Source organism: Streptomyces albireticuli, from assembly GCF_002192455.1.
Lineage (GTDB): Bacteria > Actinomycetota > Actinomycetes > Streptomycetales > Streptomycetaceae > Streptomyces > Streptomyces albireticuli_B.
This window is the reverse complement of the sequence record NZ_CP021744.1, coordinates 6,529,108-6,586,778: the sequence shown is the minus strand read 5'-3', so window position 1 is coordinate 6,586,778 and position 57,671 is coordinate 6,529,108. Positions and strand designations below refer to the sequence as shown.

Below are 57,671 nucleotides of genomic sequence, written 5' to 3'. Positions count from 1 at the left end.
GTCCTGTCGCTCATGCGTCCCTCGTGCGTCCCCGGGCCGGTCACGGCCGGCGGCGGTCGGGTCCGGCCGGATCCGGCCGGCCGGTGGTCAGATGTCGAGATCCTTGACCTTGTCGGTCCACTTCTCCTCGAAGTGCAGGCCCCTGCGGTACGTCGCGTCGGCGACGCCCTTGGCCCACTGGGTGTAGCGGTGGCCGAGGATCATGTCGCGGGGCAGGAAGCGGTTGTCCCGGTGGTACGCGGAGCGGTTCAGGCGGACGTCCGCCAGGCCGTTCCAGTCGGTGCCACCGCGCGTGACGGTGATCGGGAGCCGGCAGGCGAGCCGGATGCCGGCGGCGGTGTGGCCGCCGTGGTTGGCGTCCTCCGCGACGGCGATGTCGGGGAGGTTGAACCCCTGGGGCGGGAACCGCATGACGGGCGCGTAGTTCTGGGCCTTCTTCACCGCGTTGTAGCGCATGCGCTGGGCGATGACGTTGTACATCAGCACCCGGTTCGCCGCTATCCCGAAGTCCTCGGGGCGGAATCCGGTGCGGAAGCCCGTATAGCAGAACAGGTCGGTGAACTCCATGGTCCACGGCTGATCGAGTTTCCGGCCGTGCGGCACGGTGAAGATGGCGAGATCCACCGGAAGGTCCGGGGCGTCGGCCGCCCAGTGGGCTATTTCCTGGATGACCCGGGTGGGGCTGCTGCCCGCCTCCAGAGCCAGTTCCAGGAAGCGGTCCCATTCGGCCGGAATACCACTGCGGCCGGGGAGTTCGACGCCGATCCGGTCATGCAGATGGGCGCATAATTCCTCCGGTACGGGCCGGACGCGCCGGTATTCGGAGAGCGGCAGCAGGAACTCGCGGCGTTCCCAGTTGCTGCCGTCGAAATGCAGGCAGCGTTCGTACCGCCGCTCGACCGCGGCGCGCAGCCGGCCGAGCCCGCGGGCCAGGCCGACGACCCCCTCGGGGTCCCGGCCGGCGCCGGCGGCCGGGTCGCCGGGCGCGCCGTCCGGCAGCCGGGCGGCGTACTCCCGGGACTTGCGCACCAGGAACAGGGCGAGCGCGGGGAAGGAGAGGAAGGACTGGTTCAGCTCCTGGAGGACGAAGCCGGCCTCCTGCCAGCACCACAGCACGGTCATCAGCACGAGGGAGGTGTCTGGCCAGTCCTCGACCGGCACCTTCCGGCACTCGGCGACCAGGGCGACGACGCCGCGGTTGTCGACGGGCGTCTCGTCGGCCAGGAACCTGACCCGCTCGATGGAGGAGACCCGCCGTTCGAAGGTGGCGAGCAGCTCGTCCCGCTCCTGGGCGGCCAGCGCCGCCCAGGCCAGCGCCGCGGTCCGCGGCAGGTGGCCCAGGGCGGGCGGCGGGCCGAGCCACAGCCCGGGGCCCTCGGGCCGGGGCGCGGCGGCGGTCCTGACGTCGACGCCGCGCGCGCGGCCCGCCTCACGGGCGGCCGTGACGTCGGCGACGGCGAGGAGCGGGGCCCGCAGCCGGACGGCGGCGGTCAGGGCTCCGGTGTCCGCGCTCTCCCCGTCCGTGACGACCACGGTGCCGGGGGCGAGCCCGAGCACCCCCGCGGCGCGCGGCAGGGCGGCCGCGGTGTCACCGGCCAGGAGGCCGAGCCGCTCCGTCATCCGGAGCAGGGCGCGGTCCACCCGGTCGTCGCGCCGGAGCGCCAGGCAGAAGACGTACCACCAGACCAGCGAGGCCCGCGCGTAGGGGACCTTGAAGTGGTACCAGAGCCGCTGGAAGCGGGAGAACTCCCCGGGCGGAATGCCGTACCGGCCCGGATCGAAGGGGCGCGGGCCGCCGGAGGTGTCCGCGGTCAGCGCGTCGAGGACGGCGGGGCCGGCCTTGCCCGCCGCGACCATGCCCGCCACCACGACGAGATCTCCGTCGTCGGTCAGCATTTCGAGTCTGCGGAAGAGATCTCTCTCCACCCCGGCTATCTCGGTCTCGGCTGCGCCTAGGAAATCTGAGGGGGATCGCGGCGAGATCGACAGTGCCATGGCGCCTCCAGAGCATGACTCAATGGAGCGGCGAGCTTCATGGGTGGGAATTCCATCGTTGAATGAATCGCTGAATGACAGGTCATGAATGACCAAGGGCGTCGGCACAGGACGGCCCACGCCAAGGGTCAGAGCATTCGTTGTAGTTGTCAATGGGCGTAGTCCGGCCCCTGGCCGATTGACCGTCAAGGGGCCGTCAGGAACAGGCCGGGCCCCGTCACCCGGACGCCCGGGGGCCGGCTCCCCTCCACCGTGCGCACGAGCCGCTACTCTTCGTCACCTGGACAGCTGGAGGAAGAGGGTTGGCCGATATGGCAGATGCGACGCTCCTCGTTCTGGGCAACGCCGGGATGCCGGCCTGGGGCCGGGACCAGATCCGGCGGCTGAGCACACAGGCGCGGCGGCGGGGGGTGCGCGTGCTGGGCGCCGACACCCCCGAGGCGCTGCGCGCGGCACCCGCGGAGGAACTGGCGCTCGTCGACGACGTGGTGGCGCTGGACGTGCACGACGCCGAGGCCTGCCGGGCCTGGGCCGCCGCCACCCGGCCGCCGGTCGACGCGGTGCTCACCGTACGGGAGCTGTCGGTGCTCCCGACGGCGGTGGTGGCCCGGGAGCTGGGGCTGGCGGGCAACGACCCGGAGGCGGTCCTGCGCGTGCGCCGCAAGGACCTGTGCCGCCGGCGGCTGCGCGAGGCAGGTTTCCCGCAGCCGGAGTCCGCGGTGTGCCGGAGCGCGGAGGAGGCCGAGCGCTTCCTGCGCGAGACCGGTCCCGGCCCCTGGATCGTCAAGCCCCGGGACGGCCTCGCCAGCATCGGCGTGACCCGGATCGAGCGCCCCCGCGAACTGGACGCGGCGCTGCGGAAGCTGGCCGAACCCGCTCCGGCGATGAGCCCGCTGGAGCCGCCCTCCTCGTGCTTCCTGGTCGAGACCTTCGTGGAGGGCGACGAGTACTCGGCGGAGGGGATCGTGCTGGGCGGGGTGCCGCAGGTCCTCGCCCTGACCCGTAAGCGCGTCACCGACGGGTTCATCTCCACCAGCCAGCAGGTGCCGTCCGGACTGGACAAGACGACGGCCGACGAGGCCCGGGACACGGTGGAGCGGGCGCTGACCGCGATCGGCGTCACGCACGGCATCTTCCACATCGAGCTCTGGGTGACCGCCTCCGGGGTCGTCCTCGGCGAGTTCCACTGCCGGGGCGCCGGTGACTACATCCACGCCCTCGTCGAGCACACCCGGCCGGGTCTGGAGCTCTACGGCACCCTCGTCGACGACCTCCTCGGCCGCACCCCGCGGCCGGTGCCCGCGCCCTCGGGCGCCGCGCGCGTCGAGTTCCTCTTCGCGCCCGCCGGGCGGCTGCGCGCCGTGCGCGGCTGGGAGGAGCTGACCCGCCATCCGGCCGTCATCGCCGCCCACCTCCATGTGGCGCCGGGCGACGTGATCGGCGAGGTGAAGGACTCCTTCAACCGCTCGGCCGTCTTCGTCGCGGGCAGCGAATCCCCCGACGACATCGACGACATCACCGCCGGGCTCGCCGCCGGGGTGACGTTCGAGACCGGGTGACACGACGGGGCGGCGGCCCCGGCCGGGGCCGCCGCCCCCGATGGGTGAACCGGGCGCGCGGGGGCCGTGGTCCGCTGCCAGGATCCGGAATATGCGCCTCATACGTCGTCCTTGCCGTGGGTCCCGTGCGCCCCGTCCGCGCGGCCGCCGGCGCCGGCACCTCGCCCGGCTGCTTCCCCTGCTCCTCGTCCTCACCGGCGGCGCCTGTACCCACTGGGTCCCGCGGGACTCCGAGGACGGGCGGGCCCTCGCCGGCATGGGCCCCGCGCTCCAGCAGCGGACGGCCGCCGCGAAGAAGTGGGGCCTGGAGCGGCCGCCGCTCATGGCCCCGCCGCCGCCCAAGGAGAAGCTGCGGCCGGAGACCCCGGAGTGGGCCGACCGAGGGCCGGACCTGATACCCGTCTTCGCGCGCGTACCCACCACGGACAAGGTCGTCTTCCTGACCGTGGACGACGGGGCCGCGAAGGACCACAGCTTCCTGGACATGGTGCGGGAGCTGAAGGTGCCGCTCAGCGCCTTCCTCACGGACGAGTCCGCGGCGAGCGACTACGGCTACTTCCGCGATCTGCACGCGCTGGGCGTCCCGGTGCAGAACCACACCCTCACCCACCCGCAGATGACCACGCTGACGGCCGACGAGCAGTACGACGAGATATGCGGCCAGCAGGACGTCCTCGAAGAGGAGATCGGCGTCCGCCCCTGGCTCTTCCGGCCGCCCTTCGGCGACTACGACGAGGACACCCTGCTCGTCGCCGAGGAGTGCGGCGCCCGCGCCGCGCCGCTGTGGACCGAGGAGGCCTTCCCGGACCGGATGGAGTACCGGGACGCCGAGGCGAAGTTCCAGCCCGGCGACATCATCCTCAGCCACTTCAACGGCCCCCACACCTGGGGGGCGCCCATCACGGACATGCTGCGCCTGGTGCTGCGCGAGGTCACGGAGCAGGGCTTCGCCCTGGCCCGGCTGGAGGACTACATCTGACCGCGTCCGTCGGACGACCACGTCAGGCGTCGCCGTACGCCTCGCCGCCGAGCGTGAGGGCGGCCGTACCGGCGGTGGTGTCCGCGAGCCAGGCCCGGAAGCCCTCGACGTCCGCCTCCGGCAGGCCGATCTCGATGCGCACCTCCGCCCCGTAGGCCACCTCGCGCACGGCCCGCCCGGTCGCCCGCAGGTCGTTCTCCAGCTTGCCGGCGCGCTGGTGGTCGACGGTAACCGTGGCCAGCCGGAACCGCTGCCGGGTGACCGTGCCGAGCACGTCGAGCGCCTCGCCGACGGCCCCTCCGTACGCCCGGATGAGGCCGCCCGCGCCGAGCTTGACCCCGCCGAAGTAGCGGGTCACGACGGCGACGACGTACCGGACCTCGCGGCGCAGCAGCATCTGGAGCATGGGCACGCCGGCGGTGCCGCCGGGCTCGCCGTCGTCGCTCGCCTTCTGTACGGAGCCGTCGGCGCCGAGGACGTAGGCGAAGCAGTGGTGGCGGGCGGTGGGGTGCTCCTTCCGGACCCGGGCGATGAAGGCCTGGGCCTCCTCCTCGGTCGCGGCGGGGGCGAGGGCGCAGAGGAAGCGCGATTTGTTGATCTCGATCTCGTGCACGCCTTCGCGTGTGACCGTGCGGTACTGCTCCTGCATCCGCCCAGCGTAGTTCGCGTGCGGCGGGGGCTCTCCGCCGCCCGCCCCTCTCCCGTTCCCGGGGGCCCGCCCCCGGGCCGCCGGGCGGGCCGGTTCCTCCTAGCATCAGGCCATGATCACGACTCGATTCGCCCGGCCCGAGGACGCCGCCGAGATCGTCCGGCTGCGCCGCCTGATGTTCGCCGCCATGAGCGGCGCGGACTCCCCCGGCGACTGGGAGGACGCGGCGCGGGAGACCGCCCGCCGGCAGTTGTCGGAGGCGGTGCCCCGGCTGGGGGCGTTCGTCGTCGACGGGGACGCGGCCGGGCCGGCCCACCTCGCGGCGTGCGCCGTGGGGTGCGTCGAGGAGCGGCTGCCCGCGCCCGGGCACCCGGCCGGCCTGTTCGGATTCGTCTTCACCGTGTGCACCGACCCCCGCTACCGGGGCCGCGGCATGGCGCGGGCGACGACGGAGGCGCTGCTCGACTGGTTCGCCGCGCGGGGCGTGACCCGCGTGGACCTGCACGCGACCGAGGACGCCGAGCCCCTCTACCGCGGCCTCGGGTTCGCCGAGCACTCCCTCGCCCTGTCCCTCGACGTCTCCCGCCGGGCGGCGCTCAGCCCCGGGAGCCTCCCCGGCCAGGCTCCCGGCCCGGATCCCCGCCAGGACGGGGCCTGGCCCGTACGTGCATCCGCTCGCCCTGGCGGCCCAGCAGACTGAGGATCTCCACGGGCTCCCCGCCCGCGCTGCCGAACCAGTGCGGCAGCCGGGTGTCGAACTCGGCGGCCTCGCCCGGCCCCAGGGTCACGTCGTGGTCGCCGAGCACCAGACGCAGCCGGCCGGAGAGGACGTACAGCCACTCGTAGCCCTCGTGGACCCGCGGGTCCGGCCGGCACCGGTCCCCCGGGATGACGATCTTGAGGGCCTGGAGCGGGCCGGGCCGGCTGCTCAGCGGCACCACGGTCGTGCCGTTCACCTCCCGGGGCGTGAGGCGGACCCGCGGATCACCGGACTCCGGCGCACCCACCAGCTCGTCGAGCGGCACCTGGTGCGCCCGGGCGAGGGGCAGCAGGAGTTCGAGGCTCGGCCTGCGCTGCCCGGACTCCAGGCGGGACAGGGTGCTCTTGGAGATGCCGGTGGTCTCGGCCAGCGCGGCCAGGGTGACGCCCCGCCGGGTACGGAGGCGGCGGAGCCGGGGGCCGACCTCGGACAGGGTCTCGGCGATCTCGGGTGGGTGTGCCATGCGCCCAGTTCACCGCGCCGTCCCGGAAACGGCAACAAACGTTGCCGGTCCCGCACCGACGGGCGCAGGCTGCGGCCCATGACCACACACCACACCACGCACCAGGCCGGGCACCCCACCGCGCACCACGCGGGACCCGGCCCGGGACACCACTGCGGACACCGCACCGAGGACCTCGACTGGGCGGCCATCGGCGATCAGCTGGAGCGCTCGGCGCGGGTACGGACCCCCTTCCTGGAAGGGGCGGCCGACTGGCTGGCCGCCACCGCGGACGGCGAGGTCCGGCGCGTCCTCGACGTCGGCAGCGGGCCGGGCGTCGCCTCCCTCGTCCTCGCCCGCCGGTTCCCGCGGGCCGGCGTCGTCGCCGTCGACGCGGCGCCGGGGCTGCTCGCCCGGGCCGCCGGACTGGCCGCCGGCGAGGGCCTGGCCGGCCGGGTGACCACCCACCGCGCCGACCTGCCGGACGGGCTGGAGCCGCTCGGCGCGGCGGACCTGATCTGGGCCGGCCAGGTCGTCCACCACCTCGGCGACCAGACGGCCGCCCTGGCCGCGATCGGCCGCTCGCTGCGCCCCGGCGGGCTGCTGGCCGTCGTCGAGGGCGGCCTCGGCCCGCGCTTCCTGCCCCGGGACATCGGCATGGGCCGGCCGGGGCTCCAGGCCCGGCTGGAGGCGGGCATGGAGAACGTGTTCGCCGCGATGCGCGCCGGGCTGCCGGGCTCCGTCGCGGTGACGGAGGACTGGCCGGCCCTCTTCACCGCGGCCGGCCTCACCCCGGCCGGCAGCCGTACGTTCCTGGTGGACGCGCCCGCGCCGCTCGACGACCTCGGCCGCGGGTACGCGTACGACCGGCTGAACCGCGCGCGGGAGGGTCTCGCCGACGTGCTGCCGGCGGACGACCTGGAAGTCCTGGACCGGCTGCTGGACGAGGAGTCGGAGGCGGGTGTGCGGAAGCGCGCGGACGTGTTCTGCCTGGAGGCGCTGACGGTGCATGTGGGGCGGCGGGTCTGAGCGTCCGTAAGACGGGCGGGCGCGGCGGCGGGGGCCGTGGCCCTCGACGAGCTGGGCCCGAGGGCCGGTCCCGTCCGGGGAACCCCGCGGGGCGGCCCAGCGGTGGCCGGGAGCAGAGAGACGCGGGCCGTCTCAGTCCCCCGGCTCCGCCGGCAGGTCGACCACCGACAGCAGTTCCTCGTGCGTCACCCCGCCGGGAACCGGCAGCGGGGCCGGCGTCCGCAGTGGTGGCACCCAGCCGCCCTCCGCGTCCCAGCGGCGGACGATCTTCGCCGGGGCGCCCGCGACCACCGCGTGGTCGGGGACCTCGCCGCGGACGACCGACCCGGCCGCGACCACGACGTTCCGGCCGAGCCGGGCGCCCGGCAGGATCACCGCGCCGGTGCCCAGCCAGCTCCCGGAGCCGATGGTGACGGGCGCGCTGCGCGGCCACTGCCGGCCTATCGGCTGGTCGGGGTCGTCGTAGGAGTGGTTGTCGCTGGTGACGTAGACGTAGGGGCCGCAGAAGACGTCGTCGCCGAAGGTGACCGGCGCGGAGGTGACCACGTGGCTGCCCCGGCCGAGGACCACGCCGTTGCCGAGCCGCAGCACGGGGTCCGGGCCGAGGTCGAGGCCCGGCATCATGCCGGCGGTCAGGGTGACCTGTTCGCCGATGATGCAGTGGTCGCCCAGTTCGATCCACCGCTCGCCGAAGACCGTGCCCAGCGGGAAGGCGAGCCGGGTGCCGGTGCCGATCCTGCGGAAGCGGTACGGGCCGGGGCGGTCCGCGGTCACCGCGCCCGCCTGCTGGACCCACCGCCAGCCCCGGTGCACGGCCCGCGAGGCGGCGCGACGCCCCCAGGCCGCGAGGGCGGCGGAGGCGTCGCGGGGGAACGTGTTCTGGTCCTTGGGCACCCGCTCACGGTACTCAGCGGGTGCCCCGGCGGCCGGGGCGGGCGCTGTGATCTTCGCCCCACCCCGGCCGGCCGGTACGCGCTCAGTCGCGCAGCGCCCGGCCGGTCTCCTCCTCCAGCAGCGCGGCGTAGTCCCGGACCCAGCCCTCGACGGTGGCGTGGTCCCACAGGTCGGCCGCGTACTCCACGTAACCGGTGTACATGTCCCCGGCGGGGACGAGCCCGAGGCTGAGTTCCGTGCGGCTGGCGGCGGGGGCGAGGTCCTCCACGGACGCGGTCAGTCCCGGCAGCTCGATCTCCGCCTCCAGGGAGTTCTGGTAGGCGAAGCCGAGCGGCAGCGGGGCGGGCATCTCGACGCCCAGGCGTTCACGCAGGGCCGGAGCCAGGTCCCGGGGCGGCACCACGTGCTCGACCGCCCGGACGGACGCGCGGGCCACCTGGTCGACGAGGTCGCCGAAGGACGCGGCCTCGGCGGCGCGGACGCGCAGCACGAACGCCGCGGTCGTGCAGGACACCAGCTGCTCGAACTCCCGCCGGTCCCGGCCCGCGTAGGGCACGCTGAGCACGGCCTCGGGCTGCCCGGCCTTCCGGGAGAACAGCAGGCCGAGGGCGGCCGCGGTAACGGCGTACGGGGTCGTGCCGCGCCGCCTGGCGAGTGCCTCCACGGCTTCCCGCACCCTGGCCGGGACGGTGAACATGACGGCTCCGCCGTGCCCGCTGAGGGTGTCCGGGCGCGGCCGGTCCAGCGGCAGCGTGTGCCGGAAGACGGCGCCGTCCAGCTCCCGCGTCCAGTGCTCCAGCCTGGCCTCGGCGGACGTCGCGGGCGTGTGCTCCCGCTGCCACCGGGCGAAGGCGGAGGGCTGCGGCGGCGTCGGGAGGCCGTCGGGCGTGCCGGTGACGGCGGCCCGGTAGAGGGCGGCGATCTCCTTCAGCAGCAGGCTGACGGCCCATCCGTCGCACATGGAGTGGTGCAGCACGACCAGCAGCGCCCAGTCGGCGTCCCCGGTCCGCAGCAGGCGCAGGACCGGTGCGGTGGTGCCCCCCTCCAGGTCGAAGGGGGTGTTGGCGAGCTCGGTGGCGATGCGTACGGCCTCGTCGCCGCGCGCCTCCTCGACCGGGAGGTCCACCGGGCGGGCCGGGAGCACCTCCTGGTACCACTCGCCGTCCTCCTGGACGTAGCGGGTGCGCAGGGACTCGTGCCGTTCGACGAGCCGGGTGAGGGCGGTCCGCAGCGCGGCGGCGTCCAGCGTCCCGGACAGGGTGATCCGCAGGGCCACGTTGAACACCTGGGGCAGCGCGTGGGCGCGGTGCGCGGCGACGAAGCGGATCTGCTGGGAGGTGGCCGGTGCCCGGCCCTCCACGGCGTCGCCGCCCTCCGCACCGCCCGCCGCGCCGTCCGCTTCGGCGGTCAGCCGGTCCGTCATGGCCCGCAGGGTGGGCTCCTGGTAGAAGGCCACCATCGGATAGTCGGTGCCGAAGGCGTCCCGCACCCGGTTGATCAGCCGGATCGCGGTGATGGAGTGCCCGCCGAGGTCGAAGAACGACGCGTCGGGGTCGAGGGCCTCGGGGTCGGTGCCGAACTGATCGGCCCAGAGCTCGCGCAGCCGCCGTCCGATGCCCGGTGCGGCGGGCGGTGCGGCGGGCGGTGCGGCGGGAACGGCCTCGGCGGCCGCCCGGACGGTGGCCTCCTTGCCGGCGGTCGTCGCCTTGGTGACGAGCCGCGCCTGCGGCAGGGCGGCGCGGTCCAGCTTGCCGTTGCCGGTCAGGGGCAGGCCGGGGAGCACCGACCAGGCGCGCGGTACGAGGTATTCCGGCAGCCGGGTGGCCAGTTCGTCGGCCATGAGGTCGGCGAAGGCCTGCCGGTCGGCGGCGGTCTCCCCCACCGGGTCCGCCGGTACGGCGAAGGCGGCGAGGAAGGCCTCACCCCGGCCGTCGCGGCGGGCCAGGACGACCGCCTCGCGGACGCCGTCGAGGGCGTTGAGCGCGCGGGAGACCTCCTCGGGCTCGACCCGGAAGCCCCGGATCTTCACCTGGTCGTCGGTCCGGCCGTGGAAGCGCAGGCCGCCGTCCGGCGCCCAGCGCACCAGGTCGCCCGTGCGGTAGAGCCGGTCGTCCGGGCCGCCCTCGGGGTCCGGGAGGAAGCTCTCCGCGGTCTCGGCGGGCCTGCCGAGGTAGCCGCGGGCCACGCCGGGGCCGCCGACGTACAGCTCGCCCACGGTCGCGACGGGGACCGGTGCGCCGGAGGCGTCCAGCACCCGCAGCCGGACGTTGTCGACGGGCCGGCCGATGCCGATCTCCTCGTCGTCGGGGCCGGGGAGGACGGTTTCGACGGTGCACAGCACGGTGACCTCGGTGGGCCCGTACACGTTGACCGTCTCGTACGGCGCCTCGGGCCGGGGCCGGGTGCGCAGGACGTCACCGCCCGTCAGGAGGTGGCGCAGCGGCGGCTGGACGCCGGCCGGGAGCTCCAGCACGGCCTCGCCGAGCGCGGTCGGCAGGATGGAGAGGGTGACACCCTGTGCCGCGTACCAGCGGGCCAGGGCGAGCGGGTCCTTGCGTACGGACTCGTCGGCGACGGTGACGGAGGCGCCCGCGGTCAGGGCGGGCCAGACCTCCAGGACGGCGGCGTCGAAGCTCTGCCCGCACACGACCGCGAACCGGTCGTCCGGGGTGGTGCCGAACCGCCGGTGGTGCCAGTGGCAGAGGTCCACGACGGCGCTGTGGGGGACGGCGACGCCCTTGGGGCGGCCGGTGCTGCCGGAGGTGTGGACGACGTAGGCGAGGGACCCGGCGCCGGTGCCGGCCGGGGTGCCGGCGGAGCCCGCCGGGGTGTCGTCGGGAGTGTCCTCGGGGGTCACCACGGCCAGCCCGTCGGGCAGGTCGAGCTCCGCCGCCGCGGCCCGGGTGCTGATCAGGGTCCGGGCGCCGCACTCGGCGAGGACGGCCTCGGCGCGCGGGCGGCCGAGCGCCGGGTCCAGCGGGACGTAGGCGCGGCCGGACTTCAGGACGGCGAGCATGGCCACGACGAGGTCGGCCGAGCGCGGCAGCCACAGGGCGACGGTCCCGTCGGTGCCGGGGGCGCCGGACCGTTCCCGGATCACGGCGGCGAGCCGTTCGGCCCGTTCCTCCAGCTCGCGGTAGGTCAGCACGGTGGCGCCGGAGACCACGGCGGTGCGGTCCGGGGCGGCCGCCGCCTGCCGGGCGACGAGTTCGTGGAGGGTGGTGCCGGCCGGGTCCGCGGCCGGCGGGCGGACGGGGCCGCGCTGCCAGGCGGCGGGCACGGGGTCGCCGTCGGCCACCGGTGCGGCGAGCCGGGACAGCGGGGTCGTGGGGGCGTCGGCGGCGGCCTCCAGGATGTCCCGGAAGGTCGCGAAGAAGCGGTCGACGGTCTCCGGGTCGAACAGGTCGGTGTTGTACTCCAGGTGGCAGCGGATGCCCTGGGGCTGGTCGGTGAAGTAGACGGTGAGGTCCGTGAGGGCCTTGTCGGGTCCCGCGTCCAGCGGGGTGGCCGTGACGCCCGGCAGCTCGAAGCGGAACGGTTCGTCGCGCTGGAACTCGGCGAGGGTCTGGAAGACCGGGGTGCGGTCGGTCACCCGGCGCGGGGCGAGGGCGCGCACCACCGTCTCGAAGGGCACGGCGGCGTGGTCGTAGGCGTCCAGGGCGACGGTCCGCACGCGCTCCAGGAGGGTGCCGAACGCCGGGTCGCCGGAGAGGTCGAGGCGCAGGGCGAGGGTGTTGACGAAGAAGCCGAGCACGTCCTCGGCCCGCTCCGGCCGGTTCGACATCGGGGTGCCGATGACGAGGTCCTCCTGCCCGGTGACCCGGTGCAGCATGGCCGCGTAGCCGGTGAGCAGGGTCATGAACAGGGTGGCGCGGTGGCCCCGGGCCAGGTCGCGCAGGCGCGCGGACAGTCCGGGGTCGAGGGTGCGGAAGACGGCCCGTCCGTGGGAGGTCATCGCCGCGGGGCGCGGGCGGTCGGTGGGCAGCTCCAGGTCGGGCAGCCCGCCGCCGAGCGCGTCGAGCCAGTACGCGAGGTCGGGGCCGTGGCCGTCCCCGGCCGCCGCGTCCGCCGTGGCCTGGCCGTGCTGCTCACGGGCGTAGTCAGCGTAGGTCCAGGCCGGGGCGGGCAGGGCGGCGGGGGTGCCGTCCCGCCCGGCGCGGTAGAGGTCCGACAGGTCGCGGGCCAGGACCGTGGCCGAGGCCGCGTCGACGACGATGTGGTGCAGGGACAGGACCAGGACGTGCCGGTCCTCGCCCTCGCGCACCAGGCGGGTGACGAACAGCGGCCCCTCGGCGAGGTCGAAGAGGCGGGCGCTCTCGGCGTCCAGGACGGTTCGCAGGGCCTCGCCGGAGTCCGTGCCGTCGACGACCTCGAAGTCCGGTTCGCCCGGCGGCAGGACGAGCTGCCGGGGCTCGCCGCCGGTCTCCCGGAAGACGGTCCGCAGCCCCTCGTGCCGGGCGACGAGGCCGCGCAGGGCCGCGCGCAGGGCGGGCACGTCGAGCGGGCCGTCGAGGCGGACGGCCTTGGTCTCGTTGTAGGCGGTGCGGCCCGGGAGCATCCGCTCCAGGAACCAGATGCGCTCCTGGCCCGGGGAGAGCGGGGCGTCCTTCGCGGCCGGGGGCCGCTCCTCCTGGTGACGGCGGCGCAGCGCGTCGGCGTGCACGAGGCCGCTGCGCAGCGCGTCGGGGGTCACGCCGAAGTCGACGAGCGACACGATCTCGTCGGCGCCGGCCTCGGTGACGGCGTCGACGACGGCCGAGACGCTGTCCACCGAGCCGATGAGGGCGCGCTGGTCGCAGTAGCGGTCGTAGGCGCGGCGGAAGAGGGTGTCGAGGTCGTCCTCGCTGAGGGCGGCCAGGTCGACGTTGTGGCCGAGGCTGTTGGCGACGCCGCCGAAGAGGGACAGGGACGCCCGCATGTAGCGGGACAGCGGTTCGTAGGCCTCGGCGCGCGCGGTGTCGTGGTCGGCGGCGAGGTAGGTGTGCAGCAGGACGGCGACCCGGCCGGCGGCGGGGTCGAGGCCGTGGGCGGCGCGGGTGCGGCGGTAGAGCGCGACGTTGTCGCGGAGCTGTTCGACGCTCTGCGTCATCAGGTTGGTGACGATGCCGAGGCCGTGCCGGGCCGCGAGCTCGTACGACGCGGGGTTGCCGACGACCGCCGTGTACATCGGCGGGGTGTCCTGCACGGGCCGGGGGAACAGCTTGACGCCCGCCTCGCCGTCGCCGGTGGTACGGGTGAGGGCCTCGCCGTGCCAGAGCCGGCGGACGTCCTCCAGCTGCTCGTACATCAGCTCCCGGTGGCGCCCGAAGCGCTCGGGGAAGAAGACGAAGTCGTGCGCGTGCCAGCCGCTGGCCACGCCGATCCCGATGCGCCCGCCGGAGAGGTTGTCGACCATCGACCACTCCTCCGCGACGCGGACGGGGTCGTGGAGCGGCAGGACGACGGAGCCGGCGTTGAGCCGGATCCGCTCGGTCTCGCGGGACAGCGCGGCGGCGAGCACGGCGGGGTTGGGGAACAGCCCGCCGAAGGAGTGGAAGTGCCGCTCGGGCATCCACAGCGCGTGGAACCCGTGCCGGTCGGCGAAGCGGGCGGTCTCCATCAGGAGTTCGTACTTGCCCTGGCGGGGGGCGTCGTCGTCCTGGGGGTAGTCGCCGAAGAAGTAGATGCTGAAGTCGGTGACGCGACGGGCGGCCCGCGCCACCGGGGGGCCGGCGGGGGCCGGGACCACGGGCCGGGCGGCGGCCGCGTTGAGGGCCATGGAGGGGACGACGGCACTCACCGCAGGCGCGGCACTCACCGCAGGCGCGGCACTCACCGCAGGCGCGGCACTCACCGCAGGCGCGGCACTCACCGCAGGCGCGGCACTCACCGCAGGCGCGGCACTCACCGCAGGCGCGGCACTCACCGCAGGCGCGGCACTCACCGCAGGCGCGGCACTCACCGCAGGCGCGGCACTCACCGCAGGCGCGGCACTCACCGCAGGCGCGGCACTCACCGCAGGCGCGGCACTCACCGCAGGCGCGGCACTCACCGCAGGCGCGGCACTCACCGCAGGCGCGGCACTCACCGCAGGCGCGGCACTCACCGCAGGCGCGGCACTCACCGCAGGCGCGGCACTCACCGCAGGCGCGAGCGCCGCGGCTCGTGCCTGCGGGGCCGGCCCGGCCTCCGGGAGCGGTGCCGGGGACGGCCTCGGGGGGATCGCCGGGCCGCCCGGGAAGAAGCCCGCGCCGCGCAGCTCGCGCAGGGAGTCCTTGACCGCGTCCGCGATGAACTCGATGTCGCCGTCGGAGTGCGCGGTCGAGAGGAAGAAGTTGCGCCACTCCCAGACGTGCACGCCGCGCAGCATCAGGTGGTGGTAGAGCAGCTCCATGTCCGCGCGGTGGTCGAAGCGGAACTGCGAGCCGAAGTGGCTCATCCGCAGCGGGTACTCCTCGGCCTCGAAGAAGGCGTTGAGCGTGGCGGCCAGTTCGTCCGTACGGGCGTTGAGGCGCCGCTGGAGCGTGGGGCTGTGCTCCTTGAGGTGGGTCAGCACGGCCCGCGCCGCGACCATCGACACCGGGTGCTGGATGTACGTGCCGCCGAAGAAGGTCGTGTCGGCGGGCGGGTAGCTGTCGTCGCCGTACGACCAGTAGCCGCCGTCGACGCCGTCCATGATGTCCGCCCGGCCCGCGATGGCGCCGATCGGGAAGCCGCCGCCCAGCAGCTTGCCGTAGGTGGCGAGGTCGGGCGTCACGCCGTACAGCTCCTGGGCGCCGCGCGCGGCCGGCCGGAAGCCCGTCAGCATCTCGTCGAACATCAGGACGATGCCGTGGCGCCGTGTCAGCTCCCGCAGCGCGCGGACGAACGCGACCGGCTGGAGGGACGGGTGCCGGCTCTGCACGGGCTCGACGACGACCACGGCGATCTCACCGGCGAGCCGCTCGATCGTGTCCAGCGAGTCCTGGCTGCCGTAGTCGAGGACCAGCAGGTCGGCGACGGCGCTGTGCGGGATGCCGCTGGATACGGGCACGGTGGGCCGGCCCGCCCCGGCGCCCGACGCGCGCCCGAGGACGGTGTCGGCGTGGCCGTGGTACGCGCCGTTGAAGATGACCATCTTGTCGCGGCCGGTGGCGGCGCGGGCCAGCCGGATCGCGCCGGAGTTCGCCTCGGTGCCCGAGTTGGCGAAGGCCACCCGCTCCATGCCGGTCAGCCCGGCGAGCAGCTCGGCGGACTCGCCCGTCTCGATCGTGCGGGGGCCGAGCTGGACGCCGCGCGACAGGTGCTCGCGGACCGCCTCGCTCACGAAGGCCGGCTCGTGGCCGAAGAGGAGCACGCCGAAGCCCATGGTGATGTCGACGTACGCGTTGCCGTCGACGTCCTCCAGGCGCGAGCCGCCCGCCCGGCGGCCCGCGATGGGGTACAGCATCTCCTTGGTCCCGCTGCGGAAGCCCACGACGGCCCGGCTGTCGGCGAGCACCCGGCGGTAGCGCTGGGCGATGCTCTTGGACGTCGGGGACTTGGCCGTGTAGCGGCGGACGAGGTCGTCGAGGTGGTCCTGCTGGGACCTCGGCGAGGCGCCGCGGACCATGCCGGAGGAGCGCGCGACGCTCACCCGGGGGCCGTGCGAGCGCTGCGGCTGCGCCTCCTGGGAGGCGGCGGCTCCGGCACCGTCCGTGCTCTCCGGGGCCGCGGGGGCCGCCGGGTTCGCAGAGGTCTCCGGGGCGTCGGTGACCTCCGGCGTGCCCAGCTGGCGCGCGATGCGCCGCGAGAGCTCGGCCATGGCGGCCAAGTCCTGGTCGAGGGCCGCGGAGGCGGCGCTGAGCCCGGTCACCGGGCGGCCTTGCCGTTGCCGTTGCCGACGCCGTTGAGGCCGCCGCCGTGCCCGTTGACACCGTTGAGGCCGCTGAGCCCGGACGTCGCGGCCGCCGTCTGGAGGGCGAGCAGCTGCGACAGCTGGGACATCATCTGAAGCTGTATCTGCGATATCTGGTGCAGCTTGTGCGCGAGGTCCTCCAGCTCGCCCCGCGTGGCGTACTCGGGCACGGCGGCAGCCGCAGCGGCCGGGGCCGGCTCGGGCGCGGCGACGGGCTCCGGCGTCGGCACCGGCGGCTGCCGCAGGACCGGCCGGTCCACGGCCGGCGGTTCCGGAGCGGCGGGCTCCAGGGCCACCGGCGCCGGTGCCTCCGTCACGGCCGGCGCACCCTCCGGAGCCGCCGTCCGGCCGGCGATGAGCTCCGCGAGCTGCCGCGGCGTACCCGTCTCCTCGAACAGCTCCCGCATCGTCACCTTGACCCGGTGCTCCTGCTCCAGCTCCCGGAGCACGCTGATCATCTGGAGCGAGTCCGCGCCGAGGTCGAAGAAGGAGGTACCGCCGTGGATCGCGGCCGGGTCGTGGCCGAGATGCCGGGCGGTCGACTCGATGATGCTGCGGAGAACCCGTTCGACCGCTGCCTCGTGCTGTACCACTGTGGCTCCATCTGTCTCTGGTGTTCCGGTACGCGGGGCCGTCGGCTCCGGCCCCGTCCAGTAGTGCTGGTGCTGGAATCGATAGCCGGGCAGCGGGATCCTCCGGCCCCCGCTGCCCGCGACGAGCGGGCGCCAGTCGAGGTCCGCGCCCGCGCAGTGCAGCTCCGCGGCCGCCGACCACAGCGCCTCCGCCCCGGCGCCGCGGCGCAGCGTGGGCAGGGCCCGTACGCCGGGCAGGGCCCGCCGGGCCAGGCCGCTGAGCGTGGTGTGCGGCCCCGCCTCGACGACGGCGGCGAGGTCCCGCTCGCCGAGGGCGCGCAGCGCCAGGTCGAAGCGCACCGGCTCGCGCGTCTGGCGTACGCAGTAGTCGGCGTCCGGGGTCCAGCCGGGGGCGTGGACGTGCCCGTCGAGGCCGCTGACGAAGGGGACCGTCACGGGCCGGAAGGTCACACCGGCGAGCACCGCCCGGAAGGGCGCGAGGGCGGGGTCCGTCGTCGCGGTGTGGAAGGCGCGGTCCACCGGCAGCCGTTCGCCCCGGATCCCTCGCGCGTCGAGCAGGGCGAGGAGCTGCTCCACGGCGGTGGTGGGCCCGGCGAGCACCTGGCCGCGCTCGCCGTTGGTGACGGCGTGCTCCAGGCCGGGCACCTCGGCGGCCAGCCCGGCCGCCGCGGCGCGGTCGAGGGGCACGGCGACCATCCCGCCCGGTGCGCAGAGGCGCCGCATCAGCCGGCCGCGCTCCGCGGTGAGGCGGAGGCCGTCCTTCATCGAGAGGGCGCCCGCCGCGTGCAGGGCGGCGTACTCGCCGACGCTGTGGCCGGTGACGGCGTCCGGGGCGAGGCCGGCGGCGCGCCACAGCCGGACCGTCGCGGCCTGGAGCGCGAACAGCGCGGGCTGCGCGGTGTCGGTGGGCCACACCCCGTCCCCGGGCGGGGTGCCGGTGCCGAGCAGCCCTTCGAGGAGCGAGGTGCCGTAGAGGTCGCCGTGGAGGCGCTCGCAGGTGTCGAGGACCTCGCGCACGGCGGGGAACCGCTCGTACAGCGCCGTCGCCATGCCGGGGTACGGGCTGGCCTGCCCGGTGAACATCAGGCCGACGCGGGCGGCGCCCTCGCGGGGTGCCGTGCCGGTGGCGGCCGGGGCGGTGGCCGGGTCGGTGAGCCAGGCGTCGAGGGCGTCGGCGAGCGCGGCGGTGGTGGTGCCCCGGACGGCGATCCGGTGCCGGCCGTGGACGCGGCCGAGCGCGGTGGTGGTGACGAGGTCGGCGAGGTCGGTGCCGGGGTTCCGCCGCACGTGGTCGCGCAGGGCGCGGGCGCCGTCCGCGAGGGCCCGCTCGTCGCTGCCGGAGAGGAGCGCCACGCCGGGCGGCCGGGCGCGGCCGGTCCGGGGCGCGGGTTCCGGCGCCTGTTCGAGGACGAGGTGGACGTTGGTGCCGCCGACGCCGAGGGAGGTGAGGCCGGCCCGGCGCGGGGTGTCGCCCCGCGGCCAGGGGGTGGCGGCGCGGGGGATGTGGAAGGGGCTCCCGGCCAGGTCCAGCAGGGGGTTGGGGGTGCTGAAGTTCGCCATCGGCGGGATGACGCCGTGCTGGAGGACCAGCAGCGTCTTGACGAGGCCGGCCAGTCCGGAGGCGACGTCGAGGTGGCCGATGTTGGCCTTGGTGGAGCCGAGCGCGCAGTAGCCGGTCCGCGCGGTGTCCTCGCGGAACGCGGCGGTGGCGGCGTCGAATTCGATGGGGTCGCCCTTGAGGGTGCCGGTCCCGTGGGTCTCCAGATAGCCGATGGTGTCCGCGCCGACGCCGGCCCGGTCCAGGGCCCGGCGGATCGCGGCCCGCTGGCCCTCGGCGCTGGGCGCCGCGTACGCCTTCTTGCCCGCGCCGTCGTTGGTGACGCCCCAGCCGCGGATCACGCCGTGGACGGTGTCGCCGTCGGCGACCGCCCGCTCCAGGCGCTTCAGGACGACGGCCACGACGCCGGTGCCGCCGACGGTGCCGTCCGCGGCCGCGTCGAAGGCCCGCAGCCGGCCGCTCCTGGAGAGGATGGAGCCCTTGACGTAGCGGTAGCCGAGCACCTGCGGCACGTGGACGGCGGTGGCGCCGGCGAGGGCGACGTCGCAGTCGCCGAGGAGCAGCGCCTGGGCGGCCTGCTGCACGGCGACCAGCGAACCGGAGCAGCCGGTCTGGACGCTGACGGAGGGGCCGGTGAGGCCCAGGCGGTAGGAGACGCGGGTGGCGGTGAAGTCGGTGTAGTTGCCGACCATGATCTGCATCCGGGAGAGCCAGTCGTCCTCGGTGGCGCCGGTGAGGACGTTGTTGAGCAGGTAGTTCTCCATGGAGTACAGGTGGTAGCCGGTGGTCGCGTAGACACCGATGCGGGTGCCGTCGCGCTCTCCGGGGTAGCCGGCGTTCTCCAGCGCGTGCTGGGCGCACTCCAGGAACATCCGGTGCTGCGGGTCGGTAAGCCGGGCCTCGCGGGCGCTCATGCCGAAGTGCGGGGCGTCGAAGCCGGAGACGTCGTCCAGGATCCCGGCGGCGCCGACGAAGTCGGGGGCGCGGTATTTCTCCGCGGGGATGCCCGCGGCGGCCAGCTCCTCCTCGGTGAAGCGGGTGACGCAGTCGGTGCCGTCGCGGATGACGCGCCAGAACGCCTCGGGGGTGTCGGATCCGCCGGGGAGGCGGAAGGCCATGCCGATGACGGCCATGGCCGGGTCGCCGGCCCGGGGAGTGGTCGTGCTCATGCGCTGTGTCCTTCCGCGGTGGGCAGGTCCCGGCCGGCCGCCGCCTCCCGTGCGCCGCCGCCTTCCTTCTCGCGCCGCGCGAGGGCGGGCCCGCGCCGGAACAGCACGGCGAGGAGGACGAGGCACAGGGCGATGGCGCAGCCGTGGAAGACGGATACCACCGGCAGGGGGGCGAAGTGGTCGAGGAGGGCGGCGCTGACGATCATGCCGAGGCCGAAGCCGGTGTTCTCGGCGGAGGCGGAGAGTCCGAACAGCCGGCCGCGCTGCGCGTCGGGGGCGGCCTGGAGCCGGGTCACGTACACGATCTCGGTGAAGCCGTCGGCCGCCCCGGCGACCAGCGCGGCGGCGATGGCGGGCACGGTGGGCAGCCCGCAGAAGACGAGGATGAAGCCCGCCGACATCACACAGGAGCCGACGGCGAAGGCGCGCTCCCCCGGTGAGCGGCGGCCCTTGGTCAGGAAGCGACCGCACAGCTGCTGGGCGACGATGTTGCCGAGCGCCCAGGTGGCCCAGAACTGGCTGACGAACGTGGCGGGGTGGCCGGGGTTCAGGCTGTCCGAGTAGATGGGCAGGGCGACGTTGTGGGACGAGGAACCCAGTCCGTCGACGGCCCGGACGGCGATCATCACCGCCAGCAGCGGTGCCGTCCGCAGCAGGAAGCGGACGCCCCACTCCGCGGCGGCCGGGTCCGGCTTTCCCGGAGCGTCCGGCTCCGCCGCGGCGCGGGTGCGGATCGGCAGCAGGAAGAGGACCGTCGCGGAGACGACGAAGGTGGCGGCGTCGAGCGCGAAGGCGTAGTGGTAGCCGAGCCCGGCGACCACCACACCGGAGGACGCGAATCCGGCGATCATGGCGAGCGAACGGCCGGTGACCAGCAGGCCGTTCGCCCGGGTGCGCAGGCCGGGGCCGACGATCTCCGGGACGCTGCTGCGGAGCGCCACCTGGGACAGGGTCGAGCAGGCGCCCGTCACCACGGCCAGCGCGAAGAGCAGCGGGACCCGCCCGGCGTCGGGGGACAGCAGCAGGAGCACCAGCGCGGTGGCCTGGGTGAGGTCGGCGCCGACCATCAGGCGCTTGCGGTCGTGGCGGGAGACCAGGCGCCCGGCCACGAAGCCCGCCAGCACGTTCGTCACCAGGCGTACGGCCATGAAGAGGCCGGCGACGAGCGCGCTGCCCGACACGTGGTAGACGAAGACGTTCAGCGCCACCATGTTCAGATAGCTGCCGTATGCCGAGATCCCGTTCCCGATCACGAGCAGCCGGAAGTGCCCCACGCGCGTCCCCCTCCAGTCGGCCTCCGATGGGCGCCGCGGTCGGCGGAGGCCGCGTCCACAGTCGCCCGGTTCGAAGCGTGTCTGGAGCCACGCGAGTTGGGGACTTGACATCCTCCCTTCGGCCTATCTCACGGGAGTTGGCATGCGAGAAGTGGGCGGCGCCACTTTTTGCTTGCTTTTCACCGGTCTCGTGATTAGATCGTTGTGTGTCACAAGGGGATTGCGCTGTGCACACGGCCGGGCCGGGCCACAAGCCGGGCGGGCCGCCCGGCACGGCGCGCCGGCTCCACCGCCATACCCATGGAGAGAGATGATGCCCGGCCACACCGCGCAGAGCGGGCCGCCCAGCCTGTCACCCCGCGAGCGCGAGGTGCTGGCGCACATCGGCGCCGGTCTGACCTACCACCAGATCGCGAGGCGGCTCGGCATCAGCGTGCACACCGTGGGCACGTACACCCGCCGCATCCGCGCCAAGCGCTCCGCGCCGACCCTCGCCGACCTGGTCCGGCTGAGCATCACCCAGGCGAACGGCTGAGCCGGGAGTCCCCTCCCCCGCGTACGGAAAAGGCCCCCGGGTCTCCCACGTGGGAGACCCGGGGGCCCGCTCGGCGGACGGCCGTGCCCCGCCTCACTCGGCGGCGGCGACCGCCTCGGTCCCGGCCGGGCTCGGGGCGACCGCGGCCTCGGCCTCGGCGGCCCGGGCGGCCTTCTTGGCCTTGATCCGCATGACGACGAACGAGCCGAGGCCGAACAGCACGGCGGCGACCAGGCCGAGCCAGGAGAACTTCTTCAGCCACTCCTCGGCGACCTTGCCGACGCTGTAGATCACCGCGACGGTGCCGCCGGCCCAGACGATGCCGCCGAGGACGTTGGCGATGAGGAACTTCCAGTACGGCATCTTCAGCACACCGGCCAGCGGGCCGGCGAAGATCCGCAGCAGGGCGATGAAGCGGCCGACGAAGACCGCCCACATGCCCCACTTCTGGAAGGAGCGCTCGGCGGTGGCGACGTGGTGCGGGCCGAAGTGCTTGGGGAACTTCCGGCCGAGCCACTCCAGCAGCGGCTTGCCGCCCTTGCGGCCGATCAGATAGCCGATCGAGTCACCGATGATCGCGCCGGCGATGGCGCAGCCGCCGAGCACGTAGGGGTTGATGTGGTCCTGCGTGGCGGCCAGCAGCGTGGCGCTGACGAGGACGATCTCACCGGGGAGCGGGATGCCCAGGCTCTCCAGCCCGATGACCCCGCCCACCAGGAGGTAGACGGCGACCGCCGGTACTGTCTCTAGCCATTCCTGGATGTGCAACGCCGGTTCCTCCCGATTGACGACCTCTGCCCGGCGCGCGCCCGTCGGGGACGCACGCCGGGAAGCCTACTGGAGGGGAGGACTCCCTCAGTGGGGCGTGGGTTGCGACCGTGGTGGCGACGGTTCGGTCACAAGTCGGTACGGTGACCTTGCGGACGGAACCGGACACTCACCGTGACCACACCCAGGTGGCTCACTCGCCGGCCGGGGGTTCGGTGGTGGCGGGAGTGTCCTCGGCGGAGGGGAGGTCCGGGGGCGCCTCGGCGGTCGTGCCGTTCCGCTCGATCTTCCAGTAGCCGTTACTGATCGGATTGCCCGGCTTCCACCGGAAGATGTACGCGCGGTCACCGTCGTAGTCGTAGGCCGGTGCGTAGAGGTAGCCCCCGTACTGCGTGTTGCTCATGCTGATCCGGTCGTTGTGGGCGAGGACACCCTTGCCGCCCCGCGTGACGTCGACCCCGGCACTCACCGTGCCCGCGACATTGAGCGAACCGGTGACGCTCCCGTTGACCTGCATGTCCTTGCCGACGACCAGCTTGGCCGGCGTATAGATCGTGACGTTGTGATAGAAGACGGACTCACCGGCGGTGCTCGTCTTGAACGTCTTGTTGACCTGCACGTCCCCGTCCGCCGTCAGCTTCCCGGTGATCCCGGCCGTACCGCCGACCGAGGCGTTGCCGTCGACGCGCAGTTCGCCGGTCGCGGTCAGCTTCTTGCCGTTCAGGACGGAGACGGGGTGGTTGAACTTCGTCTCCGCCGCGCTGCCCGTCGTCAGGCTGCCGTTCGCCTGGAGGGCCCCGCTCACCGTCAGCGCGTCCAGCGTCTGGTCCGTGACGCACACGGTCAGGTGGTCCCAGCGCACCACGAAGCCGCCGTCCGGGGTGGGCGTGACCGTCTTGAGGGCGAACGCCGTGTCGCGCCGCACGGTGTCGGCCGGGACGTCGTACTTGCTGCCGCCCGCGATCCCGGCGTCGGTGACCCGCCGGCCGTCCATGTACAGCTCGTGGCTGTCGCCCCGCACGTGGTGCCATTCCAGGCGGACCGGCGCGTTCGCGGCGACACGGGTGGCCGGCGGGCCGCCCTGGCCGGTGAGGGCGACAAGGGCGCGGCCGATGCCGGGGGCCGGGTCGGCACCGCTGCGGAAGGGGAACTTCGCGACCTCCAGGGTCGTGGTGAGGGGCGTGCCGGGGATCGGCCCCTCCTCCGCCGCCCACTCCTCGATCCCGATCCGGGCGACGCCCGCCTTGTCGCTGACCATGATCCGGCGGAGGGTGAGGTACAGCCCGTCGACGGTGACCTCGCTCTCCCCGCCCTGCGGCGCGATGCTGAACCGTACCTTCGACGAGCTCTCCGCGCCCGCCGCCGGGAACACCGCGGTCTCCGCCGTCGGCACCGCGAGCAGGACGTCCGACTGGACGTCGACGACGGTCCAGCCCGAGTCGGGCTCGACGTAGGCGGAGATGCCCTCGCCGGTGAGCGCCAGGTCCTGGGCGAGGGTGCCGACGGGGAGCACGATGGCGATCTTGCTGCACCGTACGGGGGTGGTGCCGCTGTTGGAGATGACCAGGTCGATGTCGGCGTAGGAGTTCTCGTCCTCGTTGCCCGGCTTGACGTTCGGCGGGCTGGCGGTGAGCGGGTTGGGGACGGTCGTCAGGGCGTAGCTGAGCAGGGTGGCCCGGTCCGCTCGGGGCGCGTCGGTCATCGGCGGTCTCCTTGGGTCTCGGCGGCGGTCTCGGCGGTCTCGTCGGCGGGGGTGGGGCGCAGGGTGAGGCGGCCGGTGCGCAGGGCGGGGACGGGGTGCGGGTGGTGGGCCTCGCCGTCGGTGGCGTGGGTGCCGGCCTCGGTCCACTGATCGCCGGTGGCGCTCTCCACCCAGGTCCAGGTGCCGTGCCGGTCGGAGGGGCGGGGCAGCAGGAGCGCGGGCGGGTGGACGGTGCGGCCGCCGTTGCCCGCGGGGTCCGGCTCGGGCACGTACGGGGTGGTGGGCAGCGGGCCCAGCCGGAAGGACACCGGGAGCTCGGCGAGGGGAGGCTCGACGAGCCGGGCGGGCAGCCGCACCTCCGCCGTGGGGAGGATGTCGGTGGTGGCGTGCACGGTGCCGCGCGGGTCCGCGAGCAGGGTGAGGAAGGCCGCGTCGCGGTTCTCGGGGTCGCTGCCGGGCGGCCGGGCGGGCAGCGTGAGGGAGGCGCCGGTGCCGATGGGGGCGAAGTAGTCGCGGGCCTCGCCGGGGAGCTCGGGGGTGTCGAGCACGGTGTGCAGCAGCCTGTAGTCGGTGGCGCGGTGGTCGCCGTGGAAGTAGCCGACGAGGCCGTCCGCGAGCTCGTTGCGCTCGCCGAGCCGGACCGGCCAGCGGTAGGAGGGGTAGCCGGGCGGGGTCCCCTCGCGCAGGTTCCGCCAGGACGGGTCGGTGTACGGCGGGCCGTCCAGGTCGATGCCGAGGCGGACGCGCAGGAGTGCGAGCGGGCGGCCGAGCAGCACGCTCGGGGTGTGCGGCGGCGGGGCGTCGCCGACGGGCGCGGTGGTGGACAGGGTGCGGTCGATGACCGTGAGGAGGGCACGCAGGGCGGCCGGTCCACGGTCGGCGGCGGTCAGGGCCACCAGGAAGTCGTGCAGGTGCGGGTACGGGTCGCGCAGTTCGCCGATCGTGCGGTAACGGGAGTGCGGCAGCGGGTGCCAGGTGGCCCGGGTGACGCCGTCGGGCGGGAGGGTGGTGCGCAGCTCGCCGAGCGGGGCACCATCGGGCGCGTAGGCGTACAGCGCCCGGTCCAGGTACCCGGGGACGAGCCAGGCCGCGACGGCGGTGGTGTCCGGGTCGCTCGACGTGGTGAGCGGGTTGAGGTCGTCGAGGGCGTCGAGCAGCGTGAACCCGGCGCGGGCCGGCTGGAGCAGGCGCGGCGTGAGCTGGGTGAAGCGGTACCAGGTGGGCGGGTTGATGGTGTGGTGGCCCTGGGCGGGCGCGGCCGGGTTCCTGAGCGAGGGGGTGAGCTCGGCGGGGAGCTCAGGGGCGAAGCGGCGGGCGGGGACGCCGACGCCGATGACGTCGCCGGGTTCGTTGCCGGCCGCGAAGAGCAGGGCGCGCGGGTCGGGGAAGATCGCCGGCAGGGTGTGCCCGAAGCGGTCGATCACGGCGAGCCGCTCGAAGGCGAACTGCCCGGCGCGCAGCTGCTGGTAGAGGGAGGCGTTCCAGCCGGTGAAGGGGCGCGGCCGGGCGCCGGGGTCCGGCGGCAGGGTGCGGGCGGCCGCCTCGGTGAGCGCGGTGCGCAGGTCGGGCGAGAGCCGCGAGTGCGGGTTGAGCGAGGCCGGGGTGTGGCCGCGCGCCGTGAGCTGCTCGGTGAAGCCGACGAGCGGCTGGGCGAACAGGCCGGCGTCGTCGGCCTGCCGGGCCAGGGCGCGCAGGGCGCCGGCGGCCGGTCCCGGGTGGGTCCGGGCGTACTGGCGCAGCGCGGCGGCCATGGTCTTCCCGGGGGTGGGCGTGAGGAACTGGCGGCCGCGGAGGCTGACGGGGACCGGGTGGGCGCCGGTGCCGAGCCAGCGGTAGGAGCTCCCGTCGAAGCTCCAGTTGGCGCGCCCGGCGCCGCCGTCCCCCGGGTCGCCCTGCCACTCGATGGGGAAGTAGTCGACCTTCCACTCGAAGAACAGCGGTGACCAGGGCTGGCGCCAGGCGGCGGTGTACGCGCCCGGGGTGCCGACCGCGTTCTCCTCCGGGGCGCGCATGGCCTCGGCGAGCGCGGTGACGTCGCCCTGGTGGCCGGCGGCCCGGGCGAGGGCGCGGGCGTTGGAGGGGGCGAGGTGGAGGAGCTCCCGCAGCAAGGCGGCGAGCACCCCGGCCAGGCCGTCGGGCGCGGGCAGGTGGGGTGGCGCGGGGGTGTCCGCCTGGCTCGCGGTGACGGTGGTACCGGCGACCCGTACGCCGGTGACGAGCGCGGCCGGCCAGCGGCAGGCGAGCGGCGGGTCCTCGTCCTCCTCCTCTTCGCCGTACGTGCCCTCGGGCACCGTGTAGAGGTCGGTGGTGGCGGGCTGTTCGGGGTCGGGCGGCAGGGGCCGGTCCTTGGTGCCGCGGATCACGACGACGGGGTCGTTGGGGAGCTGGAAGCCGGGCAGGACGTCCCGTTTGAGGACGACCTCGCCGACGGGCAGCCCGTGGGTGTCCTGGTAGGCGCGGATGGCGTCGTCGAGGTCGCCGGGGGATGCGGCCCAGGGGATCGCGGCGCGCAGCGTGGCGACAGTGTCGCGCCTGGCCCGGGCCTCCTCGGTCGCGGTCCGCACCAGCGCGTCGAGCCGTTCGCGGTAGGCGCCGGCGGGTTCGCCGGGGGCCTCGGGGACCTTGGGCAGGTTGGCGGCCCACCACAGGTCGTAGAGCCTGCGCTGGGCGGCGATCAGGTCCTGGACGGCGGCGTCGTGGGCGGCCTGTGCTTTGTTGAGCCCGGCCAGGGCCTCGGCGTACGCGGTCCGGGCGGTACGGGTCCGGCGCCGCGCGCCCCGGGCGGGGGCCTCGGGCGGGACGTCCTCCAGAACCCAGGTGTAGCCCGCGTGCGTGGGGGTGAACCAGGAGGCGTGGAGGGCGCGTTCGGCCCGGAACTGCCCGTCGGGTTCGTCGAGCAGGTCGAGCACGCCGGAGTGGGCGGCCGAGAGGAGCGCGGCGAGCTCGGGCGGGGCGCCGGCCCGGCGGCCGGCGTGCTCCTCGATGGCCTTCGTGGCGTGCTCGGTGTTGTTGCCGACGCCGATGGTGACGTAGTCGGGCCGGTCGGAGGCGGGCATCGGGCTGCCCCGGCGCTGCCAGGCGACGTCGAGGACGGTGCCGTGGCAGACCGTGCGGGCGGCGTCCGGGGCCGTGCCGCCGGCGGTCCAGCGGAGGGCGGCCATCCGCGCGGCGAGGTCGCCGGCCAGCGGGTCCTCCGCGGGGTCGCCGTACCAGCCGGCGACGAGGTAGTTGAGCTGCCAGGCGGCCTCCGGGTCGAGGTCGTCGGTGCGGTCGTGCACGGAGAACACGTCGGTGTTGTACGGCTGGTAGGCCGCGAACGTGGGCAGGCCGGGGCCGACGGCGGTGAGGAACAGCCCGCCGGGGGTGCCGGGTTCGCTCCACTCCCCCGAGGCCAGGTCGACGCGGCGCCCGATGCGGGTGAGGCGCCCGTCGCGGTCCATGTAGGGGCTGGTGCCGAGGGCCGCGTCGAGGTGGTCGCTCTCGACGATCCAGCCGGTGTCGGTGCGCTCGCCGGACCCCGTGGCGACGGCCTGGCGGACGACCAGCCACCGGTTGGGGACGAGCGGGAAGACGGGGACGCCGTCGCCGTCCGTGTCGGTGCCGTGCGTGAGGGCCTCGGGCAACTGCCAGTGCAGGTAGACGCCTTCGCGATCGGGGTCGGAGTTGAAGGCGGTGTCCGTGTTGGAGAACGCCGGCGGTTCGGGCGACAGGTTCAGCCGGGTGAGGGCGTAGTTGGCCTGCCAGCGCTGGAAGACCTCCGCCAGGCGGACCCGTTCGTTGACGGTCAGCGCCTCGATCTGCATGGGGACGACGAGCGGCTGCTGTGCGGCGGCCGCTTCCGGGGTGTCCGTCACTGCGCCTTCCTGCCCTTCCTGTGGAGGGTGTGCGGTCATCGGGCCGGCTCGCGGGTGATGAGCTGGCGGAGGGGCGCGTTGACGAGCTGGGTGGCGAGCCCGGCGGGGCCGAAGTCCGCGGCGGCCTGCTGGCCGAGGGCGGTCAGCCGGGCGCCGAGCGCGCGCAGCAGGCCGGCCTCGGCGGAGGGGCGCAGGTCGAGGACGGCGGGGCGGCCGGCCGGGTCCGGGCGCAGGTGGGCGTCGAGCCCGTCGGGGCCCGGGGGGTTCGGGAACGCCTCGTTGGTGATCTCCTGGGCGACGGGGGCGTCGACATTCCGCAGGTTGATCGTGCGGCGGCCTTGCAGGTCGGTGTCGATGCCGAAGGAGAGTCCCTCCGGCGGCTCGGCCAGCTCGATCTCGTCGGGCACCTGCTCGAAGAGGACGAGGAGGACGTCGGGGCCGAGGGTGTCCTGGCGCAGCACGGCGAGGGGCTGCCGGGTCTCGCCGTGGCCCCGGTAGGGGCGGACGAGCAGGCCGGGGCACTCGCGGACGAGCGCGGAGCGGATGAGGACACCGGCGCGGGGGGTGACGGCCTCGTCGCCGCGCGCCCAGGGTGCGGCGATGCGGGCGACGGCGGCGTCGAGTTCCCCGGTGATGGCGATGCCGGCGGCGCCTGAGACGAGGGCGGTGAGCCAGCCGGGGTCGACGTAGAACACGCGCAGGGACTCGGCGGGCAGGGCGCTCTCGTCGGGGACGAGCGCGGGAAAGGGGAGGTTGTGCAGCAGGCGCAGCTTCCGGAGCCAGGCGGTGACCGGTTCGGCGTCCTCGGCGAGGTGGGCGGCGAGGGCGGTGCGCAGCGCGGTGGGCGGGTCCGCGAGGAGGGCGGCGGTACGGGCGGCCCGGCCCGCGCCCCGGTGTCCGGCCGCGGGGGCGTGCCGGGCGGGGTCCGGCGGTGGCGGGAGGGGCCGGGCGACGGCGGGGTGGGTGGCCGCGCGCAGGAGGCGGGCGGCGGTGCCGTCGGCGGCGAGCTCCTCCAGCAGGCCGCCGAAGGGGCGCGGGCCCAGGGCCCGGGCGTGGAAGGCGGCGGCGTCGCGCGACGAGGCCGGGGTGCCGAGGCCGGGCGCGGCGAGGCGCTGGGCCATGGCGGCCGCGCGGGCGCGGGCCTTGGCGTGCCAGGCGGACAGGCTCGCGGCGAAGTCGGCGTCGGCGAGCGCGAGGGCCCGGCCGAGCGTCCAGGCGGCGCCCCAGCCCGCGTCGAAGAGGCCCCAGGCCCGCTCGTAGACCATGAGCCGGGCGGCGCTGGTCCAGCCGGGTTCCGGGGTGTCGGGGAGCTTCTGGGCGGGTTCGGCGGTGAGCGGGCCCCGGTACCAGGCGTAGGTGTCCTCTCCGGTCTCCAGCCGGTAGGGCAGCGGCACCCGGCCGGACGCCAGGCGGGCGAGGGCGGTCTCACGGGCCGCGGAGCCGTCGCCGGCCGGGGGCGGGGGCAGGCGCAGCAGCAGGTCGCGTTCCTTCTCGGTGGAGTCGAAGAGGAAGTGGCGCACCCGGCCGGCGAATCCACCGCCTTCGGCCGGGTCGCTGGTGAAGGACCAGCTGTGGAGCGCGGCCAGCCGGACGGTGACGTCGTGGGTGAGCCGGCCCGCGTCGGCGTCGGCGAGGATCGACCGGCAGCCCTCCAGGGCGACGAGGTGGGCGGCGTACCGCGCCTGGACGGTCCGGTCGGGCAGCCGGGAGGAGACGACGACGGCGTACGCGCCCTCGGCGAGCTGCTCGCCGCGCAGGCCGGGGTCGGTGGTGACGTCGCGGACGTGCAGGAGGTGCCGGAGCTCGTCGGTGCGGGGCACGACGGTGGCGAAGACGTCGCCGGGGATGTCGACGGTGCGGCACGCCGCGGTGGGGTCGCCCTCGATCTGCGAGGGGGCGATGCGGGGGTGCCGTACGCCCTCGGCGTCGGTGAGCAGTTCCTCGGCGGTCCGGGTCACGGTCACGGCGTCGGACCGCGGGTCGGCGGGGAGCTCGCCCTCGGCGAACACCAGCAGGGCGAGCCAGGGTTCGGCGGGTGCGGCCTCCTTGCGGCCGGGTTCGTCCAGGCGCCGCATCCAGGGCAGCAGCGGGTTGGCCAGGGTGAGGTGGGCGAGGGTCCCGGAGTGGTCGGCGTGGGTGCCGGGTGCCGGGTTGACGGCGTGCACCTGGTCGTCGGCGAGGGCGAACTGCGGCGCGCGGACCTCGAAGGTCTCCTCGACGGGCACGAGGTAGTTACCGGTGTCCACGCCGGGCAGGGTCTGCTCGGCGCGGACGCGGTACAGGCCGGCGTCGACGGCCGGTTCGCGGTTGTCCCGGAAGTGCAGGACGAAGCCGGGGTCGGTGACCTGGACGGGGGCGTCGAGCTGGTCCGTCATCGTGCGGCCCCTTCCGAGGCGGTGACGTCGAAGGTGGTGAACAGGGCGGCGGAGGCGACGGTGCCGGGCGGCAGCTGCCAGCGCCCGGTGACGGCCGGTCCGCCGGCGCCCATGTCGACGACGGCGACGGTCGCGTCGTCGCAGGCGATGAAGGCCCGGCCGGCGTCGGGGGTGAAGGTGAGGGACAGCGGCGCGGCGCCGAGCGGGAGTTCGGCGAGCAGCTCGCCGCCGGCCACGACGGACACGGCGGCCGCGTGCCGCACCCAGGCCCGGTCGCGCGGGTCCAGGACGAGGGCCAGCGGGTCGGCGCCCAGGGCGACCTCGGTCTCCTTGACGGTGACGGGCGGGGAGGCCTGCCGCTCGTAGAAGGTGACGACGTGGCCGGTGCCGCCCGTCCTGCGGAGGACGACGGCGCGCCGGGCCGAGGTGGTCAGCATGGCCAGGGCCGTGCCGGGGGTGGTGAAGTTGTACGGCGTGTAGGTGGCGCCGCTCGTCGGCACCGGCATCACCTGCACCTGGCCGTTGCTGCCGGCGGCGGCTCCGTAGACGTACACCCGGCCCGTCTCCCCCGGGGTGACGAACGTGGGCGTCGCGGGTCCCCAGACCTTGCCGCGGAGTTCGCCGGCCGAGGTGTCGTAGGTGACGGTGGTGCTGGCGTCGTTGGCGTTGACGTATAGGCGTCCCGCCTCGGCGTCGACGGCGATGCCACCGAAGTTGCGCACGTCCTGGTGGTCGACGTGGGTGTGCACCGGTGCGGCGTCCCCGGTGAGGTCGACGGAGGCGGCCGCCCAGGGCGCCGGGCAGGCGACGACCGCCCGGGTGGCGTCGCGCCGGACCGCGAGGACGGTGGGCGCGCCGCCGAGGGTGATGCCCGTGCGCGGGGGCCTCGGCCGCTGGGCGACGGTGTCGATGACGGCGATCTCCCGCCCGTCGGGCCCGGTCGCGTAGAGGCTCGCGCCGTCCGCGGAGGTGACGGCGAGGTACGGGCCGGGGCGGCCGACCGGGACCCGGCCGATGACAGCCGTGGTGAGCGGGTCGACGGTGAGGATCTGCCCGGTGGTGTCGTCGAGGACGAGGAGGACGGGGTCGGGGTGCGGCGGCGCCGGGTCCTCGGTGAGCAGCAGCGGGTCGGCGTCGAGGCCGAGGGTGCGGGCCCCGTCGGCGTAGGCGCTCACGGTGCCGTTGGGGAGCGGGCTTCCGGGCAGCAGACCGGCGAGGGCGCTGTGCATCCGGGTGCGGGCGGTGCCGGCGGAGAGCGTGGCGAGCTCGTCCGCGAGCACGCCGACGCCCACGCCGAGGGGCTCGGCCAGGTGCACCGGGGGACCGCCGGGCACGGCGCCGGAGTCGAGGGGGAGCGTCGCGTCGGGGCTGAGCTTCTCCTGGGCGAGGTCGCGTTCGGCGATCGGGCCGAGGTCCTGGCCGACGGTCTTGGGACCGGGCACGGTGACGCGCAGGCCGGTGATGTGGTCGAGCAGGGGTTCCTGGCCGAGCGCGTTCTTCTGGGGGACGTCCGGGTCGCCCCAGAGGGCGAACGGCACGTTCCCGCTCTGGGTCTCGACGCGCCAGAGCTCCTCGCCGGGTACGGCGCGCCAGCTCGCGGTCTGCCCGCGGCGGGTGTCGCTGAAGGCGACGGTGACGTGCAGGAGGCCGTCGATGTCCTTCTTGCCCATGGGGCGGATGTCGACGGTTTCCTGTCCGAGCGGGTCGCGTTCGTTGAACCGCGCCCGCGCGGTGGGCACCACGGTGGAGACGGCGAAGGAGAAGCCCGAGGGGTCGGCGAGCCAGGGTTCCGTCCCGGCCTCGACGCGCGCGGCCCGCAGCTCGGGGTCGGCGTCGGAGTCGGTCAGCAGGCCGGTGAGGGGGTGGGCGGTGAGCGGCTTCTCGGGCGGCAGGAGCTGGGTGCGGAACTCCGTCCAGGTCAGGGGCTCCGGGCCGGTCAGGGAGGAGCCGAACCGCACGGTGACGGAGATGAAGACGAACTTCGCGGTGACCGTGCCGCCGGTGGGCGGGCCCCAGAGGTCGAGCGAGGCGCCCAGTTCGCCGCTGACCGTGAACAGCAGCCTGACCTTGGCGCCGACGCGGACCGAGATGCCCGCCCGGAAGTGCAGGGGCGCCCACTGGATCAGGATGTCGGCCTTCGCGGTCAGCCACGCCTCGACGATGCCCGCGCTGTAGCGCACGTCGAGCAGGCCGCCGGCCATGACGGCGTTGGGGGTGAGCGCGAAGTAGGCGGCGCCCGTGATGGAGACGGCCGAGCCCACGGACCAGGTGAAGCCGAGGCGCGGGACGGCCGGGAAGTGCTTCGGCGTCTTGTAGTCAGGGTGGTAGCCGCCCACGGTGAGGACGAAGTCGCCGGCGTGGTCGCTCGGGGAGAACCACGAGGAGAACGCGAAGCCGCCGGTGAGGACGCACGCCGGGTCGATGACGTAGGAGTCGACGAGCTGGGCGGAGGCGGCGAGTTCGCCGCGCGCCGACTGGAAGACGACCCGCAGGTCGACGCCGATACGGGCGTACGCCTTGCCCTGCTTGGGGAAGCTCGCCACGGCGTGCCCGAGGAGGGCGACGGTCAGGTCATGGCCCGCCTCCAGAAGGAGCAGCACACGGGCGCGGAGGAACTCGAAGGAGGTGAAGTCCAGTCCGCCGGCCAGCCAGACCTGGCCCTCGCGGGCCGAGACCCAGGGCGGTGACCCGTCGGTGAGCCGGGCGAGCGCCTGCATCGGGTCCTCGGGCAGACCGCCGTCGAGACCGGCCACGAAGGGGAAGGTGCTGACCTCGTCCTGGCGGGGGACGCGTACCGTGCTGTTGTAGCCGAAGCCCAGCGCCACGCCGGTCACCCGGAACGGAGGCGGCCCGCCGAACGCGGCGGTGGCCCGGCCGAAGACGAACATCGACGGCGTGCCGTCCGTCTTGCGCTGGTAGGCGCCGACGGCGGTGACGCCGAAGGCCGGCATCTCGATGGCGAGCTGGCCCTGCACCATGAGGTCGTAGCCCGGCTGCTTGCGGGTGATCAGTCCCCCGCCGACGCGCAGCGGCGGCCGCTCGAAGGAGACCAGCAGCCCGTCGAGCCGGGGCTCCGGCAGCAGCGGGTCCCCGTCGAGGTCGAAGCCGAGGCCGAGCCCCTGCACCGCGATGTCCAGCCCGGCGGCGCCCAGGGAGCCGTCGAACATGAACCACAGCCTGCCGCGGTCGTAGGAGAGCCCGATGCGCTGGATCTGCACGGGCCCGAAGGCGCGGCCCACGTCCGCCCAGAGGCCGCCGCGGTCGGCGGGCGGTACGGGGGCGGAGACCGCGACGGGCAGGCCGTCGCCGGTGCCGCTCGCCGCCGGGAGCGCGCGGGCGGGCGGTGTCGTCGGTGACGCCGGGGCGGACACCCCGGCGGACAGCTCCAGGACCACCGGGCCCAGGCGCAGGTCGGCGCGGGCGGCGGGCCCGGGTTTGAGCCCGACGGCGGGCAGCGGGCCGACGCCGGCCGTGCCGAGGAGGCGGTTGACGGTGGCCGTGGTCTTGGCGTCGAAGTCGCCGGAGCTGTAGACGATTTGCAGGTTCTCGATGGCCAGGTCGCCGGCCGGGGGCAGGTATTCGCCGACGAGGGGGAGGGCGGAGAGGTCGAGGCGGGCGGAGAGGTCGATGCCGACGCAGAAGCGGGGGGCCGCGCCCGGGGGTTTCACGCGGGCGAACTTCGCGGCGTCGAGGGCGATGCTCAGATCGGCGGGGATGCTGTCCGCGGCCTCCGGGAAGAGGGCGGCGATCCAGTCGCGCAGGGAGACCCGCAGCGGGTCGTCGCCGGAGGCCCGGTACGTGGCGACGAAGACGTCCTTGCCGCCCTCCGCGGTGTCGAAGAGGAGGTCGAAGCGGAAGCCGTCGACGTCGAGGGTTCCTCCGTAGCGCAGACCGGTGGCATCCCGGACGACGGTCGCGCCGAGGGACGCGGTGAGGCCGTCCGCGATCGTGAGTTCGCCCTGGCAGACGAACTCGGTGCGCCCGGTGCCGGTGGTGCGGGAGACCCAGAGGCTGGTGAGGGTCATGCTCTCGACGGGGCCCGGCACGCCGGTGAGGCCGAGCGCGGACACCACGTCCCCGATGCCGACGGACGTGCCCGCGGTGAGCCCGCCCTGGAAGTGCCAGCCCTGGCCGCCTCCCAGCTGGGCGGCGGAGACGTCGATGCTGAGGGCGTCGCCGAGCGACACGGTCCCGCCGAACCGGGCCACGAACTTCTCGTCGCGGCTGTAGGACAGGTCGAGGGAGAGGCCGCGCAGCGTCAGCCCGGGCGCGATGTCCCAGGAGCCGGTGAGCTTCGTCCGGACGAGGTAGGCGTCCCCGAGGTCGGCCGCGAAGCCGAGTTCGGCGCTGCCGAGCCCGTCCGGGACGTCGGCCGCGGGCATGCCGAAGGAGGTGAGCAGCTCGCGCACGTCGACGGCCTCGCCGCCGCGCAGCCGGCCGGTGACGCGCAGGTCGGGGAACCACAGGGAGACGTCGAGGCCGAGGGCGGTGGCCCCGCCGGGCGCTTCCAGGTCGAGCGCGGCGACGACGGCCATGGACGTCGCGCTGTACGCCCCGTCCTTCTTGTCGAGCCGGTAGTCGAACCCGGCGACGCGGTCGGGCGCGAACCCGAACTCCTGGAGGCCGGCCGCGGTGGCTCCCCAGACGGCGTCGCCGGCGAAGGCGCGGCCGAGGGCTTCGAGGGCGCCCGCGAAGGCGCCGGGCTGGACGGGCCGTACGGCGGCGGCGAGGCGGCCGGGCCCGTCGGCGGTGACCGCGGCGGTCACGTCGGTCTTGTCGTGGACGGCGTCGAGGAGGAGCGTCGTCGCGCCCGCGGCGGTGACGGTCACGGTCACGGCGGTCACGACGAGGGCCATGGAGGTGCCGGCGGGCCACTCCTGGGAGGCGCAGACCAGTGGGAGGGTGAGGCGGGTGCCCTCGGGGTCGATCTCGGGGGGACCGGATCCGGCGGCGCCCTGGAGGGTTCCGTGCGGGAAGGCGGTGAGCGCGTCCCGTAAGGAGTCGGGTAACCGGTCGTCGATGGAGATCAGGGTGGGTGGGGAGCCCAGGGTCAGGATGTGGGCGCGCAACGCTTCCAGGTCGACGGGGGGCGGGCCCCCGGTGTGCGGTGCGTTCATGCCGGTCTCCGCTCTGTCGGCAGGGAAGGGTGGGTCATTCACCGGCTTCGGGGCGCCATTTGGCGCCGCCGCCGATGATCGCTTCTGCTTCGACCTGGACGATCGTCTTGCCGAGGACGGTGAGGGTGTCCGTCCCGCCGTTCGACTTCTTCGTCGTCTTCTTCCACTTCAGGATGGCGTCCCTGAAAGGCGGAGTGGTGTAGTCCTTGTACTCCCCGGGGGAGTAGTGCAGCTTGACGGTCACCGTGTAGTCCTGTTCCAGCCCCGCCGCCCACTTCTGCGTGAACGACTTGGCGAACAAGCCGAACCTGGCCATCTCCGCCGTCATCCGGGCGATCACGTGCAGCGCGGCCTCGGCCCCCGCGTTGTCGGCGCGCCGCTCGGCGACCACGTCCCCGAGGTAGGTGTGGAGCTTGCCCAGCCGCCCTTCCATCGTGGTCCGCGACAGGCTTTCCTTGTCCGCGTCCTTCGCGTACTCGGACTTGAGGAAGTCCGACCCCTTCCTCAAGGTCATTCCGGTGGGAATGCGCTCTCCCCGCTGTGCGTCGGTGAGGGCCCTCTCCTCGCGGTCCCAGCCGCCCATGAAGTCCGTGCCGCGGTCGTGCGTCCAGCCGCGCAGGTAGAGGTTCCTCTTCTGGAAGTAGAGCTGGATCGTCCGGTTCCCGTCCAACTGAACGTCGACCATGAAGAAGCGCGCGTCACCGGTCTGCCCCGGCGCGAACGTCGCGTACCGCTGGCGGAGGAACACCAGCATTTCGCTGACCCGTTTCGCTCCCGCGGCACTCGCCGGACTGAAGTCCAGCGCATTCTCAAGAATGTCGTCACGTTCCAGGGCCATGCACAAACCCCTCCCACCCCAGGTGCGGCCGATACGCAGGGCCGCTCATCAAGTCACATCGGGGGTATGCCCGACAAGTATGCGTCGGGGGCGACGGCGCCTTCCGGACATAGGTGAATCCCGAACCACACCGGGCTCCTCCCGCCGCGCCGCTCCCCCGGCAGGAATACGGCGGCCGGCGGCTTCCGCATTCCCGCAATACCGGCGCGACGAAAGTGGCGGGCGTCACGACGCCGCACCCTTACGCACCCGAGCCTTTCGGACGCCGCTTCCGGTGCGTGGGGCGGCTGATCGCGGCTCTCTAAACGCCTCTTGAACACATCTTTCGGTCCGTCAGGAATCAGCCCACCGGTCGGCGCGCCCTCCCTGGAGACCCGCGCCATGCCACCCCACCTGCGACGACCCCACCCGGCACACCTCAGCAGTGACGCGGCGCACATTTCGAGAGGCACCCGCGGAAGCACCTCGCCCATGTGACGCACACCCCATCACCCGCACGCCGATAAACGACCGGCAAACCTTCCGAACGGCATTCCTGTCGAGTATCCACGGCTCGGACGGAATCCACGTCGCCGAAAACAGCGGCCCAGCAAGAAGGTCCATCACCCTTCAACAGTTGAATCTCCCCCACCCTTTCACCCCGACACCCTCTCAACTTTCCTGCCGACCAGGCCGAACGACCGCACGCACCACTCCCGGACTCCTGACAGGCTCGCGGCAACTTCCGGCCCCGGCCGCCGAATCCGCACGCACGATTCCGGCCCCCACGCGACGGTCACTCGCAGTGAGAATCCCGACGGGATCCGGCCCACCTGCGACGGAAACCCATAAACGACCGGACGGACGCCCCCGACCAGGCACTCCTCATCCCGATCATCAATCGGAATGATCAGCCCCGTTTGACGTCAACATCTGTTGCATCATCCACCGGTCCCCGCGAGAGCGTTTATCGCCGCAGCTCAACAGGGGTCGCAGCCCACCGTACGCGCCAGGCGCGCGGCAACGCGCAACGCAGGGAGAAACCCTGGCGCGTTGATCCGCTCTTGCCGATTCTCGGCTTTGACGCCCCTGTTCCGGCGACCGTACGTTTCTCTCCGTGTCCGGCGGTCGCTCCGAGATCGCCACCGAACGACCGAGTGAATTCCCCGCCCGGGAAACCGCCGGACACGTTCTCCTGATTTTCGCAAGGCATCGCCCATTCCCGCATTCCCTCACCCGGAGTGGAAGGACAATCGCCATGACCGCTGTCGAAAACGGAAGTACTCACGAACAGCCGCCCGCCGGCGCCCAGGTCACCGGCCCGTTCACGGTGACGCCGGGCGGACCGCCCGACGTGGCGCTCGCCCCCGCCGGCGAGACCGGATACCCGGGCGTGCAGCTGAAGCAGGTGGGCGAGGACGCTCCCGTGCCGCCGCAGGACGTCTACGTGGCCCTCCCCCAAGGGAAGGGGCTCCGGTTCGTCACCGAAGGCGGCAACGACTGCCTGCTGACCGTGCTGGACGCCCACGGGCAGTCGAACACCTACCGCGGCATCCTGTCGTCGGACGGCCGGGCCGTCACCTTCGAGGGCGTCGACCCGGCCCTGCCGGAAAAGGGGTCGAAGTCCACGGCGTGGCTGCCGGTGCGGGCCTCCGGCGACGCCCGGCCGGGAGCCTCCTGCCTGACCTTCTGCGTGGGTGACCGGACGTCGGGTTCCACACCGGTCCGCGTCGTGGACCACATCCCGTTCTCGGTGGCTGCCGGAGGGCCGCCGGACGTGACACTGAACTCCGCCACCCCGGTCGGCTACCCGGGTGTGGTCCTGAAGGCCGAGGACAGCGGCACGGTCTCCCCGCAGGACGTCTACGTGGCTCTCCCGCAGGGGAAGGCGCTCCAGTTCGTCGCCGAGGGCGGGACGGGGTACCTGCTGACCGTCCAGGACGCCAAGGGGGCCACGAAGACCTATCGCGGGACCCTCTCGTCCGACGGCCGGGCCCTCACCTTCCAGGGCGTCGACCCGGTTCTGTCCGGGGCGGGTGCGACGTCCAGCGCCTGGGTCGCGGTGAAGTCCGCCGAGGGCGCCCCCGCGACCAAGGACCCCCTGTCCCTGACCTTCTGCGTGGGTGACGGCACGTCGGGCTCGACGCCCGTCCACGTGGACCAGCCGGCCTGACGACCGTCGCACCGCCCCCATCCGGAAGGAGCGCATTCAGGTGAGCAAGGTGACGGCCCGCACGCCCCGACTGGCCGTGTCCGCCAGGCCGCGCAGCATGTCCATCGTGGCCCGGGTGTACGGATACCCCCCGGCCCACAACGCCGGCTCCGAGTGGATGCTCCACTCGATGCTGCGCCCGCTGAGCGAGCGCGGCCACCGCGTGACGGTGTGGTTGTCGCACCCCGGGACCCTCGAGAAGCCCTACGACATCGACGGAGTGCGGGTCGTCCCCTACCAGGCGGGCGCCGAGTTCGCCGCCGAGGCCCAGAAGGCCGACGTGCTCCTGTCCCAGTACGAGAACGTCCCCATCGTGGCGGGGCTCGCCAAGGCCCGGCACATCCCCGTGGTCGTGATCTGCCACGACAACTTCGCGTCGAGCTTCCACGACGCGGCCGGAGCCGACCTCGTCGTCTACAACAGCGAGTGGATCCGGCGCGACGGCGAGATCCACTACGGGCAGTACCCCCAGGAGTTCCTGCCCGGGCGCACGATCGTCGTCCGCCCGCCCGTCATCGCGGAGCACTACCGCACCACCCCGGGCGACCGCGTGACCCTGGTGAACCTCAACCCCGACAAGGGCGGCGACATCTTCTGGCAGATCGCCGCCTGGTCACCGGAATGGGAATTCCTGGGGGTCCGCGGCGCCTACGGGCAGCAGACCACCCCGCCGACCCGGCTGCCCAACTGCGAGATCGTCGACGGCGTGCCGGGGAACGAGATGCGCGAGCACGTCTACAGCAGGTCGCGCGTGGTGCTCATGCCGAGCCTGTACGAATCCTGGGGACGCGTGGCCGTGGAGGCCTTCGCGTCCGGCATCCCGGTGATCGCCCACCCCACCCCCGGTCTCGTCGAGGCCCTCGGCGAGGCGGGCATCTTCGCCTACCGAGACGACCTGAACGCGTGGCTGCACGCCCTCCGGGCGCTGCGGGACCCGGAGAACTGGGCGAAGGCCTCCCGCCGGGCCCTGGCACGCTCCGCCGAGCTCAGCGCGACCCCCGACCTCGGCCTCTGGTGCGACGCCGTCGAGTCGCTCTACGACGCCAAGCGGCAGAGGTCCTTCCATGTGGCGGGCCCGCCCCGCACGAAGACTTCCGTGGCCGCCGGCTGAGCCACGGATCCGCGGCACCGAAGGAGTCGCCGCGGCGGTAAACGCACGACCGCACGTCTTCACCCTCTTCCGACCGAATCTTCCGACCGAAAGGAAAGGCACCCCATGCCCATCGCTTTCAAGCAGGTCAAGTTCAAGGTGGACCGGGCCCCCATGGCCGTCCCGTACACGGACCAGCGAGGGTTCTCCATCCCGGGCAAGGTCCGCAGGGACGAGAAGATGCGCCCCGTCTACAACGTGGTGCTCCAGTCCTACTCGCTCGAGGTGCTGCTCAACGGCTCCCCGTCGCACTGCTCGATGTCGCTCGACGAGATAGAGCTGGGGCTGGAGCCGAGCGAGGACACCGACGACGACGGGCAGGTCAAGCTGACCCTCTGGCGGCGCAACCACCCCAATGACTCCAGGGACGTCGCCTGGGGCTTCAAGGGGACCGTGACCGCTCTGGTCATCGCGGACCTCGCGAGCACCTGACCCCCGCGCGGGGGCGGGAGCCGCCGCACTCCGGCGCGAAACCGCGCCGTTCCGGCACCGTGAACGACCCGCCGTGCCCCGGCCCCCGGTGCTCACCGCCACCGAGACCCTCAGGAGAGCACCGGGGCCCGGGGAGAACGCACAGCACCACGTCTTCCGTCGTCGCCCGGTACGGGCGGAAAGGACCCAGTGATGAGTGAACCCAGCGGTACCGAGCGATCCCCGGCCCGGGCCCCGGCAGTCGAGCCCCTCCTCTCCACCGTGGCGGGGAACGGCGACGCCGACTACACCGGTGACGGCAAGAGCGCCACCACCACCGCCCTCCACCGGCCCACCGCCGTCGCGGCGGACGCGTCCGGCAACCTCTACATCGCCGACTCCAAGAACCACCGGGTGCGGCGGGTGGACGCCGGCACCGGGATCGTCACCACGGTGGCGGGCACCGGCGAGGACGGCTTCGCCGGTGACTACGGGCCCGCCGCAAAGGCGCTCCTCAACCGCCCGGACGGGGTCGCGGTGGATTCCGCCGGCCACCTCTACATCGCCGACACCGACAACCACCGGATACGGAAGATCGACGCCCACTCCCGGACCATCACCACGGTGGCGGGCATCGGGAAGGCCTACTTCAGCGGGGACGAGGGGCCGGCCACCGAGGCGTACCTCAACAACCCCCGTGGCGTCGCGGTGGATTCCCTCGGCAACCTCTACATCGCCGACAGCAACAACGAGCGGGTGCGGAGGGTGGACGCCAGGACCGGGATCATCACCACGGTGGCGGGCACCTACGGCTACGGCACCCCGGGCGACGGAGGCTCGGCCGTCGACGCCCACCTCTACGGTCCCTACGGGGTCGCGGTGGACTTCGCCGGCAACCTCTACATCGCCGACACCTACAACCACCTGGTGCGGAAGGTGGACGCCAGGACCCGGATCATCACCACGGTGGCGGGGAACGGAGAGCCCGGCTTCACCGGTGACGGGCCGGCCGTCAAGAACAGCCTCTACCACCCCCGTGGTGTCGCGGTGGACGCGGCCGGCAATCTCTACATCGCCGACACCGACGACCACCGGATCCGGCGGGTGGACGCCGCCACCCGGATCATGACCACCGTGGCGGGCAACGGGAAGACCGGCTTCACCGGTGACGGCGAGCCGGCCACCGAGACGCCGCTCTACTCGCCCTTCGGGGTCGCGCTGGACTCCGCCGGCAACGTCTACCTCGCCGACACCGAGAACCATCGCGTGCGGAAGGTGGGCGGCGCCTCCGTCGTCGTCCGGTACTCGGTGCTGCCGGTGGAGTGGCCGGACGTCGTGCTGACGCACGGCGGCGAGACCGGCTACCCGGGCGTGCGGTTGCTGGCCGAGGACGACGGCAGGCCCGCTCCGCAGAAGGTCTCCGTGACCCTCCCCGAGGGCAAGGGCCTGGAGTTCGTCGCCCAGGGCGAGCCCGGGTACCAGCTGACCGTGCAGGACCCCCACGGGCGCACGACGTTCTTCGACGGGACCCTGAACGGACGGACCCTGACCTTCGAGGACGTCGACCTGGCCCTGTCGGGCAAGGGCTCCGAGTCCAGGGCGTGGGTCGCGGTCAAGGCCGCCGCCGGCGCCCCGCTGGGGGACACGGCCCTGGGCTTCCAGGTCGGCGACCGGTACTCCCCTTCCACCGCCGTCCATGTCGTGCCGCGGTTCGCGCTGTCACCCTCGGATTCGGAACCGCGGCTGACCCGCGCCGGCGAGACCGGATTCGTGGGCGTGGACGTGCGCGCTGTCGAGGGCGGCACCGTCCCGCCGCAGACGGTCCGGGTGACCCTTCCCGCGGGTGCGGGGCTGCGGTTCGTCCCGGGGCACGACGGGATCTGCCAGGTGACCGTCATGGACGCCGACATGCACACGACGTCCTACGACGGCACGTTGTCACCGGACGGGCGGACGCTCACCGTCGAGGGCGTCGGCCTGGCGCTGGCGGGCAAGGGGTCGAGGTCCGGGGCGTGGGTCGCGGTGAAGGCCTCCCCTGACGCCCCCTCCGGGGAGTCGCGCCTGGACTTCCAGGTGGGCGGCCGGACGTCGCCCACCGGTACGGTCCGCGTCCTCGACGCGGCCGCGAAGACCGGGTGACCGGCGGGACCCCACCGGACGCCGGAGGCCCGGAAGCGCTCGGCGCTCCGGGCCTCCTGGGTTCGCCCACGGCGGATGCCACCGGCCGGATCCGGCCGTGGTCCGCGGGGTGACCGTCCTGCTACGAGTTGGGCCGCAGCGTCCAGACGACCGTCATCTCGCCGGTCACCGCGCCGTCCTCACGGGTGATCGCGACGCGGACCGGGAACTCGGGGCGCTCCCCCGCGTCCAGCTCGGCGACGACCTCGGCGGCCGGGCGGCCGAGCTCGGCGGTGGCGGTGACCGGGCCCTTGGCGAGCTTCTTGTAGCCGATCTCGGCGCTGACGGCCAGCGGCACGGCGCGGCCGAGCTGGTCGCCGAAGGCGGCCAGGACGATGGCGCCGCTCGCGGACTCGGCGAGGGTGAACATGGCTCCGGCGTGCGGGCCCCCGACGTGGTTGTGGTAGTCGGGCTGGTCGGGGAGGCTCACGACGGCGCGCTCGGCCGTGATCTCGCCGAAGGCGAGGTTGAGGGTGCGCACCATGGGCACGGTGGCAGCGAGCATGTCGCCGATCGGGGACTTGGTCTCAGACATAGCCGCAAGTTACCAGCCGGTAGCCTCGGCGGGAAGGGGCGCCCGTCACACAAGGCAGCTACTGCCTCTATGGTTATCGGCCATGTGGCCAGGACAGCAGCCGCCCGGGGGCGAGCAGAACCCGCAGGACAAGAACCCGTACCAGACGCCGGGGCCTCAGCCGGGGTTCCCGCCGCCGAACCCGTACCAGCAGCCGGGGTACGCGCAGCCCGGCTACGGGCAGCAGCAGCCGAACCCGTACCAGCAGCCCGGCCCGCAGCCGGGGCAGCCGGCACAGCCCGGCGTCGAGCCGGGCACGGTGCCGCAGTGGAACGCCGGCGGCCCGCCCGGGGCGCCGCGGCCGCCCGGGGACAACCGCAAGCGCACCACCGTGATCGCGATCGGCGCGGCGGTGGCCGTCGTGGCCGCGGCCGTGGTCACGGGTGTCGTCGTGCTCAAGGACGACGACAAGGAGAACGTGGCGCAGAACGACACGAAGCCCTCGGCTTCCGCCTCCGCGCCCGCCTCCACCGCCCCGTCCCCGTCGGGCTCGGAGGCCCCCCTCGACAACCCGCGCAGCGGCGGCGAGGAGGTCAAGCCGGTGATCGACGGCTGGAAGGTCGTCACCAACCAGAAGCGGCACGACGCCTTCGACGTCCCGTCGGACTGGATGGTGGAGTCACCCTCGCAGTCCATCGGCTTCGAGGACGAGAAGGGCAAGGGCCTGGTCCTGATGAGCGGCACCGCCCGCTACAAGAAGGGCGTCTGCCGGAAGAACGGCAGCCTGGGCGCGGCGGGCACGAAGGGCGCCCAGGGCGCCAAGAGCATGGCCAGCGCCGCCAAGATCGAGGCCGAGAACTGGCTGATCGCCGGCTACGACCTGAAGCAGACGGGCAAGCTGGAGAGCACCGACGCCAAGCCCTTCAAGAGCGACCACGGGCTCACCGGCTACACCTCCACCGCGACGGTGACCGGTGTGACGAAGAGCGACAAGTGCGACACCGACGGAAAGTCCTTCACGGTGACGTACAAGGACTCCGCCGGGGACCTCGCGACCTGGGTGCTGCACGCGGCGACCGGGACCGGTGACGACCTGTCGGACGACACCATCAAGAAGATCATGAGCTCGCTCCGGCCGCTCAAGAGCTCCTGACCCGCCGGAGCCCGGCCGGTGGCCCGCGGTCCGGACTGCGCCGGACCGGACCGCGGGCGGGCGTCAGCCGATGCTGAACGCCCCGCCCGGCGGCTCCGGCGAGCCCACCGCGTCCGCGTCGCGCACGGGCGCGGCCCCGGCCGTGAACCGCTCCAGGGCCTCCCCGTGCTCGACCCGGGCCGGGAAGGCGTCGCCCGCGGCCCGGCGGGCGAGCGCGGCCACCGGCAGCTCGCTGTGCGAGGCGACGAGGACGGCGTTGCCGAAGCGGCGGCCGCGCAGCACCGGCGGCTCGGCGATCAGGCACACATGGGCGAAGACCGCCGCGAAGCCGGCCACCTGCGAGCGCAGGAAGGTGAACGGCGCGCCGTCGGCGAGGTTGGCGGCGTAGCGGCCCGCCGGGCGCAGGACGCGGGCGGCCTCCCGCGCGTACTCCAGCGAGGCCAGGTGGGCGGGCACCCGCGAGCCGCCGAAGACGTCCGCGACGATCACGTCGGCGGACCCGCCGGGCGCGGCCTCCAGCTCGGCGCGGGCGTCCGCCGCGCGCACCTCGACCCCGGAGCCGTCGCGCAGCGGCAGGTGTTCGGCGACGAGCGCGAGGAGGCCCCGGTCGGCCTCGACGACCAGCTGCCGGGACCCGGGCCGGGTGGCGGCGACGTAGCGGGGCAGCGTGAGGGCGCCGCCGCCCAGGTGCAGCACGTCCAGGGCGCGGTGCGGTTCCGCCGCCGTGTCGAGGACGTGGGCGATCCGGCGGGCGTACTCGAATTCGAGGTGCGTCGGGTCGTCCAGGTCCACGTAGGACTGCGGTGACCCGTCGACGGTGAGCAGCCAGGCGCGCGGCCGGTCCACGTCGGGCATCAGCTTGGCCGTGCCCCAGTCCACGTCCCGTGTCACGGGTATCGGTTCTTCCACGCCCCTATTGTGCCGGGCGCCGCCCCTCCGGGAGGGCCGTCACCGCCCCCGTCCCCACCGTCCGGCCGCCCTCGCGCGCCACGAAGGACAGCCCGGTCTCCAGCGGCAGGGCGTGGTCCAGGACGACCGTCACGGCGGCCGTCCCACCGGGCCGGGCGTACCCGCGCGAGCCGAGGTCGAGGGTGCCGGTGACGTCGGCCGTACGGAAGTGGAACTGCGCCCGGTGACCGGTGGCCACGGGCGTGTGCCGGCCGCCCTGCGCCGCGACGGGCAGCCGGAGACGGGCGGTGAAGCGCCGCCGGGGCGCGGCGCCGCCGGGCGCGGTGACGGTGTCGCCGCGGCGCACGTCCTCGCGCCGGACCCCGCGCAGGAGCAGCCCCACGCAGTCGCCCGCCACCGCGGCCTCCATGGGTCGGCCGAAGGTCTCCAGGCCCGTGACCACCGCGTCCCGGGGGCCGCCCCCGGGGCCCAGCAGCCGGACGCGGGCGCCGGGGCGGACGGTGCCGCGCTCGATCGTGCCCGTGACGACGGTGCCGGACCCGTCGAGGGCGAACGCCCGCTCGACGGGCAGGAGGAGGGGCGGGCCGGTGCGGCGCACGGGGGTGGGTACGTACGTGTCGACGGCGTCGAGGAGCGCTTCGAGGGCGCCGGTCCAGCGCGGGTCGCCGTCCAGGGCGCGCAGCGCCGAGACGCGGACGACGGCGGCGTGCCGGCCGTCGAGTCCGTGGGCGGTCAGCAGCGCGCGGACGTCGGCCTCGGCGAGGTCGGTGAGTTCGGGCCCGCCGGCGTCCGCCTTGGTGAGGGCGACGACGAGGTGGCGCACCCCGGCCGCGCGGGCGAGCAGCAGGTGGGCCGCGGTCGCGGGGACGACGCCGTCGAACGCGGAGACGGCGAGGACGGCTCCGTCGAGCGGGGCGGCCCCGGTGAGCAGGTTCGTGGTGTAGCGGGGGTGGCCGGGCAGATCGGCGTGCGCGTAGTGGCGGGTGCCGGTCTCGTAGGCGACGCGGGTGATGCCGGTCGTGGGGCAGGCGGTGGCGCCGTGCGGTACGGGTGCGGTGGTGCCGAGGGTCCGGGCGAGGGCCGCGGTGAGCGTGGTCTTGCCGTGACCCTGCGGGCCGATGGTGCCGATGTTGATGTGTGGTTTGGTACGGGCGTAGGCCTGCTCGGTCATGGTTCCTTTCCCTGGAGCCGTGGTGCGGGGCGCGTGACCAGCACAGCCCGGCGCACACCGTCGATGCTGGCGCGCGGGGCGCGGCGCGTCGAACGGTTTTCGCGGTGCGGCGCCCGTTCCCGGTCCCCGCCCTGGTCCGCCGCCTCCCGGGCCCCCGGCGGGCGGCACCGCGCGCCGTGCCCGCGTGACCGGCGCGGTGACGGACGGATGGACCGCGGGTGCCGGAATGTGCTCGTTCCGTACCGGCTCGCGGACTTAGGGGCCGCCGCCCGCCCCCGTCGGTTACGCTCCATCGATGCTCCGATCCGCCGCGCCCTCCGCCGGACCCACCGGATTCGCCGCGCGCAGTTCCCGTGCGCTGCTGTCCCCGTGGTTCCGCCTCGGCCTGCTCGTGGTGCTGCTCGCCGGGGCCGCGGCGACGGTGGTCGCCGTCCGCCCGGAGCGGCTGCTCGCCGACGGCTGGCCGCCGCAGCTGTCCGGCGGCGCCGCGGTGGTGCTCTTCGCGGTCGCGTACGGCCTGTGCACGGCGGCGTTCGTGCCCCGGCCGATCCTCAACATCGCCGCGGGCGCGCTCTTCGGCTCCCCGTTCGGCACGGCGGCCGCCGTGGCGGGCACGGTGCTGGGCTCGGGCCTCGCCTTCGGTCTGGGCCGGCTGCTGGGGCAGGACGCGCTGCGGCCCCTGCTGCGCGGGCGGTGGCTGACGGCCGCCGACCGGCAGCTGAGCCGGCACGGCTTCCGGTCGATGCTGGCGATCCGGCTGTTCCCGGGCGTGCCGTTCGCCGCCGCGAACTACTGCGCCGCCGTGTCCCGGATGGGCTGGGCGCCCTTCCTGCTGGCCACCGGCATCGGCAGCGTGCCCAACACCGCCGCGTACGTGATCGCGGGCAGCCACGCGTCGACGCCGACGTCCCCGGCCTTCCTGGCCGCCATGGCGTTCATCGGGGTCACCGGGCTCGCGGCCGTCGTGGTGGCGTGGCGCAAGCGGGGCCGGACGAGGGCGTAGCCGGGCGGCGGGCCGGGGAACACATGGTGGAGGCGGGCCGTGGTGGATCATCCGAGTGGCAGGGGGTGCCGGACGTGCTTAGCGTGAGGGCGTTCCCTCCCCGGCCGACCAGGAGAGCCCGTGATCCCCACCGAGCAGCTGTCCGACCCCGCGGTGCGCGCCCTGGTCGACGCGATCAACGCCAACGACCGCCGGGCGTTCCAGGCCGCCCTGACCGCCGACGCCACGATGTCCGACGACGGCTCGGACCGGGACCTCCAGGAGTGGTCCGAGAAGGAGATCTTCTCCTCCGGCGGACACATGGACGTGGAGTCCGAGGCCGAGGACGGCCGCTCCCTCGTCGCCCGCTACCGCAACGACACCTGGGGCGAGATGCGGACCGCGTGGCGGTTCACCGTCGACGGCGGCAAGGTCAGCCGCTTCGAGACCGGTCAGGCCTGACACCGGCCCGGCCCGGGAGCCCCGGCTTCGCCGGCCGTTCACCCGCGGGTCACCGGGGTGCCCACCGCCCGGTGGATGATCCCTTCCGACCGGCACCTCGAACGGGGCGGGCGGCCGGCCCGCGTCGGGTGCGCCCCCGCGGCCGGGACGCGTCCGCGATCGTCACCGGGATGGCACAAGCCTCATGACTTGGTTCGAATCATTCGTCCTCGGGCTCGTCCAGGGGCTGACGGAGTTCCTGCCGATCTCCTCCAGCGCCCATCTGCGGCTGACGGCCGCCTTCGCGGACTGGCCGGACCCGGGGGCCGCGTTCACGGCGGTCACCCAGATCGGCACCGAGGCCGCCGTCCTCCTGTACTTCCGCGAGGACATCGCGCGCATCGTCTCCGCCTGGTTCCGCTCCCTGTCCGACCGGCGGCTGGCCCGCGAGGACCCGGACGCGCGGACGGGCTGGCTGGTGATCGTCGGCTCGGTCCCGATCGGCGTGCTGGGGCTCGTGCTGAAGGACGCCATCGAGGGCCCGTTCCGCGATCTGCGGCTGATCGCCACGACGCTCGTCGTGATGGGCGTCGTGCTGGGCGTCGCCGACCGGCTGGCGGCGCGCGACGGGACCGGCGGCCGGCACCGGGCGGCCAGGCCGCGCAAGGAACTGACGGACCTGAACGTCAAGGACGGCCTGGTCTTCGGGATCTGCCAGGCGATGGCCCTGGTCCCCGGGGTCTCCCGCTCCGGCGCGACGATCAGCGGCGGCCTCTTCCTCGGCTACACCCGTGAGGCCGCGGCCCGCTACTCCTTCCTCCTCGCCGTGCCCGCGGTCCTCGCGTCGGGCCTCTTCGAGCTGAAGGACGCGGGCGAGGGACACACGGCGTGGGGGCCGACGGTCTTCGCCACGGTGATCGCGTTCGTGGTCGGGTACGCGGTGATCGCGTGGTTCATGCGCTTCATCACGACCAGGAGCTTCATGCCCTTCGTCGTCTACCGGATCCTGCTCGGCCTCCTCCTCTTCGCGCTGGTCGGGGCGGGCGCCCTCAGCCCGCACGCCGGGGAGTCCGCCGGCTGACGAGGCCCGGGCCGGCTCAGTCCCGGCTCCAGCCCCGTACGTGATCGATGTCGAGCCGGGACCACGAGCCGGGCGCGGCCCGCTCGCCGTTGAGGGCCGACTCGTTCTGGATGTCCCAGGTCATGGGGGCGCCGGGGACCTCGCGGGTGGTGCGGCCCACCTGTTCGCCGTCGAGGTGGAAGCGGAGGTCGCCGGGGCGCCACTCGATGACCGAGGTGTGCCAGCGGCTCCAGCGGGCGCCGGTGTCCACGGCGAACTGACGGCCGCAGCCCGCGGGGTGGGCGAAGCCGGCGACCGTGGCGTTCCATTCGAGTTCGGGGAAGTCGATCTCGGCGCAGCCGCCCTTGGCCACCGGCCAGAGCAGATGGGCGCTCTTGTAGCCCGCGCTGACGTGGGAGACCCGCCACCGCTCCTCGTACCTCCCGTAGCGCATGCCCATCAGCTTCTTGGGGACGACGGTGGCGCTGTGCACGCCTCCCGTACGGCCGCGCCAGAGGCGGATGTGCAGCTTCCCGTGGGAGACGGAGAGCGTGGTGGCCGGATCGTAGTGGCCGCCGACCGGCAGACCACGCTGCGTCGCGGTGTCGGGCCACCCCTCGGGGTACGCCCACCAGTCCTCGCGCACGGCTCCGGTGAGTCCGCCGCAGTACGCCCGGGGCGTGTCCGGGTGGTGGTCGCAGTCGGTGAAGGACCCGCGCGGGACGTCCGTGTCGAAGTCGTCGGCGAACCGCAGGTGCCACTCCGGCGCGGCGGCGTCCGCGGCCGGGGCGGCGCGCGGGGCGAGCAGGGCGGTGGCGAGGAGGACGGCGGCGAGCAGGTGGCGGGCCGGGCGTCGCGGGGAGCGCATGCATGGACTTCTACGGGCGGCCGCGCCCCGGCGGGCGGGTGCGCACCCGGGAACGCGCGAATCTTCCCCCCGATGGGCCCACCCGGCGGCCGGCCGGGGCTTTCCCCAGCCCCGCCCCTTCCCGAACCGGGGCTCCGCCCCGGACCCCGGTCCTCAAACTCCCCCAGCTACCGCTGGGAGGTGCCCCCAGACGGGCTGATTTCAGCCCGTCCGGCGTTTGAGGACACCGCGCGGAGCGCGGAAAGGGGGTCTGGGGGCGAAGCCCCCGGTTACGGGAAGGGGCGGGGTGGGGAACAAGCCCCGCGCAGCGGCACACCCACCCGCCACACCCAAGATGCACACCGACCCCCCACCCCCACCCTGGCCACATGGGACCGCCACCCCACGCACAGACGGCGCGCCTGGCCGCCGCCACCCTCGTCGCCGCCACCGCCCTCACCGCCTGCGGCACCCGCGCCCCCGAGGACAGCGTGACCACAGGTCAGACCCTCTCCCCCTCCGCCGCCCGCACCTCCGCCGAAGGCTCCCGCGTCGTCGCGTTCGAGGACACCTTCGCCTACGCGAACGGGCTGAAGGTGAAGGTGACCCGGCCGGTCGCGTTCACGCCGAGCGACACGTCCCTCGGCCATCAGCCCGGGCACTCCCCCGCCGCGTTCACGGTCACGCTCACCAACGGCACGGGGAAGAGCTTCGGCGTGTCCGGGGTCCTGGTGCGGGTGAAGGCCGGGGAGCAGGGCGTACCGGCGCGGCAGGTCTTCGACAGCGCGCGGGGCGTGGGCAATCCGTTCACGGGGACGCTGGCGGCCGGCGCGTCCGGTACGTCCTCCTTCGCCTTCGACATCCCGGCGAACGCGATGACCAAGGTGGACGTCGAGGTGCGGCCCGACTTCGGCGCCGCGTACTACAGCGTGCACTGGGTGGGCCGCCCGGCCTGAGTCCGGCCACGGCTTCACGCCCTGTGTGCGCCCTCGGACCTCCACGGCGCACGAGAGCACAACACGCGTCAGTCTTACCGCTCTTAGGTGAAATGACGCCGTTTATCCGATTGTATTGCCCGCTAGAGTGCAAACGAGCCAAGACTTCGCTCCATTGAGCGTCCCCACGGTCATGTGCTCGCTCCAGGGGAGGATCCGTCGGCGCCCCCGGCGCCGGCTCGACGAGGGGGACATGCGATGGCGACCTCACGCCTCCCCCGCTCCACGCGCATCGACACCCGTGCGCGGAACGGCGTGCCCGATACGGACATCACCGGCTGACGCACGCCGCACCCCGGCCCGCCGGGCCCCTGCCCCGGGCTCCCCTCCCCCAAGCCTCCCGCACCCCACACACCCCGCGCTCCCCCCTCTCTCCCTACCCGCTCCCGGCACACCCGTTCCCGGCACGCCCCCACCGCACCGGCGATGGCGCACGCCCCCTCGCCGGCATCCGCGCAGCACGGACGACACTGCCGCATCGACCGCCGGAGGTCAGCCGCCCATGCACCACACCACCGCGCTGTTCATCGAACTCGGGGCCGTCATCCTGGGCCTGGGGCTCCTCGGCCGCCTCGCCGGCCGCATCGGCTTCTCCCCCATACCCCTCTACCTGCTCGCCGGGCTCGCCTTCGGCCACGGCGGCATCCGCCCGCTCAGCGCCAGCGAGTCGTTCGTCGCCACCGGCGCCGACATCGGCGTCACCCTGCTGCTGCTCCTCCTCGGCCTGGAGTACACCGGCTCCGAACTGGCCGCCAGCCTCCGGACCCAATATCCCTCCGGCGCCGTCGACTTCGTCCTCAACGCCCTCCCCGGCGCCCTCGCCGCCCTGCTCCTGGGCTGGGGCGCGCTCGCCGCGGTGGCCCTGGCCGGCGTCACCTGGATCTCCTCCTCCGGCGTCGTCGCCAAGTCCCTCGGCGACCTCGGCCGCCTCGGCCACCGCGAGACCCCGGTCATCGTCGGCGTCCTGGTCATCGAGGACCTCGCCATGGCCGTCTACCTGCCCGTGCTCACCGCGCTCCTCGCCGGGCTGAGCCTGACCGAGGGCGGCCTCACCCTGCTGATCGCCCTGGGCACCGTCGGCGCGGTGTTCTACGTCGCCGTACGGCACGGCCACCACATCAGCCGCGCCGTCTCCTCCGACAACCCCGAACTGCTGCTCCTGGTCGTCCTCGGACTCACCCTGTGCGTCGCGGGCCTGACGCAGGAACTGCACATCTCGGCGGCCGTCGGCGCGTTCCTCATCGGCATCGCGCTCTCGGACGAGGTCGCCGAGGGCGCCCGCAGCCTGCTCGCCCCGCTGCGCGACCTGTTCGCCGCCGTCTTCTTCGTGTTCTTCGGCCTGAGCACCGACCCGGCCGACATCCCGCCCGTCCTCGTCCCCGCGCTGCTGCTCGCCGCCGTCACGGCCCTCACCAAGATCGCCACCGGGTGGTACGCGGCCCGCCGGGCGGGCGTCGGGGCCGCGGGGCGGTGGCGGGCGGGCGGCGCGCTGGTCGCGCGGGGCGAGTTCTCCATCGTCATCGCCGGCCTGGCCACCGGGGTCGAGCCGCGCGTCGGCCCGCTGGCCACCGCGTACGTCCTCGTACTCGTCCTGCTCGGCCCGCTCGCCATGCGCTGGACCGAGCCGCTCGCCCGCCGGCTCGGCCACCTCGCGAGGCCGCGCGCGACCACGCCACCGGCCGCCCCTAGGACGTCCCGCGAGCCGGAGGCCTCCGGGACGCCCTAGGGACGGCCGGGCGGCGAGCGGAACGCCGCCAGCAGCCGCTCGGCGGCCAGGCTCGCCGGCAAGGTGCCCTCGCGGACCCGCTGTTCGAGCCCCGGGGTCTCCCGCCGGACGCCGGGATGCTCGCGCAGCTCGCCCAGGAGCTGCTCACGCACCATCGTCCAGACCCAGTCGACCTGCTGTTCCCGGCGCCGGCCGGCCAGTTCGCCGGTCGCGTCGAGGACCCGCCGGTGCTGCTCCAGCCGCTCCCACAGGGTGTCCAGGCCCGCGCCCTCGCGGGCGCTGCACGTGAGCACCGGCGGGTTCCAGGCCGCGTCGGGCGCCTGCATCAGGCGCAGCGCGCCCGCCAGTTCGCGGGCGGCGGCCTTGGCGTCGCGCTCGTGCGGCCCGTCGGCCTTGTTGACGGCGACGAGGTCGGCGAGCTCCAGGACGCCCTTCTTGATGCCCTGGAGCTGGTCGCCGGTGCGGGCCAGGGTGAGCATCAGGAAGGTGTCGACCATGTCGGCGACGGCGGTCTCGGACTGGCCGACGCCGACGGTCTCCACCAGCACCACGTCGTAGCCGGCGGCCTCCATCACGACGATCGTCTCGCGGGTCGCCCGCGCCACCCCGCCGAGCGTGCCGGCGGTGGGCGAGGGCCGGACGAAGGCGGCGGGATCGACGGCGAGCCGCTCCATCCGGGTCTTGTCGCCCAGGATGCTGCCGCCCGTCCTGCTGGAGGACGGGTCGACGGCGAGCACGGCGACCTTGTGCCCGAGCCCGGTGAGCATCGTGCCGAGGGCGTCGATGAAGGTGGACTTGCCGACACCGGGCACGCCCGTGATGCCGATCCGCCGGGCCCCGCCCGCGTGCGGGAGCAGCTCGGTCAGCATCCGCTGGGCCTGCTCGCGGTGGTCGGCCCGGGTGGACTCCACCAGCGTGATGGCCCGCGCCACCATCGCCCGCTTGCCGTCGAGCACGCCCTTGACGTAGGCGTCGATGTCGATCGCGCGCGCCATCAGCGGTCCGGGCTCACAGCTCGTGGCCGAGCGCGTCGGCCAGCGTCTTCAGCAGGTCGTGGGCGGCGTCCGGGATGACCGTGCCGGGCGGGAACACCGCGGCCGCGCCCATCTCCAGGAGCGTGGGCACGTCCTGCGGCGGGATGACACCTCCGACGACGATCATGATGTCCTCCCGGCCCTGCTCGGCCAGTTGCTCGCGCAGCGCGGGCACGAGCGTGAGGTGGCCCGCGGCGAGCGAGGAGACGCCGACGATGTGCACGTCGGCCTCCACCGCCTGCCGGGCGACCTCCTCGGGCGTCTGGAAGAGCGGGCCGACGTCGACGTCGAAGCCGAGGTCGGCGAAGGCGGTGGCGATGACCTTCTGGCCGCGGTCGTGGCCGTCCTGGCCCATCTTGGCGACCAGGATGCGGGGACGGCGGCCGTCCTCCCGCTCGAACGCCTCGACCAGCGCGCGGGTGCGCTCCACGCCGGACGACGGTCCGGCCTCGTCACGGTACACACCGGAGATCGTACGGATCTGCCCGGCGTGCCGCCCGTACACCTTCTCCAGGGCGTCCGAGATCTCGCCCACGGTCGCCTTGGCGCGGGCGGCGTCCACGGCGAGGGCCAGCAGATTGCCCTCCAGCCCGGCGCCGGGGCCGGACGCGGCCGCCGCGGTGAGCGCGCGCAGCGCGTCCTGGCAGACGGCCTCGTCGCGCTCGGCGCGCAGCCGGCGCAGCTTCTCGATCTGCTGGGTGCGCACGGAGGAGTTGTCGACCTTGAGCACCTCGATCTGCTCGTCGCTGTCGACGCGGTACTTGTTGACGCCGATCACGGGCTGCCGGCCGGAGTCGATGCGGGCCTGGGTACGGGCCGCCGCCTCCTCGACACGGAGCTTCGGGATGCCCGCGTCGATCGCCTTGGCCATGCCGCCGGCCGCCTCGACCTCCTCGATGTGCTGCCAGGCACGGCGGGCGAGGTCGTGGGTCAGCTTCTCGACGTAGGCGCTGCCGCCCCAGGGGTCGATGACCCGGCAGGTCCCGGACTCCTGCTGGAGCAGCAGCTGGGTGTTGCGGGCGATACGGGCGGAGAAGTCGGTGGGCAGCGCGAGCGCCTCGTCGAGGGCGTTGGTGTGCAGGGACTGGGTGTGCCCCTGGGTCGCGGCCATCGCCTCCACGCAGGTGCGCGCCACGTTGTTGAAGACGTCCTGGGCGGTCAGCGACCAGCCGGAGGTCTGCGAATGGGTGCGCAGCGACAGCGACTTGGCGTTCTGCGGCTCGAAGCGCTTGACGAGCTTGGCCCACAGCAGGCGGGCGGCCCGCAGCTTGGCGATCTCCATGAAGAAGTTCATGCCGATCGCCCAGAAGAAGGACAGCCGCGGCGCGAACGCGTCGACGTCCAGGCCGGCCTCGATGCCGGCCTTCAGGTACTCCACCCCGTCGGCGAGGGTGTACGCCAGCTCCAGGTCGGCCGTCGCCCCGGCCTCCTGGATGTGGTAGCCGGAGATGGAGATGGAGTTGTACCGCGGCATCTTCCGGGAGGTGTAGGAGAAGATGTCCGAGATGATCCGCATCGACGGCGTCGGCGGATAGATGTAGGTGTTGCGGACCATGAACTCCTTGAGGATGTCGTTCTGGATGGTCCCGGCCAGCTTCTCGGGCGGTACGCCCTGTTCCTCGGCGGCGACGATGTAGAGGGCGAGGACGGGCAGCACCGCGCCGTTCATCGTCATCGACACGCTCATCCTGTCCAGCGGGATGCCGTCGAAGAGCTGCCGCATGTCGTAGATGGAGTCGATGGCGACGCCCGCCATGCCCACGTCGCCGGTGACGCGCGGGTGGTCGCTGTCGTAGCCGCGGTGGGTCGGCAGGTCGAAGGCGACGGACAGGCCCTTCTGACCGGCCGCCAGATTGCGGCGGTAGAAGGCGTTGGACTCCTCGGCCGTGGAGAACCCGGCGTACTGCCGGATGGTCCAGGGCTGGTTGACGTACATCGTGGGGTACGGGCCGCGCAGGTACGGCGCGACGCCGGGGTAGGTGCCGAGGAAGTCCAGGCCCTGGAGGTCGTCGGCGGTGTAGAGCGGCTTGACGCCGATGCCCTCGGGGGTCTCCCAGAGGAGGTCCTCGGCGCTCCTGCCGGTGCTCTCCTTCAGCGCGGCGCGCCAGGCCGCCGGGTCGGCGGGGGCGGCGGAAGCGGGCCCCAGGTCGATGCCGGAGAAGTCGGGGATCGACATCACGCCACTCCCATGCGGTCGAGGACGGAGGAGAGGACGGCGACCGCGTCGCCGCCCGCGAAGACGAACTCGTCGACCCCGGCCCGTAGATACGCTTCCCGTTCCTCCGTGCCCGGCCGGCCGGCGAGGAACACCCGACGGGCGCCCGCGGCCTTGAGGGCGGTGGCGACGGCCGCGGCCTGCTCGGCGTAGAGCTTGTCGCTGGAGCACAGGCAGGCGACGGTGGCGCCGCTGCGCGCGAGGGCGTCGGCGGCGGTCTCCGCGTCGACGGTCACGGGGTCGTGCACCGGCTCGACGCCGCCCGCCTGGAAGAGGTTGGCGGCGAAGGTGGCGCGGCCGGTGTGGGCGGCGGCGGGGCCGAGCGCGGCGAGGAGCACACGGGGGCGGGCGCCGGTGGCGGCCAGATGGGCGTCGGAGCGGGCGCGCAGCGCCTCGTACGCCTCGTCGCGGCGGACCTTCGGCAGGCCGCCCGGGTGCGGGCCGGCCGCGCCGGGGCCACCGGGGAGGGGCTCGCGGACCACGGGCTGCTCGCCGAGGTTCGGGAACTCGCTGACGCCGGTGACGGGTTCGCGGCGGGTGGCGAGGTCGGCGGAGCGGCGTTCCCAGGTATCGGCCAGCCGCTCGGCGACCAGGCCGGAGCGGAGCGCCGCGGCCTGTCCGCCGGCGCGCTCCAGCTCCTGGAACCAGGCCCAGGCGGCGTGGGCGAGCTCGTCGGTGAGCCGTTCGACGTACCAGGAGCCGCCCGCCGGGTCGACGACCCGGGCCAGGTGGGACTCCTCCAGCAGGATCGAGGAGGTGTTGCGGGCGACGCGGCGCGCGAAGGCGTCGGGCAGGCCGAGGGCGTCGTCGAAGGGCAGGACGGTGACGGCGTCGGCGCCGCCGACCCCGGCCGCCAGGCAGGCGACGGTGGTGCGCAGCATGTTCACCCAGGGGTCCCGGCGGGTCATCATCACCGCCGAGGTGACGGCGTGCTGCCGCTGCGCGGCGGCGGCGCCCGTGACCCCGCTGACCTCGGCGACCCGCGCCCAGAGCCGGCGCGCGGCGCGCAGCTTGGCGATGGTCAGGAACTGGTCGGCGGTGGCGGCGTAGCGGAACTCCAGCTGGGCGCAGGCGGCGTCGGCGCCCATGCCGGCGCCGGTGAGGGCGCGGAGGTAGGCGACGCCGGTGGCGAGGGAGCAGCCGAGTTCCTGTGCCGGGGAGCCGCCGGCGTCGTGGTAGGGCAGCGCGTCGACGGTGAGGGCGCGCAGGCCGGGGAGGTCGCGGTGGCAGCGGGCGGCGAGAGCGGCGGCCGCGGCCAGGGGGCCGGCGGGGTCGCCGTCGCCGCCGGTGCGGGCGAGGACGGCGAGCGGGTCTGCGCCGAGGTTGCCCGCGGCGTCGCCGCGGGGTACGCGGCGCTCCTCGTACAGGCCGAGGAGCGCGTGGGCGGCGGGCTCGAAGCCGGCGCCGGCGTCGAGGACGACGGGGGCCAGGTCGAGGTAGACGCCGTCGAGCGCGGTGGCGAGGCCGTCCACGGGCAGCCCCTGGTCACCGACGGTCAGCCAGAGGGAGGTGACCCCGTTCTCCAGGTCGGCGAGGACGGCCTCGTTGGCCCGCCGGGGGTCGGGGTGGGCGTGGCGCTGGCGGATGTCCCAGCCCGTGACCGCGGTCCCCTCCGGTCGTCCGCCGCGGACGAACGGCGGGAAGCCGGGGTATCCGGGACGCCCGGACGCGGTGTCGGCGTCCTCGGCGGTGTAGAGGGGGCTGGTCGCCAGCCCGTCCTGGAGCCGGGTGGCCAGCGCGGCCTCGGCCGCCGGGCCGGATGCATCCGTTGTGCCCGCTTTGCGTAGCACGCCTTCCACCAGGCGCTGCCATTGCCCACGGGACGCGTCCGGGAACTCGGCGGCCAGGGAGAAGCCTTCGTCAGGCAGGACCGTCATGGGGGAAGGCTAGGGGAGCCGGTGCGCCCGGCAGCAGTGGCAGCCGCTGTGACCTTGGCCTCTTCACATCGGTGCGCACCGGCTCCCCCGTACGGGCGGTCAGCCGCGGGGCGCGCAGTCGCGTACGGGAGTGTCGTGGGTCAGGACGCAGGCGATGCGCTCGCCGCGCTCCTTGCCGTAGGTCCCGGTGAGCGCGGTGCGGAAGTCGGCCCACTGGCGGCGGGTGTCGGCGACGGCGCCCTGGACGGCGCGGTCGAAGTTGCCGCCGGTCCTGCCGCGCGGGGTGGTGGGTCCGCTGGTGGCGCCGGTGGCCGGGTCGATGGTCCCGGTGTCCTTGTTGAGGTCACCGTGCTGGACGCGCTTGCCGCAGCCGAGGGGGACGAGCGAGAAGCAGCCGGTGGTGAGTCCGTCGGGGACGGAGGAGGCGAGGAGCGGCCGGCCGCCGGTGAGCGTGAGCAGCGGGGAGGGCGCGGGGAGGTCGAGGCCGGGCGGGTTGGTCCTGCCCACGCTGCCGGATGCGGCCCGGTCGGTCCAATTGCTGTGGGAGTAGAAGTCCTGGACGCCGTGCAGGGCGCGGCCGAGGCCCTCAATGGCCTCGCACTTGTCGCGGCCGGGCACCCCGAGGGAGAAGGTGCAGTCCTTGCCGAGGTCGCTCTCGCCGGGCGCGACGGTGCCGTCGGCGTTAAGGGTTCCGGCGGCGGCGGTGACGCCCTGGGCGAAGCGGTTCTGGAGCTGACCGACACAGCCCTGGAGCGCGCGGGTGGCCTCGGCGCGGGTGCGCGGATAGCCGGGCGAGGTGAGGTGGTCGGCGTCGTCGCAGTGGGCGGCGGGGGTGAAGACCTCGTCGGTGTCGGGCGCGCCGACGGCGCCGA

General features: G+C 74.2%; 37 protein-coding genes (2 of these 37 only partly in view). 15 read left to right on the top strand and 22 right to left on the bottom strand.

What is annotated here, in order from left to right; translation table 11 throughout:
* Positions 1–14: the 5' portion of a Rieske (2Fe-2S) protein gene (locus SMD11_RS28570; protein WP_087929182.1), read on the bottom strand. 262 nt of this gene lie to the left of the window's left edge; 14 of the gene's 276 nt are visible here — the first part of the coding sequence; the start codon lies at positions 12–14; its stop codon lies beyond the left edge, outside the window.
* A gap of 73 nt (positions 15–87) precedes the next feature.
* Positions 88–1,896: a hypothetical protein gene (locus SMD11_RS28565; protein WP_087929181.1), complete on the bottom strand. Its 1,809-nt coding sequence runs from the start codon at positions 1,894–1,896 to the stop codon at positions 88–90.
* A gap of 410 nt (positions 1,897–2,306) precedes the next feature.
* Here SMD11_RS28565 and SMD11_RS28560 point away from each other — a divergent pair, with 410 nt between their 5' ends.
* Together SMD11_RS28560 and SMD11_RS28555 are read left to right on the top strand one after the other, a co-directional pair.
* Positions 2,307–3,554 carry an ATP-grasp domain-containing protein gene (locus SMD11_RS28560; protein ID WP_087929180.1) on the top strand — a complete coding sequence of 416 codons (1,248 nt, stop codon included), beginning with the start codon at positions 2,307–2,309 and terminating at the stop codon, positions 3,552–3,554.
* Between the two features lie 91 nt (positions 3,555–3,645).
* A complete protein-coding gene (locus SMD11_RS28555) occupies positions 3,646–4,533 on the top strand; it encodes a polysaccharide deacetylase family protein (protein WP_159395369.1) in 888 nt (295 codons plus the stop codon).
* 22 nt (positions 4,534–4,555) lie between these two features.
* On the opposite strand, the gene SMD11_RS28550 is transcribed toward SMD11_RS28555, so the two are convergent.
* A complete protein-coding gene (locus SMD11_RS28550) occupies positions 4,556–5,182 on the bottom strand; it encodes a YigZ family protein (protein WP_087929178.1) in 627 nt (208 codons plus the stop codon).
* A 112-nt stretch (positions 5,183–5,294) separates the two neighbouring features.
* Here SMD11_RS28550 and SMD11_RS28545 point away from each other — a divergent pair, with 112 nt between their 5' ends.
* Complete coding sequence (locus SMD11_RS28545) at positions 5,295–5,882, top strand: GNAT family N-acetyltransferase (protein WP_087929177.1); 588 nt, start codon at positions 5,295–5,297, stop codon at positions 5,880–5,882.
* Here the strand turns inward: SMD11_RS28545 and SMD11_RS28540 are convergent.
* A complete protein-coding gene (locus SMD11_RS28540; protein WP_087929176.1) occupies positions 5,779–6,405 on the bottom strand; it encodes a helix-turn-helix domain-containing protein in 627 nt (208 codons plus the stop codon). The two genes, SMD11_RS28545 and SMD11_RS28540, sit on opposite strands and share 104 nt — an antisense overlap.
* 78 nt (positions 6,406–6,483) lie before the next feature.
* Here SMD11_RS28540 and SMD11_RS28535 point away from each other — a divergent pair, with 78 nt between their 5' ends.
* Entirely contained in the window at positions 6,484–7,413 is a 930-nt protein-coding gene (locus SMD11_RS28535) for a class I SAM-dependent methyltransferase (protein WP_087929175.1), read from the top strand.
* Positions 7,414–7,545: 132 nt separating this feature from the next.
* On the opposite strand, the gene SMD11_RS28530 is transcribed toward SMD11_RS28535, so the two are convergent.
* From SMD11_RS28530 to SMD11_RS28515, 4 genes are all read right to left on the bottom strand, one after another.
* Positions 7,546–8,307 (bottom strand): acyltransferase, encoded by a 762-nt coding sequence (locus SMD11_RS28530; RefSeq protein WP_087929174.1) that lies wholly within the window; start codon positions 8,305–8,307, stop codon positions 7,546–7,548.
* Between the two features lie 82 nt (positions 8,308–8,389).
* On the bottom strand, positions 8,390–16,120 hold the full coding sequence (locus tag SMD11_RS28525) for a non-ribosomal peptide synthetase (RefSeq protein WP_087929173.1): 7,731 nt from the start codon (positions 16,118–16,120) through the stop codon (positions 8,390–8,392).
* The gene (locus SMD11_RS28520) at positions 16,117–19,482 is read right to left on the bottom strand and encodes a type I polyketide synthase (protein WP_087929172.1); all 3,366 of its coding nucleotides are present in this window, start codon (positions 19,480–19,482) and stop codon (positions 16,117–16,119) included. The genes SMD11_RS28525 and SMD11_RS28520 overlap by 4 nt, the downstream gene beginning before the upstream one ends.
* The gene (locus SMD11_RS28515) at positions 19,479–20,756 is read right to left on the bottom strand and encodes an MFS transporter (RefSeq protein ID WP_087929171.1); all 1,278 of its coding nucleotides are present in this window, start codon (positions 20,754–20,756) and stop codon (positions 19,479–19,481) included. Before SMD11_RS28515 ends, SMD11_RS28520 begins: the two co-directional genes overlap by 4 nt.
* Before the next feature lie 313 nt (positions 20,757–21,069).
* Here SMD11_RS28515 and SMD11_RS28510 point away from each other — a divergent pair, with 313 nt between their 5' ends.
* Positions 21,070–21,291 carry a response regulator transcription factor gene (locus tag SMD11_RS28510; RefSeq protein ID WP_087930780.1) on the top strand — a complete coding sequence of 74 codons (222 nt, stop codon included), beginning with the start codon at positions 21,070–21,072 and terminating at the stop codon, positions 21,289–21,291.
* Between the two features lie 93 nt (positions 21,292–21,384).
* Here the strand turns inward: SMD11_RS28510 and SMD11_RS28505 are convergent, their stop codons facing one another.
* From SMD11_RS28505 to SMD11_RS28480, 6 genes are all read right to left on the bottom strand, one after another.
* On the bottom strand, positions 21,385–22,059 hold the full coding sequence (locus SMD11_RS28505) for a DedA family protein (protein ID WP_087929170.1): 675 nt from the start codon (positions 22,057–22,059) through the stop codon (positions 21,385–21,387).
* Positions 22,060–22,252: 193 nt separating this feature from the next.
* Complete coding sequence (locus tag SMD11_RS28500; protein ID WP_087929169.1) at positions 22,253–23,761, bottom strand: polymer-forming cytoskeletal protein; 1,509 nt, start codon at positions 23,759–23,761, stop codon at positions 22,253–22,255.
* Positions 23,758–27,615, bottom strand: a complete 3,858-nt coding sequence (locus tag SMD11_RS28495) for a hypothetical protein (RefSeq protein ID WP_087929168.1) — start codon at positions 27,613–27,615, stop codon at positions 23,758–23,760. Before SMD11_RS28495 ends, SMD11_RS28500 begins: the two co-directional genes overlap by 4 nt.
* 35 nt (positions 27,616–27,650) lie before the next feature.
* Positions 27,651–29,990, bottom strand: a complete 2,340-nt coding sequence (locus SMD11_RS28490) for a hypothetical protein (protein ID WP_087929167.1) — start codon at positions 29,988–29,990, stop codon at positions 27,651–27,653.
* Entirely contained in the window at positions 29,987–35,107 is a 5,121-nt protein-coding gene (locus SMD11_RS28485) for a DUF6603 domain-containing protein (protein WP_087929166.1), read from the bottom strand. The genes SMD11_RS28490 and SMD11_RS28485 overlap by 4 nt, the downstream gene beginning before the upstream one ends.
* 34 nt (positions 35,108–35,141) lie before the next feature.
* A complete protein-coding gene (locus SMD11_RS28480; RefSeq protein ID WP_087929165.1) occupies positions 35,142–35,945 on the bottom strand; it encodes a ribosome-inactivating family protein in 804 nt (267 codons plus the stop codon).
* 1,237 nt (positions 35,946–37,182) lie between these two features.
* Here SMD11_RS28480 and SMD11_RS28475 point away from each other — a divergent pair.
* The 4 genes from SMD11_RS28475 to SMD11_RS28460 all read left to right on the top strand — a co-directional run bounded on the left by SMD11_RS28475 (position 37,183) and on the right by SMD11_RS28460 (position 41,836).
* Complete coding sequence (locus SMD11_RS28475) at positions 37,183–38,097, top strand: hypothetical protein (protein ID WP_087929164.1); 915 nt, start codon at positions 37,183–37,185, stop codon at positions 38,095–38,097.
* 40 nt (positions 38,098–38,137) lie between these two features.
* A complete protein-coding gene (locus tag SMD11_RS28470; RefSeq protein ID WP_324614778.1) occupies positions 38,138–39,247 on the top strand; it encodes a glycosyltransferase family 4 protein in 1,110 nt (369 codons plus the stop codon).
* Between the two features lie 105 nt (positions 39,248–39,352).
* Positions 39,353–39,718: a hypothetical protein gene (locus SMD11_RS28465; protein WP_087929163.1), complete on the top strand. Its 366-nt coding sequence runs from the start codon at positions 39,353–39,355 to the stop codon at positions 39,716–39,718.
* A 192-nt stretch (positions 39,719–39,910) separates the two neighbouring features.
* Positions 39,911–41,836: an NHL repeat-containing protein gene (locus SMD11_RS28460; protein ID WP_087929162.1), complete on the top strand. Its 1,926-nt coding sequence runs from the start codon at positions 39,911–39,913 to the stop codon at positions 41,834–41,836.
* A gap of 121 nt (positions 41,837–41,957) precedes the next feature.
* Here SMD11_RS28460 and SMD11_RS28455 read toward each other — a convergent pair whose 3' ends face one another.
* Positions 41,958–42,410 carry a DUF4442 domain-containing protein gene (locus tag SMD11_RS28455; RefSeq protein ID WP_087929161.1) on the bottom strand — a complete coding sequence of 151 codons (453 nt, stop codon included), beginning with the start codon at positions 42,408–42,410 and terminating at the stop codon, positions 41,958–41,960.
* An 82-nt stretch (positions 42,411–42,492) separates the two neighbouring features.
* Between SMD11_RS28455 and SMD11_RS28450 the strand changes: the two genes are divergently transcribed.
* Positions 42,493–43,542, top strand: a complete 1,050-nt coding sequence (locus tag SMD11_RS28450) for a hypothetical protein (RefSeq protein ID WP_087929160.1) — start codon at positions 42,493–42,495, stop codon at positions 43,540–43,542.
* 63 nt (positions 43,543–43,605) lie between these two features.
* Here the strand turns inward: SMD11_RS28450 and SMD11_RS28445 are convergent, their stop codons facing one another.
* Positions 43,606–44,451, bottom strand: a complete 846-nt coding sequence (locus SMD11_RS28445; RefSeq protein ID WP_199843971.1) for a spermidine synthase — start codon at positions 44,449–44,451, stop codon at positions 43,606–43,608.
* A gap of 4 nt (positions 44,452–44,455) precedes the next feature.
* Complete coding sequence (locus SMD11_RS28440) at positions 44,456–45,622, bottom strand: GTP-binding protein (protein WP_087929159.1); 1,167 nt, start codon at positions 45,620–45,622, stop codon at positions 44,456–44,458.
* 295 nt (positions 45,623–45,917) lie between these two features.
* Between SMD11_RS28440 and SMD11_RS28435 the strand changes: the two genes are divergently transcribed.
* The 3 genes from SMD11_RS28435 (at position 45,918) to SMD11_RS28425 (ending at position 48,126) form a co-directional block, all read left to right on the top strand.
* Positions 45,918–46,625 (top strand): TVP38/TMEM64 family protein, encoded by a 708-nt coding sequence (locus SMD11_RS28435; RefSeq protein WP_087929158.1) that lies wholly within the window; start codon positions 45,918–45,920, stop codon positions 46,623–46,625.
* Between the two features lie 120 nt (positions 46,626–46,745).
* The gene (locus SMD11_RS28430; RefSeq protein WP_087929157.1) at positions 46,746–47,066 is read left to right on the top strand and encodes a nuclear transport factor 2 family protein; all 321 of its coding nucleotides are present in this window, start codon (positions 46,746–46,748) and stop codon (positions 47,064–47,066) included.
* A 184-nt stretch (positions 47,067–47,250) separates the two neighbouring features.
* On the top strand, positions 47,251–48,126 hold the full coding sequence (locus SMD11_RS28425) for an undecaprenyl-diphosphate phosphatase (protein ID WP_087929156.1): 876 nt from the start codon (positions 47,251–47,253) through the stop codon (positions 48,124–48,126).
* Between the two features lie 16 nt (positions 48,127–48,142).
* On the opposite strand, the gene SMD11_RS28420 is transcribed toward SMD11_RS28425, so the two are convergent.
* Positions 48,143–48,973, bottom strand: coding sequence for a glycoside hydrolase family 16 protein (locus SMD11_RS28420; protein WP_087929155.1), 831 nt, complete (start codon positions 48,971–48,973; stop codon positions 48,143–48,145).
* 368 nt (positions 48,974–49,341) lie between these two features.
* Between SMD11_RS28420 and SMD11_RS35570 the strand changes: the two genes are divergently transcribed.
* Positions 49,342–49,908 (top strand): hypothetical protein, encoded by a 567-nt coding sequence (locus tag SMD11_RS35570; protein ID WP_159395368.1) that lies wholly within the window; start codon positions 49,342–49,344, stop codon positions 49,906–49,908.
* A gap of 541 nt (positions 49,909–50,449) precedes the next feature.
* Entirely contained in the window at positions 50,450–51,673 is a 1,224-nt protein-coding gene (locus SMD11_RS28405; protein WP_087929153.1) for a cation:proton antiporter, read from the top strand.
* Here SMD11_RS28405 and meaB read toward each other — a convergent pair.
* From meaB to SMD11_RS28385, 4 genes are all read right to left on the bottom strand, one after another.
* On the bottom strand, positions 51,670–52,668 hold the full coding sequence (gene meaB, locus SMD11_RS28400) for a methylmalonyl Co-A mutase-associated GTPase MeaB (RefSeq protein WP_087929152.1): 999 nt from the start codon (positions 52,666–52,668) through the stop codon (positions 51,670–51,672). The genes SMD11_RS28405 and meaB overlap by 4 nt on opposite strands.
* Positions 52,669–52,681: 13 nt before the next feature.
* Positions 52,682–54,883, bottom strand: a complete 2,202-nt coding sequence (gene scpA, locus SMD11_RS28395) for a methylmalonyl-CoA mutase (RefSeq protein WP_087929151.1) — start codon at positions 54,881–54,883, stop codon at positions 52,682–52,684.
* Positions 54,883–56,799, bottom strand: a complete 1,917-nt coding sequence (gene mutA / locus SMD11_RS28390; protein ID WP_087929150.1) for a methylmalonyl-CoA mutase small subunit — start codon at positions 56,797–56,799, stop codon at positions 54,883–54,885. The genes scpA and mutA overlap by 1 nt, the downstream gene beginning before the upstream one ends.
* Positions 56,800–56,898: 99 nt before the next feature.
* Positions 56,899–57,671, bottom strand: partial view of a CinY protein gene (locus tag SMD11_RS28385; RefSeq protein ID WP_087929149.1) — the 3' portion only. It continues 253 nt past the right edge of the window; the window shows 773 of its 1,026 coding nt (coding positions 254–1,026); its start codon lies off the right edge, out of view; it ends in the stop codon at positions 56,899–56,901.

Bases quoted from the DNA above. Each gene is read 5' to 3' on its own strand.
- SMD11_RS28565 (WP_087929181.1), bottom strand. From the start codon at position 1,896: ATGCTGACCGACGACGGAGATCTCGTCGTGGTGGCGGGCATGGTCGCG.
- SMD11_RS28560 (WP_087929180.1), top strand. From the start codon at position 2,307: ATGGCAGATGCGACGCTCCTCGTTCTGGGCAACGCCGGGATGCCGGCC.
- SMD11_RS28555 (WP_159395369.1), top strand. From the start codon at position 3,646: ATGCGCCTCATACGTCGTCCTTGCCGTGGGTCCCGTGCGCCCCGTCCG.
- SMD11_RS28550 (WP_087929178.1), bottom strand. From the start codon at position 5,182: ATGCAGGAGCAGTACCGCACGGTCACACGCGAAGGCGTGCACGAGATC.
- SMD11_RS28545 (WP_087929177.1), top strand. From the start codon at position 5,295: ATGATCACGACTCGATTCGCCCGGCCCGAGGACGCCGCCGAGATCGTC.
- SMD11_RS28540 (WP_087929176.1), bottom strand. From the start codon at position 6,405: ATGGCACACCCACCCGAGATCGCCGAGACCCTGTCCGAGGTCGGCCCC.
- SMD11_RS28535 (WP_087929175.1), top strand. From the start codon at position 6,484: ATGACCACACACCACACCACGCACCAGGCCGGGCACCCCACCGCGCAC.
- SMD11_RS28520 (WP_087929172.1), bottom strand. From the start codon at position 19,482: ATGAGCACGACCACTCCCCGGGCCGGCGACCCGGCCATGGCCGTCATC.
- SMD11_RS28510 (WP_087930780.1), top strand. From the start codon at position 21,070: ATGCCCGGCCACACCGCGCAGAGCGGGCCGCCCAGCCTGTCACCCCGC.
- SMD11_RS28500 (WP_087929169.1), bottom strand. From the start codon at position 23,761: ATGACCGACGCGCCCCGAGCGGACCGGGCCACCCTGCTCAGCTACGCC.
- SMD11_RS28490 (WP_087929167.1), bottom strand. From the start codon at position 29,990: ATGACGGACCAGCTCGACGCCCCCGTCCAGGTCACCGACCCCGGCTTC.
- SMD11_RS28485 (WP_087929166.1), bottom strand. From the start codon at position 35,107: ATGAACGCACCGCACACCGGGGGCCCGCCCCCCGTCGACCTGGAAGCG.
- SMD11_RS28480 (WP_087929165.1), bottom strand. From the start codon at position 35,945: ATGGCCCTGGAACGTGACGACATTCTTGAGAATGCGCTGGACTTCAGT.
- SMD11_RS28475 (WP_087929164.1), top strand. From the start codon at position 37,183: ATGACCGCTGTCGAAAACGGAAGTACTCACGAACAGCCGCCCGCCGGC.
- SMD11_RS28465 (WP_087929163.1), top strand. From the start codon at position 39,353: ATGCCCATCGCTTTCAAGCAGGTCAAGTTCAAGGTGGACCGGGCCCCC.
- SMD11_RS28460 (WP_087929162.1), top strand. From the start codon at position 39,911: ATGAGTGAACCCAGCGGTACCGAGCGATCCCCGGCCCGGGCCCCGGCA.
- SMD11_RS28455 (WP_087929161.1), bottom strand. From the start codon at position 42,410: ATGTCTGAGACCAAGTCCCCGATCGGCGACATGCTCGCTGCCACCGTG.
- SMD11_RS28450 (WP_087929160.1), top strand. From the start codon at position 42,493: ATGTGGCCAGGACAGCAGCCGCCCGGGGGCGAGCAGAACCCGCAGGAC.
- SMD11_RS28440 (WP_087929159.1), bottom strand. From the start codon at position 45,622: ATGACCGAGCAGGCCTACGCCCGTACCAAACCACACATCAACATCGGC.
- SMD11_RS28435 (WP_087929158.1), top strand. From the start codon at position 45,918: ATGCTCCGATCCGCCGCGCCCTCCGCCGGACCCACCGGATTCGCCGCG.
- SMD11_RS28425 (WP_087929156.1), top strand. From the start codon at position 47,251: ATGACTTGGTTCGAATCATTCGTCCTCGGGCTCGTCCAGGGGCTGACG.
- SMD11_RS28420 (WP_087929155.1), bottom strand. From the start codon at position 48,973: ATGCGCTCCCCGCGACGCCCGGCCCGCCACCTGCTCGCCGCCGTCCTC.
- SMD11_RS35570 (WP_159395368.1), top strand. From the start codon at position 49,342: ATGGGACCGCCACCCCACGCACAGACGGCGCGCCTGGCCGCCGCCACC.
- SMD11_RS28405 (WP_087929153.1), top strand. From the start codon at position 50,450: ATGCACCACACCACCGCGCTGTTCATCGAACTCGGGGCCGTCATCCTG.
- meaB (WP_087929152.1), bottom strand. From the start codon at position 52,668: ATGGCGCGCGCGATCGACATCGACGCCTACGTCAAGGGCGTGCTCGAC.
- scpA (WP_087929151.1), bottom strand. From the start codon at position 54,883: ATGTCGATCCCCGACTTCTCCGGCATCGACCTGGGGCCCGCTTCCGCC.
- mutA (WP_087929150.1), bottom strand. From the start codon at position 56,799: ATGACGGTCCTGCCTGACGAAGGCTTCTCCCTGGCCGCCGAGTTCCCG.